Genomic DNA, 55,836 nt, shown 5'->3' on the forward strand with positions numbered 1-55,836 from the left:
GTTCGATGCGGTGGCCGACCGGATCGGCGAAGCGCTCGACTTCATGCGTGCCTGCGGCCTGTCGCCCGAAACCGTGCCGCAGCTTGGCGGGACCAGCTTCTACACCAGCCATGAAGCCTTGCTTCTTCCTTTCGAGCAGGCGCTGACCCGGCAGGATTCGCTGACCGGCGATTGGTATGACACGTCCGCGCATATGCTCTGGATTGGCGACCGCACGCGGTTCGAAGGCTCAGCGCATGTCGAATATCTGCGCGGGATCGGCAACCCCATCGGCATGAAATGCGGCCCCAGCCTGGAGCCGGATGCGCTCATCCGCCTGCTCGACATTCTCAATCCGTCGCGCGAAGCCGGGCGTATCACACTGATCACCCGCTATGGTCATGACAAGATTGAGGCGGGCCTACCCAAGCTCGTTCGCGCGGTCCTGCGCGAAGGGCATCCGGTCGTCTGGTCCTGCGACCCGATGCACGGCAACGTCATCAAGGCGGCCAATGGCTACAAGACCCGCCCCTTCGACCGCATTCTCGCAGAAGTGCGCGGCTTTTTCGCCGTGCACCGGGCGGAAGGTAGCTTCGGTGGCGGCATCCATTGCGAGATGACGGGCCAGAACGTGACGGAATGCACAGGCGGCGCGGTGGCGATCACGGACGAAGGCCTGGCCGACCGTTACCACACCCATTGCGATCCGCGCCTAAACGCGGCGCAGAGCCTGGAACTCGCCTTCCTCCTCGCCGAAATGCTGAACGAGGAACTGAAAGAACGCCGCGCCGCTGCATAGGTGCGCTCGGTCTAAGAAATGGCCTTCGCCTTTTAAGGGCGGAGGCCATTTTAGTTAGGCGACAATGTCAGCTTTGGGTGGATTGCGGGCTATCCGCTCTCTTCAACTCCGGTCGTCCTGAATAGCCCCTGAGCCTTTCGAAGGGGCGTATCGAAGGTTTGATGTCACGCAACACCCTTCGATATGGGGTTTATGTTTCGGCACGTCCGTCATTGATCAAAGCCATCCCTCAACCCTCCAAAACCGGATGCCTCAACCGCAATTCATCCGCCAACGATTCCACCGCTTCGATCTCACCGAAGCTGCCGGTCGGACTCAGCGCCCAATTACAATGCGGATGTGTTGCGCGCGCATAGAACTTCACGCTACCGATCCGCTGCCGCCAGCGATGCTTGGCCCCACCCCGCTCCCGCACAAGCCGCGCGATCATCAGGTCGATCATCTGATCAGCCGTCATCCTGCACCTCCGTCTTGCCAGACCAGCAGCCCGGCTCGTCCAGATAGGCTTCCAGCTCACGCCAGTGCCTGTCCCAACCCGGGCCGCGACGATTGGCGGGCACCTGCGCTTCAACCATGCGTCGGGCGCGGCGCACCGGATTGTCCTCCGGCTCCCGAAGACGATGCAGAATCGTCTTCACTTTCGGATCCTGCTCGCCGTTCATCACACCTTCCTTTGACGCCTGCGCGCTATAGCATCGCACCGGCAAGGGAAACTGCTTTTGCCCGCTAATTCTCCACAATGGCGTGACATATGCGAGGCTAAGCGCCGACGCTCCTACTCGGCCGCCATCGCAAAGTCTGCGCGCGGCAGGTCATTGGCCAGGGCTTCGGCCAGCGCGCTCACCAGCGCCTGCATCCGCGCCAGTCCCGGCCCCGGCTGCTCCAGCGCGATGTCGAGATAGAAAGCCCGGTCTATTTCCACTTGCAGCGCATGGATCGCATGAGCCGGTTTGCCATGCCGCTCGATCATATGATCCCCGGCATAGGGATGGTTCTGCGCCGCCAGGAAGCCATGCCCCGCCGCCACATCTCCGGCCAAAGTCGTCAAACGGGCGGCCGCCGTTTGTCCGAACCGGTCACCCAACACCAGCGATGGCGACATCTGTCCTGCGGCAGTCGGTGGCAGCGGCGGCATGGAATGCAGATCGATCAGGATGGCATGGCCGTGCGCGTCCCGCGCCGCTTTCAGCAGGCGGTCAAGTACCGCATGATAAGGCCGGTGGACCGTGTCGATCCGCCGCGCCACCTCCGCCCAGGGAAGCGGCCCGCGCCACAGCTCCGCCGCGCCGGCCAAACGCCGTGGGATCAGCCCCAATCCTCCGCGCAGCTTCTGGCTGGTCCGCAACGCCATCTCGCGCGGCAGACCCGTCACCATGCCGGGGTCGACTTCCCGTTCATGCCGATTGAGATCGATCATTGCACGAGGCGCCCGCGCCACCACTACGCTATAGCCCCTTTCGATCAACGGCAGCGCCAGTAGGTCGGCCCAACGATCCTCCAGCCGCCGCAGCACCTCAGGCCCGACCCGCGCTCGCGCCAGCAAATCGGAATCATAGCTCCGTCCGGCATGCGGAATGGACAGAACGATCGGATGTGCCGGCACGTCCGATCCGTAACGGTCGAAAGCGGGGTTGTTTTCCACCGGGCGCGGCGGCAGGAAATGATCCACAGGGTTCCTCTCGGCGTCGGGCGCCAAAAATGGTTAGCTCGCTGGATAATATTTACGACTTGTCGCATATATGTCCGCTTCATGCCACCCCGGCGGGCGGAGTGGCTTTGCGATTGCGAACCAAGGAAAAGTTGGGATCATGGTCCGAATTCTGCTGGCAGAAGATGATGAAAGCATGCGTGCCTATCTTGCGCGCGCACTGGAAAAATCGGGCTATGAAGTCGTCGTCGTCGCCAATGGCGCAGAGGCGGTGCCGCATATTGACAGCGACCGCTTCGACCTGTTGCTGACGGACATCGTCATGCCGGAAATGGATGGCATCGAACTGGCCCAGCATGCCGCATCGGTCGCGCCGGACATGCGTATCATGTTCATCACCGGCTTTGCTGCCGTCACCCTGCGCGCGGGGCAAGCGGTGCCGCAGGCAAAGGTCTTGTCCAAACCATTCCACCTGCGTGATCTGGTACTGGAAGTGGAACGCATGTTCGGCACGGAAAGCCTGACCGGCCTCAACTAAGGGTCTCAGTCGGGCACGACTTCCTGCATGTCGGGCGTCGGATCGAGCGGAACCCCCGCCATCGCCGCATCGAACCTTTCCCGATCGAGCCCTTTTTCCCAAGCCGACACGATAATGGTGGCAACGGCATTGCCGATGAAGTTGGTAAGGCTCCGGCATTCGCTCATGAACCGATCGACACCCAGGATCAGCGCCATGCCCGCGACCGGCACAGATGGCACGATGGACAGGGTAGCCGCCAAGGTGATGAAACCCGCCCCCGTCACGCCCGCCGCACCCTTGCTGGAGAGCATCGCGACCAACAGCAGCAGGACCTGCTCTTGAAGGCTTAGATGCGTGTCCGTCGCCTGCGCGATAAACAGCGCGGCCAGCGTCATGTAAATGTTCGTCCCATCAAGGTTGAAGCTGTATCCCGTGGGCACGACCAGCCCGACCACGGATTTGCGGCATCCGGCCCGCTCCATCTTCTCGATCAGGCTGGGCAGCGCAGCTTCGGATGAGGATGTGCCCAACACCAGCAGCAGTTCCGCCTTCAGATAGCGGATCAAATGCAGGATGTTGAAACCGGCCAACCAGGCCGCCGCGCCCAGCACCACAAGCACGAACAGCAGAGAGGTCAGATAAAAGGTCGCGACCAACCCAGCGAGATTGGCGAGCGTCCCCATGCCATATTGGCCGATGGTGAAGGCGATGGCGCCAAAGGCACCAATCGGCGCCGCCTTCATGAGCAACGCGACCAGACGGAAAATCGCATGGCTCGCCGAGTCCAGCACGCGCAACAAGGGCGCGGCCTTGTCCCCGATCATCGTCAGGGCAATCCCGAACAGGATCGCCACGAACAGCACCTGCAATATGTCCCCGTCCGCAACGGCCGACACCAGCGTCGACGGTATGATGTTCATCAGAAAGCCGGTCAGGGTCTGGTCGTGGGCTTGATGGGCATAATCCGCGACTTTGCCGCTATCGAGCGTCGCGGGATCGATATGCAGCCCCGCCCCCGGCTGGACGATATTGCCGACGATCAGCCCCAGGATCAGTGCCAGCGTGGAGAAAAATAGAAAATAGCCGAAGGCCTTGGCCGCTACGCGACCGATCGCGCCCAATTCCCTCATTCCGGCGATGCCGGTCACGATGGTCAGGAAGATCACCGGTGCAATGATCATCTTCACAAGCTTGATGAATGCGTCGCCCAAAGGCTTGAGCGCGATTCCCGTGGAGGGCCATATATAGCCCACCAGCACGCCCAGAGCGATTGCCGCAAGAACCTGGATATAGAGCTGCCGATAGAAAGGCAGCCGCGGTGTCGCCTGTATGGGGGACGATGAAGATGACAGCATGATTGTGAGCGTTCCGCGTTATGGCCGCAAACATATGAGCCGCGCTCGCGCTGTCCAGATGTTTGATGCCCAGGACGCAAATTCCCGCTTGCGCCGCTCGCCAGCCGCCGCTATTGGCGCAACTCCCGTGGGCGTGTAGCTCAGTGGTAGAGCACTGTGTTGACATCGCAGGGGTCGCAAGTTCAATCCTTGCCACGCCCACCATGACAAGCCTCGGAAATCCAAGTGGTTTCCGGGGCTTTTCTATGCGCGCATAGAAGAGCCCCGGAAGCAATCGGCATGAATCAACGGTTCATCTCAAAACATGAATCCATACATTGATATGTTGTAACATTGCGTTACAAGGCCACTCATCCTTCCCTTTCAAGGACGATAAGACGCATGTTTCCTTTCACGCCGCTGCGCGCTGGTTGCGCGTTGTCCGCGATCTGCTTCGCCCTCCCCGCCATCGCGCAGTCCGCACCCGATCCCAATGACGGTGGGCGGGGCTATCATGATCCGCGCGCCGATATTGTCGTGACCGCTCTTATCCCCCGACGGCAGGGTGATATATTGTCAGGCACGTCAGTCGTGACGGGGCAGGCGTTGACGCGGGCCCTGCGGCCGACCATCGGCGACACGCTGGCGCATCAGCCCGGTGTTTCGGCCACATCTTTCGGCCCCAATGCGTCGCGCCCGATCCTGCGCGGGATGCAGGGGGAGCGGGTCCGCATCCTGACAGACGGCATCGGCAGTTTCGATGTGTCCAACACTTCGGTCGATCATGCCGTCGCCATCAATCCGCTGACCGCCGACCGGATCGAGGTGCTTCGCGGCCCCGCCGCTCTGCCATATGGTTCCTCGGCCATTGGCGGCGTGGTCAACGTCGTCGACAGTCGTATCCCCCGGCGCGTGCCGGATGAACCCATCCACATCGACGGAATCGCCACTTATGGCAGCGCCGCGAATGAACGCACCGCATCGGGCGAGATTGAAGCGCCCATCGGCGACAAACTGGTCGTCCATTTCGACGGCAGTTATTCCAGGTCTGGCAATCTCGACACCGGCAGCTATATCCTGACACCCGCCCTGCGCGCGCAGGCGGCCGCCAGCGGCGACCCGGCAATCGAGGAACTGGCTGGCCTGCGCGGGAAATTGCCCAACAGCGCAGCAAAGACATGGGAAGTGTCGGGCGGCGCGGCGATCATCACCGACGGCGGCAATCTGGGCTTTTCGGTCACGCATACGGATAATTTCTATGGCGTGCCCGTGCGCTATGCCCTGGAGCCGGGCGAAGAGGCCGAACAGGTGCGCCTGCACATGAAGCAGGACCGCGCCGATCTGCGCGCCGAAGTCCCGGTAAATGGCGGTTTCCTTGAAACCATCCGCTTGCGCGCAGGCTTTGCCGACTATCAGCATCAGGAAATAGAGGAATCCGGCGAAGTCGGCACGACCTTCTATAATCAGTCAATAGAATCCCGGCTGGAACTGGTGCAAGCCAAGCGGGGAGGATGGGAAGGCGCGGTTGGCGCGCAATTTTTTGCCCGCGACTTCCATATCGTGGGCGAGGAAAAATTCCTGCCTAAGAACAGGACCGAGCAGTTCGGCCTGTTCACCTTGCAATCGCTGGATTTCGGTTCCACCCGCATCGAACTGGGCAGTCGCTATGAACATACGGGCGTCAGCGCCGTCGCCGATGAGACGCTGCTCAATCCCGCTCATAAACGCAGCTTCGATGCCCTGTCCGGTTCGGCCGGCATCAGTCAGGAAATCGCCGCCGGATGGCGCGTGGGCCTGAACCTGTCCCGCACCGAGCGCGCGCCTTCCGCGGAGGAATTGTTCGCCCGCGGCAATCATGCCGGGACGCAGGCTTTCGAACTGGGCAACCCCGATTTCGGCAAGGAAAAAAGCTGGGGCATCGAAGGCACGCTGCGCCGTCAGGGACCGGGCTACACGCTGTCGCTGTCGGCCTATCACAACTGGTTCAAAGGCTATATTTATGACGCGCTGGTCGACGACGCGCCGTGCATGGCCGTCAGCAGGGGTGGGGAACTGGAATTTCCCTGCTACCAATATTTTCAGGCGGACGCCCACTATCTGGGTTTCGAAGCGGAAGGATCGGTCAAGCTGGGCGAGATCGGTGGTTATGCCGTCAATCTGGATGGCGTCGCCGATTATGTCCGCGCGACCATCAAAGGGATGGGGCCTGCGCCACGCATTCCTCCGTTACGCCTGCTGGGCGGGCTGGAGTTGCAGGGCGACCGGCTGAACCTGCGCGGCGAGGTGGAGCATAGCTTCAAACAGGACCGCATCGCCGAAACCGAAACGCCGACCGGGGGGTTCACGCTGGTCAACGCCTCGCTGTCATGGAAACCGCTCAAGGACAATGACCGCACGACACTCACCCTGTCGGCGAACAATATCTTCGATGTGGAGGCGCGGCGTCACGCTAGCTTCCTCAAGGATTACGCCCCACTTGCCGGGCGCGACATCCGCCTGACGGCGCGCCTGTCACTTTGATTCTGCACGGCCCCTTCGCCCGATGCGAAGGGGCCGATTGCGCTATGTGACGATTTCGTTACAAGGCGCCCCATGGCGAGCACCAGCACAAGAGCTGACAAAGGACGTATCTGGTAATGCGCCAGATCGCTGCGCTCCCCTATGCCACCGATCCCGACGGATCGATGCGGATACTGCTCATTACGTCCCGCGATACGCGCCGATGGGTGATCCCCAAGGGCAACCGAATCAAGGGTATGGCCGGCCATCGCGCCGCCGAGGTCGAAGCCTATGAGGAAGCGGGCATCCACGGCATCGCCTGCCCCGCGCCGCTGGGCCGCTATCGCTATGACAAGCGGCGGCGGAAGGGCGGCGCGCGGGAAGCTGTGGTCGAAGTCTTTCCGCTGGCCGTCACCGATCATCTGAACCAATGGCCGGAAAAGGGCCAGCGCGAATTACGCTGGTTCCCCGTGGCGGAAGCGGCACAGGCCGTTGACGAACCCGACCTTCAATCAATCATAGCCGCCTTCCGCGAACCGCCCAAGAATCCGGGCTGGTTTTCCCGAATATTGCTATGGCTCCAGGAAAAGCGAACCGAAAGGATAGCGATGCTGCGCTGGTTTCACGCGCTCATGCCCAAGCAGGGACGATTCTTCGAACAATTCGAAGACCACGCCGCCACACTCGTCGCCGGGGCGGATGCGCTCGCCAAGCTGATGAAGGGCGGACCGGACATGGACGCCCATATCAAGGAGATCGCCGAGCGCGAGCATGAAGCGGACGACATCATCCGCGATGTGTTGCAGGATGTTCGGCGCATTTTTGTAACTCCCTTCGACCGTAGCGCCATCACTGGCCTGATCGGCGTGATGGACGACGCGATCGACCAGATGAACCAGACGGCAAAGGCCGTCGCGCTGTTCGAGGCAAAGGAATTCACGTCCCAAATGCAGGACATGAGCGCCCTGATCGTCGAATGTGCGCGCATCACGGCGGAGGCGATGCCGCTGCTGCGGTCGCTCAACCTCAATTCGGCGCGCCTTCACGAACTGACCGAACGGCTCGTCAAGCTGGAAGGCCATGCCGACACGCTGCATGAAGCGGGTCTCAAGGCGCTTTACAACCAGGCGCGGCAGGGCAACCCCATGGACTTCATCGTGGGCAACGATATCTACGCCCATCTGGAAAAGGTGACGGACCGCTTCGAAGACGTCGCCAATGAGATTTCCGGCCTGGTCATCGACCACGCCTGATCCGGAACCGCACGAAAGCCCCCTATCATGGAAGCGCATATCGCCTTTCCGCTGCTGATCGCGCTGATCGGCATCGCGCTGGCCTTCGATTTTCTGAATGGCCTGCACGATGCCGCCAACTCCATCGCGACCATCGTGTCGACGCGGGTCTTGAAGCCGCAATATGCGGTCGCCTGGGCGGCCTTCTTCAACTTCATCGCCTTCCTCTTCTTTGGTCTGCATGTGGCCGAGACGGTCGGCAAGGGTATCGTCCAGGCGAGCATCATCGACCCGCAGGTGATCTTCGGGGCGCTGATGGGGGCGATTTCATGGAACCTCATCACCTGGGCGCTGGGCATCCCATCCTCCTCCAGCCATGCGCTGATCGGCGGGCTGTTGGGCGCGGGGACGGCCAAGGCGGGCCTTTCCGCCGTGGTGTGGAGCGGCGTGTTCAAGACCAGCGCCGCCATCGTCATGTCGCCCGCCATCGGATTGGTGCTGGCGCTGTTCCTGGTGCTCATCATCAGTTGGGTGTTCCGGCGGTTCACACCGCAAGGGGCGGACAGGGTGTTCCGCAAGCTGCAGCTTGTTTCCGCCTCGCTCTATTCGCTGGGGCATGGCGGGAACGACGCGCAGAAGACCATGGGAATCATCGCCGTGCTGCTCTATTCGCAGGGGATGCTGGAGGGGGGCTTCCATGTGCCCTTCTGGGTGGTGATCTCCTGTCAGGCGGCGATGGGCATCGGCACGCTGCTGGGCGGGTGGAAGATCGTGCACACCATGGGATCGAAGATCACCCGGCTGACCCCGGCGCAGGGCTTCTGCGCGGAGACGGGCGGGGCTATCACGCTGTTCATGGCGACCCATCTGGGCGTGCCGGTATCGACGACCCATACGATCACGGGCGCGATCGTGGGCGTGGGCGCTTCGCGGCGCTTGTCGGCGGTCAGGTGGAATGTGGCGTCGAGCATCGTCGTGGCTTGGGTCATCACCTTACCTGCCTCCGCACTGATCGGCGGGGCGTTCTACGAGCTGACCCGGCTGTTCTGATAGGCATGAGGGCGCGGTCGGTTGCCCGCCGCGCCCTTCCCTCTCCCAAACGGAACCGTCAGGCGACGCGACCGAGGCGGTGATAGAGATTAGCGTATTTGACCGATTCCGGCCGGTCCTGAGCCTCGCGCAGATAATGGGCGATGGCGGTGCGGATCAGGCTGAAATCCTCCTGCGAGAAGACCGCGCGCGAGCGGGCGGGTTGGGGCGCTGTCGTCGTGTCGGTCATGGTCTTTCCTTTCATGTGGAGATGATGAGCCTTCAAAACCATGAGGGAGGTGGCGAAGGAAGGGCGATTATGGACGCGGGGTCATCAGATGACTTGTTCATACTGTCATTGTTTGACATTATGACGATATGGTGAATGTATCGGATCGCAAGCTCTACCTTGGCCCCAAGCTGCGCGTGCTGCGGCGGGAGTTGGGACTGAATCAGACGCGGATGGCGGAGGAGCTGGGGGTTTCGCCCAGTTACCTGAACCATCTGGAGCGCAACCAGCGTCCTTTGACCGCGCAGATGCTGCTGCGACTGGCCGACACCTATGATATCGACATCCGCGATTTCGTCGCCAGCACGCAGGAAGGCACGGCGAACGCGCTGAACGAAATATTGTCCGACGCGCTGGTCCGCGACATCGGCATCGCCAAAGACGAGGTGCTGGAAGTCGCGGAAAATTATCCCGGCGTCAGCGAAGCCATCGCCCGCTTCCATCGCGCCCTGTCCGACCTGCGCCGCCTGCCCGATCAGATGGAGGCTGGCGGCGGCTCCCCTGCCCCGCTGCTCGCCCCGATCGACTGGCTGCGCGAGACGATCGCGCGGGCGGGCCATCATTTCGCGGAAATCGATGCCGCCGCCGAAACGCTGTCCGCCGCAATGAGCGACGATCCCGCGGTGATGCAGGCGGACCTGCGCGCACGGCTCAAAACGCTGCACAATATGAGCGTGCAGACCGTACGCGCCGACGTGCTGGCAGGCACGCTGCGCCATTATGACATGCACCGCCGCCGCCTGCTGCTCCATGAACGGCTACCCGCGTCGGGGCGACTGTTCGCGCTTGCCTATCATCTCTGTTCGCAGGAGATGGCGGAGGCCATCGCCGCGCAGGTGAAACACGCCGCGCCGCCGGACGAGGACAGCCGCCGCATCGCCACCATCGCGCTTACCAACTATGCCGCCGCCGCGCTCATCATGCCCTATGACCGCTTCCGGCAGGCGGCCGAGCAGAGCCGTTACGACCTGCCGCTGCTGCGGGCGCGCTTCGGCGTGTCGGGCGAGCAACTGGCGCACCGGCTGACCAGCCTCAACCGGACGGGCGCGCGGGGCGTGCCCTTCTTCATGGCGAAGCTCAACCGGGCGGGGATCATCTCCAAACGCTTCGATGGGGAGGCATGGCCCTTTGCGCGGCTGGGCGGCACCTGCCCGCGATGGGACGCGCATGGCGCGGCGCCGTCCGATCAGGTGGGGCGGCAGATGATCGAGACGCTGGATGGACGGCGCTTCATCACCTTTTTCCAGACATTGACGGTCGAGAGCGCGCCCGATGCGCGTGGACGGCCCGTCATCGCGCTGGGATGCGAGGTCAAACATGCGGGCAGGCTGGTCCATGCGGACGGCATCGACGTGGAGAAGGACGCGGCGACCGAAACCGGCCCGGCCTGTCCCCTGTGCGAGCGGCGCGGCTGCCCGGACCGCGCGCTGCCGCCGGTGACGCGGGCGCTCGACCTGCATGGCTATGAGCGGACGGTGAGCCCCTTTCCGTTCCGGCGGGTTTAGAGTCTTCGGGATGCAGCTTTATACTGTTTCAGAGGATTGCGGCGTTTGTAAAAGACCTTCGCCGATGGCGGGTTTCGGCCAATAGTCGCCACTCCACCTCCGTTCGGGCTGAGCGAAGTCGAAGCCTGTCCTGAGCGACGCCGCAGGCGGCGTCGCAGGGCCTTCCACTGAGCAAAGCGAAGTGGCCTCCCTTACGGTCGGCCTTGCCCTTCGACTTCGCTCAGGGCGAACGGAGATGGGAATAGCAGACAGTCCACCTCCCACCCAAATCGGCCATCAAGCCGGAGCGTCCGCGAATATCATCGCCCTGCCCCAATCAGGCCGCCAATTCACGCAGCCGCCGCTTCGGCCCGCTCGAAGGTGAGCGTGCGGCGTAGCTGGTCGACCGCCGCGAGGCGCATGTCGATGACGGCGCCGGGCGTCAGGCCCTTGGCCGACAGGCGCGCCACCACGGGATAGTCGCAAAGCTGGACCTTGCCGCCCCGCTCGTCGGCTTCGGTCACGACGGCGCGGAACAGGCTGCCTTCCTTGCCGCTGAGCAGCACGGCTTCGGCCAGGTCGATCACGGCGCGCTCGATCCGGCCGGCGATGGAGTCGGCGCGGTCCATCACGGCGGGCAATGCTTCGAACGCCTGCGCGGCGACGGCGGGCACGGGACGGCCATTCGCGATTTCCAGCACGGCGCGCAGGACATAGCGGTCCGCAAGGCGGCGCAGCGGCGCTGTCGCATGGGCATAGGTCGCAGCCATCGCCGCGTGCCAGGGCTTCGCGCCCGCGCGCCAGGGCGCATAGGACGCGCCCGGTCCCGCCCGCCGGATCGCCAGCATCAAGGCGGCCTGCCGGGGATCGTCCGGCACCAGAGCGCGCTCGAAATCCTCCAGCGACATGGCGTCGGGCCATGCCACGCCCAACCCCTTCGCGCTGATCCGCAGGCGCTGAACCGCTTTTTCCTCCGGTTCCGCCATCACGCGGAAAAGGCCGGTGCCATGCGCCTGAAGCATGTCGGCAACCGCCAGATTGGCGACCAGTGACAAGGCCGCATTATCGGCTTCGGATGACAGGCGGGGCCGGAAGGCGAGTTCGAACCGGCCATCGGGGCGGGCCGTAACTTCCTGCTCGGGCGGATCGACGCGCGCGGCCCCTCTTTGCGCTTCGGCGGCCTGAACGCGCCGGGCCAGTTCCGCGAAGGACGCAGGCAAGTCGGAGGGCCGAACAGTGTCATAAGCGAGCTTCGCGCGGCTGCGGATGATCGCGCGTTCGACCCCGTCCAGACGGCCCGCCCCGCCCGGATCGACGCGCACCGTCAGGACGATGGCGGGGCGCGGCCCATCGGGAAGCAGGCTCGCCGCCCGCTCGCTGAGCACCGGGGGATAAAGGTTCGCCTTGCCATCGGGCAGATAGAGCGTTTCGCCCCGGCGCCATGCTTCCACATCGATCAGTCCGCCATCGTCGACGAACCAGCCGACATCGGCAATGGCATAGTGGAGCAGCAGATCATGACCCGACGGTTCGATGCAGAAGGCCTGATCCAGATCGGTGGAGGTCGCCGGATCGAGCGTCACGAAGGGCGATGCGGTGCGGTCGGCATGGGCGCTCGGCACGCGAGCGGCGGCTTGCTGCGCGGCGGCCAGCACTTCGGGCGGGAAGGACGCGTCGACCTGAAATTCGGTCCTTATGGCGGCAAGTCCCTGGTTCAGGACATTGGTGGCGTCGACGATCGTCTTCATCGATTGCCCTTAAACCCCTCCCCGACGCGCTTGTCCATCCGCCAATGTTCGGCCATCGCCACGCAGCGCCTCTTCAGCCGGCCTGATCGAGAACCCGCCGGGCCAGCAGGAGGTGGGGACGGTCGATCATCTTGCCGTCCAGTTTCAGCGCGCCCGCGCCCGGATGAGCGGCAAAGGCCTCCACCACCGCGCGCGCGTGGCGCAGTTCCACTTCGGTGGGCGCGAAACCGGCATTGATCGCGGCGACCTGCGCGGGATGGATCGCCATCATGCCGGTAAAACCATCACGCCGGGCCCGCGCGATATAGGCGGCCAGGCCTTCGGCGTCGTCGATCCGGGGAAAGACCGTCTCGATCGCAGGGACGCCGGCGGCATGGGCAGCGAAAAGCGTGAGGCTCCGCACCATTTCGAAGGGCGGCGTATAGCGGCCATCCTCCTCCCGCGCGCTGGATGCGCCGATGGCGGCGGGCAAATCCTCCGCCCCCCAGGTCACGCCGCAGATATGGCCGCCGACCGCCCGGTAGCTCCCCAGTTCGAAGATGGCCGCCGGCGTTTCGGTGGCGATGGGAAGGATCGGCGGAACGGGCGCATCCGCCGCCATGGCCCGCAGCGCCTCGATACTCGCGGCGCCTTCCGCCTTGGGGAGCAGCAGGCCGTCAGGCGCGGCGGCCAGCACCGCGCGCAGATCGGCGCGCGTGAGGCCGCTGTCGAGCGGGTTGACCCGGACGAAGGCGGCGCAGGAGCGCGAGCCGCCGAGCCATTCGCGGGCGGCGTCACGGCCGAACGCCTTGCGATCCGGCACGAGCGAATCCTCTAGGTCCAATATGACGGCGTCGGCCCCGCTTGCGGCGGCCTTGTCGAACCGTTCGGGCCGGTCGGCGGGCACGAACAGCAAGGACCGCAACCTCATAGGATGGTGTCCGGCATGGACCGGGAATATCGGGGCGAGCGTGCGTTCATGGGCGTTTTCCTGTCGAGACAGGCATAAACCCGAACATCGGCATAGCCAAGCTTCGCTGTGGCGATGCGAGACAGGCGTTTCATCGAACCCCGTGCCCGAATGGCTGCGGGCAGGTGCCGGGGGGCAATATATAATCAAACAAATGGTTGATTAATATCCGGGTCCGGCCCTATGCTGGCGCCATAAGGAGGACCGGCTTGCGGGCAATCCCAGGCAACCGGCGATGACGGAGAAGATGAAGCCATGACCGCATCCCCCGATACCGCACGGCTGCGGATATGCCCGGCGGACGAGACCATCGACGGGTTCGATGATCGCGATCCCTTTCCCTTCTACGAGCAGATCAGGGCGGTCGGCTCACCGCTGTGGGATGCGCGCGCCAAGGCGTGGCTGGTGCTCGATTTCGACCAGTGCGCCGCGGTCCAGAGAGATGAGCGCATTTTCGCCAATGCCTATATCATGGCGGACGAGGTGGTCCGGCAGATCAAGGGTGGGGGCGCGAATATCACGCTCAGCCGGGACGCGGAGCATGACCGGCTGCGCCGGTTCCACCTGAAGCTGCTTTCCCCCGCCAGCGTCGCCCGGTTCCGCATCGCCCATATCGGCCCGATCGTCGATTTCGTCGCGGATCGGATAGGACAAGGCGGCAGAGCCGAACTGTTCGCCGACTATGCCGCGCAAATTCCGCCGCGCGTCATTTGCTCCCTGCTGGGCATGCCGTTCGACGATGACGCGATGATGGCGCGCATCCTGGTGCTGAACGAGGAGATCGTCCAGTTCATTGCGTCGGGCTATCGCGACGAAGAGCGACGGGATCGCGCGCTGGCGGCGTCGGCGGAACTCAACGCCATGCTGCTCCCCTATGTGCGCGCGCGCAGGGACAATCCGAGCGACGATTTCATCAGCCGCGTGTGGCAGGAAGCCCCGGCGGCAGGCATAGCAATGGATGAGGATGCCGCGCTGGGCCTGTGCCGCGAACTCTATTTCGCCGGGTCCGACACCACGGTGCATGGCATCGCCAACGCGCTGTACCTCCTGCTGGCCGATCCGGCGTTGATGGCGCAGATCCGGTCCGACCGGGACAAGCCGCTGGCCGCGCTGATCGAGGAATCGCTGCGCCTTTTCAATGTCGTGCAATATCGCCATCGCATCTGCATGGCCGATACCCGGATCGGCGACACCCCCATCGCCAAGGGAGAGGTGGTCATACTGGTCCACGCGGCCGCCAATCGCGACCCGGCCAAATATGACGGCCCGGCCGATGTCGACCTGCACCGGCGCACGCCGACCGATCATCTGGCCTTCGGCAAGGGCTCGCGATCCTGCGTCGGGTCGCAACTGGCGCGGGTCGAAATGCGCGTGGCGATCGAGGCCCTGCTCGATCGATTCGACGCGCTGGCCCTGGATCGCGATGCGCCGCCGCCCCGCTTCCATGCGCTTTATATGCGGTCGATGGCGCCGCTGCATGTCCGGCTCGGTTGAAAGGCCCACGGACCAAATGGCGCGGCCCAATTGCCCTGGGTCCGCACATGCCGCTAATGACCCGGCGAGGATGACGGGCAATGAACCGCAATGAGGGATGAACATGGTGCAGGACAAGCGCCAGAAAATGCAGGCCGAACCGACGAAAGATGCGGAAAGGCCAAAGCAGCGCAAGCCGCGCGATGCGCGCTGGAAGCAGATATTGGACGCCGCCGCCGCGATCTTTCACGAGAAGGGCTACAGCGCCACGACCTTGCAGGACATTGCCGACCGGGTCGGCATCCTGAAAGGCAGCATCTATTATTATATCAAGACCAAGCCCGATCTTCTGGAGAGCCTGCTGGTGCAGGTGCATGAAGAAGGATTGACCATGGTCCTGGAATCGGCCGCCGTGCCAGGCCATGCGCTCGACCGGCTGGCGTCGGTTATTCGCGCCTATGTCACCTATATCGTCAACAATCGGGTCAAGAGCGCCGTCTATATCCATGAGGTCCAGCGCCTGCCGCCCGCGCACAGAAACAGGATATTGCGCGACCACCAGCTCCGCACGGCGGTGCAGGCCCTGGTCGAGCGCGGGCAGGAAGAGGGGCTGATCCGCAGGACGATCGATCCGCGATTGACGACGCAAATATTGTTGAGCGGACTGAACTCCATTTATCAATGGTATCGGCCGGAAAAGGACCGGCCCAAGGAAGTCCTGATCGACCATATGGTGGACGTGACGCTGCGCGGCATCGCCAGCCCACAGGGGCTGAAGAGTCTGGCAGACACGGACCCTATCGAACGATAGGAGTGCAGACTCGCTTGCGCTTCTAGGCAATAATCGCGCTATCAAACAAATGGTTGATTGTGCAAAAGGGATTGGGGGAACGGCGCCTGCGTCGTCCACACTAAGTTTGAGCCAAGCATGCACGCAAAAAAGCGTGTACATATAAAGGGAGGATAGGCCGTGAAGACATTCATCAAGCTGCTGAGCGCGGGCGTCGCCTGCTCGGCCATGACGGCAGCGATGCCAGCGATCGCGGCGGATGCCGCCGGTCAGGAAACTGACGCCGCCGCTGCCGCACCCCAGGCCGGAACCGGCATCGAGGATATCGTCGTCACCGGGCGCAAGCGTGCACGCAGCGAAGCGTTGCAGGAAACGCCCGTTTCGATCACCGCCCTGTCCTCCGCGCAATTGGAACGCGCGGTCAGCAAGGATCTGACCGATGTCGGCCGCATGACCCCCAATGCCTCGCTACAGCCTTCCGCGCAGCGCGGCGTCCAGAATTTCGCCATTCGCGGCATGGGCGTGTCCGGTTCCACGCCATCGGACGAACCGGCGGTCGGCATCTTCCAGGACGGCGTCTATTGGGGTTCCAACTATGGCGCGCTGGGCGAATTGTTCGACATCGAGGGCGTGGAAATCCTGCGCGGTCCGCAGGGGACATTGTTCGGCCGCAACGTGACCGGCGGCGCCGTGACCGTCCGGTCGGCGCGCCCCACGCAGGAAACATCGGCCAAGATGATGCTGGGCGCCGGCAATGGCCTGATGCTGGAAGGATCGGCGGTCGCCAACCTTCCGGTCGTCACCGACACGCTGGCTGCGCGCGTCGCCGTCCTGACCCGCCGCAATGACGGACTTTTCAAGAACGATGTCACCGGCGGCTCTTATGGCAAGACCTCCACCTTCGTGGTCCGGCCCAGCCTGCGTTGGACGCCCACGCCGGACGCGGACATCACCCTGCTGGGTGAATTTTACCATCAATATGGCGATTCGGTCGTCGTGCGCGGCATATCGCCCAACACCGTGCCGGGCGGCCCGCTGACCCTGCCGGAAAAGGAAGGCTATGTGACGCCTTCGGACTATTTCACAGTGTCGCCGGGCGACGCGGGCTTCAGCAATGTGAAGGTCTATTTCACCATGCTGGAGGCGAATTTCAACATCGGGCCGGGCGTGCTCACCTCCATCACCGGCTACCGCAAGGTCCGGGCGCGGGTGCTCACCGATTTCGACGGAACGCCCAGCGACGGCTTCCTGCAGGGCGTGCGGAACGACCAGCATCAGTGGAGCAGCGAGCTGCGCTATGCCGCCGACCTGAACGACTGGCTGTCGATGACGGCGGGCGGCTATTATTTCGACCAGAGCTTCTCCTTTGGCGAAACGCGCGACCTGAACAACCATGCCAGCCTGCTGGGGACGCGCTCAATGCTCGACAACAGCAGCTTCGCGGCCTTTGCCGAGGTTGACATCAAGCCTGTGACCAACCTGACCGTCACGCTGGGCGGCCGTTATACCGAGGAAAAGAAGAAGGCCAGTTCGGCCCCCTTCGGCGCGTGCAGCTTCGATCTGACGACCTGCACCTTCACCGGTCCGGCGCATTACAAGGGCGACAATTTCTCGCCCAAGATCGGCGTTTCCTATCAGGTCGATCAAGGGCCGCTCTTCTTCGCGTCGATGACCAAGGGTTTCCGCAGCGGCGGCTTCGCCCTGCGCGGCACGGCGCTCGCCTCGCCTTATGACGCGGAAAAGGTGACTGCCTATGAAGCGGGCTTCAAGAGCGACTGGCTGGACCGCCATCTGCGCCTCAACGTTTCGGCCTATTACAATAAATATAAGGACCTGCAGCGCACCGTGCTGGCGCCCGACCCGTTGCTGGGCGTGATCCAGTCGGTGTTCAATGCCGCCGATGCGGAGATCAAGGGCGCCGAGTTCGAGCTGACCGCCATTCCGTTCGACGGGCTGACGCTGGGCGCGACCTATGGCTATACCCGGGCGCGCTACAAGAGCTTCCTGGGCGTGGCCGATCCGGGCAGCCGGCGCTTCGTGCGGGTGCCTGAACATACCGGCAACCTGTCGGCAGACTATGAAACCGCACTCTCCAACGGCGACAAGGCGGGCTTCCATGTCGGGGGCGCCTACAGCAGCAAATATTATTATGACGAAGCCAATCTGCTGTCGCAAAAGGGCTATTGGCTGGTGGATGCCAATATCTATTACCGCCTGGACAGCGGCCTGACCCTGTCGGCCTATAGCCGCAACATCACCAACACCAAATATTCCAGCTGGGGCTCCACTCTGGGCGCCCTGGGACAGAATATGTTCCCCGGCGACCCGCGCACCTATGGCGTGCGGATGACGGCGGAATTCTGACGACGGCGGGACCGCGCGGCACTCGCTCGCGCGGTCCCGGCCTGATGGCCTCCTTTGGCCTTGCACGCGGTCGGCGGCTGCCCACTGGATTGCCGCTGCCCAGACTGTGGCCTTGATACCACAGTATCAAAATAAAACTTAATTGACCCCCTCAAAGCCGAGGGTTCCTATCCGTCGACAGGGGCCGGTATGGGCGATTGCCGCGCTCAGCAAGCGCAGCAAAGGAACCCTACCGTTATGAAAATCACAACCAGCTGCTCTGTTGCCCTGATGGCTCTCACCATGGGGATCGCGCACGCGCAGACGACCCCGCCGCAAGCCGAAGACGCCGCCGCGCCGACCGAATTCGGCGACATCGTCGTTACCGCCCGCCGCACCAATGAAAGCGCGCAGAAGGTCCCCGTCACCGTCGCCGCCTTCGGCAATGAAGCGCTGCGCGAAAAGTCGATCGCGACGCCGCAGGATCTGCAGCAGCTGACGCCGGGCGTGTTCCTGGGCGGGTCTGGATCGGCGGGCAACACCGTCTATGTGATCCGCGGCCAGGCCAAGCCCCTGATCGGCGTCGGCCAGCCGGGAGCGCTCACCTATTTCTCGGACGTGCCGCTGCCGACCATCGCCAGCTCGCAGCCGCAATATGACATCGGCAACGTCCAGGTGCTCAAAGGCCCCCAGGGCACGTTGTTCGGCCGCAACACCACCGGCGGCGCGGTGCTGATCTATCCCAACGCGCCGACTTATGATCTGGGCGGCTATCTCGAAGCGGGCTACGGCAATTACGACTGGCGCAACCTGGAAGGCGCGATGAACCTGCCGATCGCGGCTGACAAGGTCGCGCTGCGCGTGGCCGGACGCTTCACCAAGCGCGACGGCTATGTCGAAAATCTGGGCGTCGGCGGCGATTTCAACAATCTCAACAGCTACGCTTTCCGTGCGTCGCTGCTGCTGGAGCCGACCGAAGGCGTGAAGAACGTCACGATCTTCGATTATTATCATAATAACGACAATAATCAGGCGCAGATCTTCGCGGGCTTCCACGATCCCAGCATTCCCAGCGCCGTGCTGTCGCAGATCCGCGACTTCACCAACCCGACGCTCACCAGCCTGCTCGCCGCGCAGCAGGCGCTGGGCAAGCGCAAGACGGTGGCGGACATTCCCGGCTTCGACCGGACCAAGGCCTATGGCGTCACCAACCGCACCGACATTGAGCTGGGCGGCATGTCGCTGACGAACATCTTCGGATTCCGCGCGCTGCGCTGGAAGAACCAGGCCAATTTCGACGGTCTGCCGGCGGTCGACCTCTTCGGATCGGGCGTGGCCGGGCCGGTGCTCAACACCTACCGCTCCAACGCCTATGACCAATATACCGAGGAATTGCAGCTGCACGGCACGGCGCTGGACGACAAGCTGAAATGGCTGGTCGGCGGCTTCTACCTCAAAAGCAAGCCCAACGGCGAGAATGCGGACCGCGCAGACGTTTTCAATGGCATCGGCTCGGCGGTCTACACATTCGTGACCGAAGAGAGCAAGGCGCTGTTCGCCAACGCGTCCTACGACCTGTCGGACGCGCTTAACGGCATGACCTTCAACGCGGGCTTCCGCTACACCTGGGACAAGATTTCGGTGTGCAGCGCGGCCGGCGGATCGACCCCGCCCTATGACGGCCGCCTGGGCGACTGCAAGGCCGGCACGCTGACCAACGCCACCAACATCAGCGCGAAGTTCCATAAGCCGACCTGGACCGTGGGCTTCGACTGGCAGGCCAGCCGCGACGTCTTCGCCTATATCACCTCACGCCGCGGTTATCGCGCGGGCGGCGTGAACGCGCCGATCCTGGGCCCGACACTGGCGCCGTTCCAGCAGTTCGCGCCGGAAATCGTGACCGACGTCGAGGCAGGCGTGAAGACCAGCTGGAACGTCGGCGACGTGCGTGGCCGTTTCAACCTGTCGGCCTATTATGCCGCCAGCGACGACGTGCAGTATAATGTCAACGGCCTGTTCACGGCGCAGCCCTGCGTCGGCGCCGGTTTCGACGGCGACTGCGACATCACCAACGACCCGTCGAGCGGCGCGATCACCATCAACGCCGGCGACATTAGCGTGAAGGGCGTGGAAGCCACCCTGACCGTCATCCCGACCCATAACCTGACGCTGAACTTCGGCGGCAGCTATATCGACCAGAAGACGCGCAAGACGACCTACGGCACGCTGGCGCCGACGATCGTCGCGGGCGGCGAAGATCCGGCCAAGATCCCGTTCCGCTTCGCGCCGAGCTTCACCGGCAATGCGGGCGTGCGTTACGAAGTACCGCTGGGCGAAGAAGGCACGCTGGTCGCCAATGCCGATTACTATCATTCGGCGAAGGTGCTCTATGGCATCTACAAGGCCCCGGCCTATGACAATGTCAACCTGCGCCTCGACTGGAACGGCGTGGCCGGGTCGCGCGTGGACGTCAGCGCCTTCGTGCGGAACCTGTTCAACAGCACCTGGGTGCAGACCGGCGGCACCATTGCCGCGGCGCCGGGCATCCTGACGCTGGTTTATAACGATCCGCGCATGTACGGCATCTCCCTGCGGATGCGTTTCGGCGCCGAATAAGCCCAGCCTCGACTGGCTTGAACAGCCCGGGCAGCCCACCGCTGCCCGGGCTTTTTTACGGGGGGCCATACATTTCCCGCCATTCTCGCAAGCCGGAAAACCGCTTTCTCCAGCTTGCCTTCATCGCCCAGCGCCCTTTAAGTTACCGGCAGCGCAATCGGAGGCATATTTTGGAATCAGTATCGATCGTGCTTTTCCTCCTGCTGGCAGTCGTCGTCAGCGGAGCGGTTTCCCGAATGCTCCCCTTTCCGGTTCCCACGCCTCTGGTGCAGATCCTGCTGGGCGGCGTCATTGGCCTGTCGACATCGCACCGGGTGGCGCTCGATCCTGAACTCTTCCTGCTGCTGTTCCTGCCACCGCTCCTCTTCCTGGACGGCTGGCGCATTCCCAAGGACGAGCTGTTCAAGGATCTTCCGACTGTCGTGGAACTGGCGCTGGGCCTTGTCATCCTGACAGTCGTGGGCATGGGCCTCTTCATCCACTGGATGATCCCCGCAATACCGCTGGCGGTGGCCTTCGCGCTGGCCGCCGTCGTTTCCCCCACCGATCCCATCGCGGTCTCCGCCATCGCCGCGCGCGTCCCGATCCCGAAGCGGATGATGCACATATTGGAGGGAGAATCCCTTCTCAATGACGCATCCGGCCTTGTCTGCCTGCGCTTTGCCGTCGCCGCCGCGCTGACCGGCAGCTTCTCCATCGGCGCAGCGGCGCTCAACTTCCTGTGGGTGGCGATCGCAGGCCTGGCCGTCGGCGTCGCGGTGACGGTCGCCGCCTCACGCGCCAAGGCCTGGGTCACGAAAAAATGGGGCGAGGATACCGGTTCCCAGATACTGGTCAGCCTCCTCATTCCCTTCGGCGCCTATCTGCTGGCCGAGCATCTCCACGCGTCGGGCATATTGGCGGCGGTGAGCGCGGGCGTGACGATGACCTTCACGGAAATTTCCCGGCAGGCCATGGCCGTCACGCGGATGCGGCGCAACTCCGTATGGGACACGATCCAGTTCTCCCTGAACGGCATCATCTTCGTGCTCCTGGGAGAGCAGCTTCCCAGCATATTGGCGGGCGCGAAACAGACCGTGGCGGTGACGGGCCACAGTTCCCTCTGGTGGCTTGCGGCCTATGTGATGGCGATCGTCGTCGGGCTGGCGACGCTGCGCTTTCTCTGGGTCTGGGCATCGCTGCGGCTCACCATCCTTCGCAACGCCTACAAGGGCGTCGGCTCTCAGAGCACCGACTGGCGCCTCATTGCCGCGACCTCCATTGCCGGCGTGCGCGGCGCGATTACGCTGGCGGGCGTCCTGACGCTGCCCGTCGCCATGGGAGACGGCAGCCCCTTCCCGGCTCGCGATCTCGCCATCTTCCTTGCCGCGGGCGTCATCATAGTATCGCTCGTCATTGCCAGCATAGGCTTGCCGATGCTGCTCAAAGGGCTGGCCATGCCGCCGGAACCATCGAAGCAGGCTGAGGAGGACAATGCCCGGATCACGACCGCCCAGGCCGCCATTCAAGCCATCGAACGGCATCAGCATACGCTCGCGGAGGATCATGGCCAGGCGGACCTTTACGTGGCTGCCGGCGGGCAGGTCATGGACATCTATCGCGAACGGATCGAGGGGCTGAGCGAGCGTCAGTCGGACGAGAGCCGCCTTGCAGACCGTCTCGCGGGCGAGTTCCGCCTGGTCGGTGTGAAGGCGGAGCGTCTGGCGCTCGCGCAGCTCCTGCGCGCGCGCCGGATCAGCAGCGAGACAGCGCGCAAGATCACACAGGAACTCGATCTGGCAGAGGCGCGATTCCGCGGATAGCGCCTCCGCCGCCCATTTTCCCGATCAATATTTGAACCGGGCCTCTATGCCGAAGGTACGCGGATTGACGACTGTGCGTTTGTAGTAACGCAGCACCACCCCATCATTGAGGCCGACGCGCGAGCGGTCGTTAGCGACCGACGCCACGGCATATTTGTCAAAGATGTTGTTCGCAAACAGGCCGAGGCTATACCGCTCGGTTTCATAGGCTAGCGATGCGCGGTGCAGCACATAGCCGGAAAGCTTGTCGCCATAGGCGCGTTCCCAGCCAAGCCGCGTCACGACACCCCCGCGATAGGTGGCCGTCCAGTTGGCGACGATGTTTCCATCTCTCAACGGCAGGGTGTAAGTCGCGCCCAGGCTTCCGCTGTTCTTCGCCGAACCGGGCAGGCGGTCGCCGGAAAGAGCCGCGAGCTGGATGGGGTCGCTGGGATAAGTCCCCGCCGGGTCGTTGACGGCGATGATGCCGGGCACGTCCTCGGTCAGCCTGGCGTTGACGTAGGAATAGGTTCCCTGGATCGACAAGCCGTCAATGGGCCGCAATTGGAACGACGTTTCAAAGCCTTCCGACTTGGCCTTGCCACCGTTCACCGTGATGCCGACGATGCCGTTAATCGTCGCCGAATCGACCTGAATACCGTTCCACTTGATCTGAAAAACGTTGAAGTTGAATGTCAGCTTGCGGTCGAAAAGCTGGGTGCGGATGCCGATCTCCGCGTTCTTGGTGGTGTCCGGGCCATATTGTATTTCGTTTGGCAGAGCGCACACATTCTGAAAGGGCGGGGGCTTCAAGATCGGCGGGCAAGGCGCGACGGTGTTCGGGCCGCCGATGCGATAGCCTTTGCTGTAGGTCGCATAGACCATGACGTCGGGTGTGAAGTTATAGGATGTGTTGAACTTCCACACCCAGCCGCTCTTCTTCGATTTGCCGCCGGCGGGGTCGAGATCATAGGGGCTGACGGGATCACCGAGCAACGGGAGCACCGCGCGGCCGCTGACATCCGACGTATATCCGAAATAGCGCGCGCCGGCAGTCACCTGCCATTCGGGCGTCACCTTGAACGTGCCTTCGCCAAAGATCGCCTTTTCCGTCACTTTCGACCTGTTGAAGGAATTATATTCAACCTCGTCGGGATTGGGCTGAGTTCCGAATTCGACCCACGGATGGTTGGGCACGTGCTCGGTATATTCGCGGAGCCGCTTCTGATGGTTGTAGAAGCCGCCCAGCACCCAGCTGAATGGGCCGCCATGGGTCGAGACGAAGCGGATTTCCTGGTTGAACTGCTTGCGGCGATCATGGGATTCGTTCCAGCTCGAAAAGGCCGGGAAGCCCTCATAATTATAGTCCAGATCGAGCAGCAGGTCGGTATTGTCGGACTGGTTATCATTCTTGACGTCGGTGTAGGCAGTCGTCGCCACGAGATCGGCGATGTCAGCAATGTTCGCATTGATTTCCATGCTGCCCAGGTGCGCGCGGCGCTTCACCGGCTCGATATAACGACCGGCGCTTTCATATCTGCCGGTCCCGAGCACGCCGTTGCTGTTATATTGGCCGCCATCGGTTTTGGTCTGCTGATACGCATAGGTAAAGTTGACTTTCAGGTCTTCGCTGAACTGAAAAAGCAACTGGTTGCGCGTGGTGAAGGTCTTCTCGAAGTTGAGATCCTTCTTCCTGGTCAGATTGGCGGCATAGCCCGCGTCCGAAATGCTATCGGGACCATCCGGTTGCGGCAACGACACGCCGGGCGTCTGAAGCAGTAACGGATAGTCGATAAAACCGGGATCATAGTAATAGCCGGTAGCCGAACGGAAGGCGATATGATCCCGCACGATCGGGATATTGATGACGCCGTCCACCTGATAACCAAGCTTGCCGCTATGGTCCTTGCCATAGAAGCGGCCATGCACCTCCCCCTCGATCGCCTCCGTATTCGGGCGGTTGGGAATATTGCGGATGGCGCCAGCCAGCGTGCCAAGGCCGTAAAGCGTGCCCTGTGGCCCGAGCAGCGTTTCGACCCGCGCAATGTCGAGCAGCTTGAAGTCGTAATAGAGCGGCACCTCGCCCAGGTAGACGCCGAGCGCGTCGTCATAGGAAGCGCCGCTACTGTCTGAATCCGAAGCGTTGAGGCCGCGCAGCACGATGGTGCCGGTCGAGCCGGGGCCGGTGTCCGAAATGGTCATGCCGGGCGTGAAGTCGGCAAGATCACGCACATCGTCGATCCGCTGTCTGGCCAGTTGCTCCGCGCCGACAGCCGTGATGTTGATGGGAACATCTTGAATCGAGACCTCCCGGCGCGTGGCGGTCACCACGATATCGCTCGGATTGTCGTTCTCAACCGCAGCATCCTGCGCCAGAACCGGCGTGTTGCCAACGCCCATAAGAATGGTCGCGCCAAGCAATGTGTTGCGAAACAATGTCATAGTCACTTCGACCCCCTATGGTTGAGCCCGTCGTCAGTGACATCCCTCCCATCGGCGCTCTAGCCAGGCTGGCGCCTTGCAGCCGGATCGCGGCTGATCGTCCCGATATTTTCATGGTCATCGCCGCTGTTCACGGCGGACTTGCCGCAGCGAAGCGAAGCCGCGCCGATCATCCTTCGAATAGTTCCAAAATCCTGCGATGGACCGGAAACGACTGCGCGACAGGCAGGGCCGGTGGGCGACGGCGCATCGCCCGGAATAACAACATTGCTGGCCAGCTTTCGCTTCACGAACCCTCACTTTCGAGCCGGCGATCGCGCCCTTTCCGTTCCGCCGCGCCGGCAGGCAATGTCCAATACGATATGGATATTACTTAATGCGTCAAGAGTAATAATTTTGCACTTGCTCAGCAGAAAAGGAGCGATGCATTGCAGTGCACAAAATGACTATTTCCAGACGGAAAAGGCACCACATCCCCGCTTCCGCGTAATACGCACACGCCCCCATATCGCTTCGGGCAAGCCGAATCGCGCCTTCCCATTTTGCGAATCGCGATTCTGCTTCGCGGCTGCGAAAGCATGGCGGCGGCATATATTAGGGTTCCGGGCCGAATGGACGGTGTGAAGCGTCGATAATTCCGTTCAATGCACCGAAGGCGAGCCAAGGTCGATGGGGCGTCGGAGGAGCCATATTTTCGGACAGGCAAGGCTTCGCACGCATATCGGGCAGAGGGAAGGCAGCGGGGCGCCGCGCTGCGCGAGAACCGGCCCGTGGACATCAGCCACAACGCGCACGCCCAAGCGGGTGGCGAAGCCGGCAAACTCGCAAACGCCCTTTGGGCGAACCGGACCTGGGAATCCGGATCGACCGTTCAGAGGTTCAGCGAAGCGTCGCGAGTCGGACCGGAGAGCCGTTGGCCGCATTGGCGATGTGAGCCTCAATCTGCGAGCGGACATCGGCCACGACCGCGGCACGGCATTCCCGCGCCTTGCTTTCCATGGAGAGGTGCACGGTCGCCACATGCTCGCCGCACACGGCGCGCGCGGCCTGATCCATGCGGATGGCGAGGCGCGCCTGACCGTCGGCGGTCGCAAGATCAAGATCCTTGAGATTCAGGATCGCCTGATCCTGAGCGAAGGGATTTTCAGTGGCGGCGGCCGAAGCCGAGGTCGCCAGAGCGCAACTGGCAAGAACCAAGAGGCCAATCTTCATCGTCATCTCCTGTGCGTCAAAGGGGCGCCGCTCTTTGGCGACTGCAGCCCACATAGTTGAAGCGAGTGAAAATTTCAATAGAATAGTATGAATTATTGTTTTATTACTATAGTGGCTGCTAATTATTACTTCAACTGAGCGTCCGGTATGGTGGATTGTCGCCATGTCGAATGGACCGGGCCCCCGTTTCCCATGAGGCCAGGGCTCGCCATTCCCCGACTGTTTTTCGAAAGCAGAAGAGCATCAAGGCATAGACCATATCTATGAGATCGATAGGATAATGACATCTGGCGTGATGGGTGCGGCTTCACGATGCTGAGCCGAATGCGGAGATCATCCTGCCCCCCGGCGTGCCGGACAGAACCGCAGAATATGGGGCAAGCATTGCGGGTGCAGGCATATGGACGGAATTCGCGTAGGTAAAAGGCTGATAGGCACCCAGGCGCCGGTCATCGTGGGGTGGGAAAACATACCCCGCGTGGAAGGCGGCCCGTTGAAACAGTTCATATTCACCTGGTTCCAGCCCACGGTGCTGTTCGCGCTCATCGCCTTCTGGTATTATGCGCCCCATTCCATTGCCAAGGCATCGACCGCCATCGGCATCGGCATCGGCTTCAAACTGCTGCTGCTGGCGCTCGAATGGGTCAATCCGCGCTACGAGAGCTGGCGCCTGACCTGGAAGGAACTGGTTACGGACCTGTTCTATGTCGGGCTCGGCTATACGCTGCTCAACATGATCGAAAAATATATCGGCAGCGATGCCGTGATCGAAGCTGTCCAGCACAGTTTCGACTGGAACAAGCTGGCATGGTTCACAGGCTTGCCGCTGCTGCTGCAGGCTTTCCTGATCTCATTCATCTTCGATTTCGGGCAATATTGGATGCATCGCGCCATGCATAACTGGTATCCGCTGTGGCTGCCCCATTCCGTGCATCACTACATCACCCAGCTGAACATCAACAAGGGCGCGGTCGGCAACCCGGTGGAACTGTTTCTGATCGGGCTCGGCATCGGTGGGTTCTTCGACTTCCTGCCGCGCGCCCTCCTCCTCGCCGGCGCAATCGGACTGGCGGTCGGGACGTACCAGCACATCAACGTCCGTTTCAACACCCCGCGCTGGTGGCGTTTTGTGTTCAACACCACCGAGCATCACAGCCTGCATCATTCACAGGATTTCGAAGCCACCCGCAGCAACTATTCCGGCACCTATATCTTCATCGACCGCATGTTCGGCACATGCATCGACGGCGAGGCGGAATTGCTGGGCATGGAAGGCGGGCGCCGCATGTCGATCCGCGAACAGATGACCTATCCCTTCACCGAGGGCTGGAAAGCGATCAAGGCACGGTTCGACAAGGGACAGTTCGACCAGCCGGTGCCGGCCGAGTGACGGAACCGCTCCGCCGGCATCGCCTCCCCCCAATCATCCGTCCAAAGCTCTCTCAAACGGAGATCATGTGAACGCGCGCTTCATCAACTGGATCTGGCACATCAGGGGGAGCCTGGCGCTCGCCCCGCAACAATCGAGCGAGGAAGCCTTCGGCAGGCTTGCCCCTCTTTTCCGCCAGCCCGGCACCAGCCACGACCGGATGCACGACACGCTGACCTTCCGCAAGAAGGACCAGGCGGCGCAGGACAAAATGTCGATCTTCGACGGGGGCGTCCTGCGGATCGAAAAAGGCGTTGCCGGACCTGTGCTGCACTATCATCTGACCAGTCGGGCATTGCTGTTCTGCTTCCTGGCGCCGCTGCTGTTTCTGGGCTTCGCGCAGGCTACGTTAGTCATTGGCAAGCTCGAAAAACCGGCGATCGAAGCGGCGGGCAGGAAAAGTTCCGAAAAGAAGGCTGCGGCGTTGCCGCAAAACCCGATCGACAAGGCCCTGGGCGCGCCTGCCCCCGAAAAACCCGAGAAAGATGGCGCTGGAAAGTCCGAGGAGGACCGTAAGAAACCTTCGCCAACGTCCGCCTATGTCTTCGCGGCGATCTTTGCCGCTCTTTATGTCGCCGGACGAATCCTCGAAGACAGGCTGGTCAGGACGCTGTTCAGAAAGAGCTTAAGAGGATCATAGCTTCAGAACGGATCGGCGTTTCTAAAGGATTCGCGCTTCCCGCGCCACCAGCACCGGAACGCCGTCCCGCACCGGATAGGCCAGCCCCGCCGCCTGCGATACCAGTTCGCGCTGCGCCGCATCCCAGCGCAGCGGCCCGCGCGTCACGGGGCATACCAGCTTTGCAAGCAGCCAGGGATCGATCGGCGGCGGCATCATTGCATGGTCGCTCCGCCGTCCCGTTCGGCCCGGCCCACAATCTGCATCAGCTGGATGACCAGCTCTGCCCGCTCGTTGAGCGTATCGGCCTCCAGCAGCGTCTGCTTGGCGGCAGGATCGAACGGCGCGATCTGGGCAATGCCGTTGACCAGCGCCTGATCGTCCAGCCGCGACACCGCGCTCCAGTCAACGACATAGCCCAGCATCTTCGCGAAAAGCTGCGCTTCCTGCTCCAGCCCGGCGCGTTCCACGGCGGAGAGCACTTCGTCCGGATCGGGAGCCTGCTCCACCTCTGCCTCGATCTGGCGGAAGGCGGTCGACACCTCCAGTTCCCGCACCACCCGAAATCGCGCCAGCCCTTTCAGGACGATATTGAACCGTCCATCCTCCAACGCTTCGATATGGCGGATATGGCCCAGGCACCCCATGTCGAACAGCGTGGGCTTCAGCCCTTTGCCGCGTGGCTGAATCATGCCAATGCGCCGGTCGCGCGCCATGGCGTCATGGATCAGCGCGCGGTAACGCGGCTCGAAAATATGCAGCGGCAATTCCATCCCCGGCAGCAGCAATGCGCCGGAAAGCGGAAAGATCGAGACGCGGGCGAGCGGCACCGGCCCGCGCTCAGGAAAAGAGTATCTGCGACAGACGCCTGCGCTGCGCCGCGACCCACGGATCTTCCAGCCCCACCGCTTCAAACAGCGTCAGCAATTGCGTTCGCGCCGCGCCATCATTCCATTCCCGGTCGCGCCGCACGATCTCCAACAGCGCATCCGCCGCGCCTTCGCGGTCGCCATTGCCCATCAGGCCCGTCGCCAGCTCGAAGCGGGCTTCATGATCGTCCGGATCAGCCGCGACCCGCGCTTCCACGCCAGACAGATCCGCCACGGGCCGCGCATTACGGGCCAGAGCAATCGCCGCCCGCGCCCGTTCGACATGGCTGTCCTTCGCCATTTCGGGCGGCAACGCGTCCAGCAGCGCCTCAGCCTCGTCCACGCGCTCCAGCGCCGTCAGGGCGCGGGCATGGCCCGAAGCCACTTCTGCCTGATCCGGCGCCATCTGCGCGATCTGCTCGAACACGGACAGGGCGCGCTCATTCTCGCCGCTCGCCAACAGATCCTCGCCCATGGCGATCAGGGGAGCGATTTCCTCCGCCTGCGTCTTTTCCTCCGATTCGATCGGAAGCTGGCCCAATATCTGATCCAGATATTGCTTGAACTGGCTTTCGGTGCGCGCCTGGCTCAGGTCCGCCACCGGCTGCCCCTGGAACATGGCATAGACCGTCGGGATCGATTGCACGCGGAACTGGGCCGCGATGAACTTGTCCTCATCGACGTTGATCTTGACCAGCTTCACGCCCTTGGACGCGTAGTCGGCGCACACTTTTTCGATCATGGGGGCCAGCTGCTTGCACGGCCCGCACCATTCCGCCCAGAAATCCACGATCACCAGCTGGGTGTGCGAGGGTTCCACCACATCCCGGCGAAATGCCTCTACCGACGCCTTATCAGTATCGCTCAATCCCAGGGTTGCCACGCTGTCGTCTCCTGCCTCATGCGGTTTTCACCGCCTCCATACAGCGCAATATGGGGAGCGTCACCCTCCCGCCACAAGGGTGCCGTGCCAGGATTCAGAAAGTGTAGCCGACGCCCAACGCGCCGATCCATTGATTCTTCGACCCCGCGACCGACACCACAGGCGAATCGGCATAGCGGCCAAGCATCCGCGAATATCCCGCCAGCGCGAATAACGCCCATCCCTTGCGCAGATCACCCGACAGAGATTTTCCTCCGACCAGGGTGGCGCCGATCTTCCTGAACCCCGCCTTGTCGCCCGCACGGTCATAGACTGGCAGACCCGACGCCGCCGCACCTGCTGCGTCCACGTTGAAATAATAGCGGCCATATCTCTTGCTCGCATAATCGGCCGACAAATTCAGCCCGACGAAAGTCGTGGCCGACAACGGCGTCATATATTCGATGGCGGGGCTGACGACATAGCCCTTGTGCGCGCCGGCCACATCCTTGGCCACCGCAACGCGCGCCGACAGATTGTCATAGGCGCTGGTGAAAACGCCGGTCTTGCCGATCCCGACAAAGCCGCCCACTTCCACGGCCACATCCCGCTTGCCCAGCGCGCGCACGGCATCATCCTTCATGCCCTTGCGGCTGGCACGGTCGAACCGCACATTGACCATCGGCCCCAGTTCGATGTCCAGGCCATCCCCGTCGCGATTGGGGATCGCGTCGACATAGAGCGCCGGGCCGCGCGTCCAGAAGGCGAAGTCATGCACCTTCCCCCGCGCCTGCACGATGGGCATGACGCGATAATCGTCCGATCCTTCATAGCTGGGGATATAGGCGCCGCCGACTCCGATGGTGAGAGTGCTGTGATTTTCCTCCTGGGCAAAGGCCGATGGCGCAAAGGCAAGAGCCGCAACGGCAGACCCGGTGAAAAGAACAGAGCGACGGATCATGAATATGGATTTCCTTTCCTGGTCCCCATGAAAGAATGTTCGGGGGGAGCCCCAGTTCCCAAAGGCGCAAAATCAAAGGGGATTATGCCATATGTGCACCCGGTGTCGAACGGCGGTTATGGTGGGGAGCGGACTGTGCGCTTCTCTGGCATATACCGTCCAGGACGGCGGGTTCGCAAACGGCATCATCCCCAAAATCACAACCGCGCCGGATACCCGGCGATCCGTTCCGTCAGGTGCGGGGCCGCGCCTGCCGGTAGCTGCCCAGCACCCGCACCCATTTGGTGTGGAACTCCAGTTCCGCCAGCGCCCGGTCGACGGCGGGATCGCCCGGCATGCCTTCAATGTCGCAGAAGAATTCCGTCGCCGCGAAACTTGCGCCCCGCTGATAGCTTTCCAGCTTCGTCATATTGACGCCGTTAGTCGCGAAACCGCCCATCGCCTTGTAAAGCGCGGCAGGAATATTCTTCACTTCGAACAGAAAAGTCGTCATCACCGGTCCGACATCCGGCACCGGCATTGTCGCATCGCGCGCGAGCACCAGGAAGCGCGTCATATTATCGTCGCTGTCCTCGATATTCTCCGCCACCAGCCGCAGGCCGTACAGTTCCGCAGCCAGATAGGGCGCGATCGCCCCTTCGCCCGGCGTGCGCGTTTCCGCGACCAGCGCCGCCGCGCCCGCCGTATCGGCATAGGCGACCGGCTGGATGCCCCGTTCCCGCAGATAATGGCGGCACTGGCCCAGTGCCTGCGGGTGGCTGATCGCGCTTTTGACCGGCGTGGTGTCAGGAGCCATCAGGCAATGGCGGATACGCAGGAAATATTCGTCGATGATGTGCAGACCCGATTCGGGCAGCAGGAAATGCATGTCGGCAACGCGACCATGCAGGCTGTTTTCGATCGGGATGATCGCGCGCGCCGCCTGACCGTTCCGTACCGCGTCGATCGCATCCTCGAACGCGAAGCAGGGCAGCGGTACGCAATCGGGCGCATAACCCAGCGCAGCCAGGTGCGAATTGGCACCCGGCGCGCCCTGATAGGCAACGGCCTGCGCCGGATCGGCGGCAGCCTTTTCATTGAGCTGGGCGACGAGCGCGCGGGCGGGTGCGGGGTAGTTTTCCATTGGCGATTGCGCGCTTAAGCCCTCCCCTCCGCGCGCGCAAGCACTGAGCGAACCGGCCGGAGGGGCAGGAACGGTTGCTTTTGCCTTCAACCATGCTTGCACGTTCGTGATTGCGCCATTATGGCAGCCCGCTAGAGGGGGCGCGGGTAGCCGCCAGAACAGAAATTCAAGGGATAGCGAGCGAATGGGCGATCGTTTCAACACCGTTGCAGGCTGGGCGTTGTTTGCAGGGATCATCGCGCTGGGCGGCGCCATTGTCAGCTCCAAATATTACCATAGCGAGCGCCCGGAAAAAATGGGCTATGCGATTGAAGGCGTCGAAGCGGAAGGCGAAGGCGGCGGCGACAAGGGCCCCGGCCTCAACACGCTGCTGGCGCAGGCCGACGTCGCCGCAGGTGAAAAGGTCTTCGCCAAGTGCGCGGCCTGCCATACCGTCAATCAGGGCGGCGCCAACGGCATCGGCCCCAATCTCTACGGCACGGTGGGCGAGGAAATCGGCCACGGCAAGGCGGGCTTCGCCTTCTCCGACGCGCTCAAGAGCAAGGGCGGCACCTGGACCTTCGAGGCAATGGATCACTGGCTGACGAGCCCCCGCGAATTCGCGCCGGGCACCAAGATGACCTTTGCGGGCCTTGGCAATCCGGCTGACCGCGCCAACCTGATCGCGTGGCTGAACACCCAGGGTTCGAACCTGCCGCTTCCGGCCGCCGATGCGGTCCCGGCAGCCGGCGACAACGCCGCCGCGCCAGCCGAAGGCGCGAACGCGGCCAACGCCGCCCAAGCCCCGGCCGCAAACGCCGCCGAATAGATCGGCCAGCAGCGGGAGCATCGCGCAAAAAAGGGAAACCATTTTTCGTAGCCGGCGATGCGATAAAGTCCGATACCTGAATGCAGAAAAAGAGCGCGGCCTCACCCGCGCTCTTTTTCTTTGGCGTTCATGCAGCCTGCAATGCGCCATCGTGGGGGCCGTCAGGAGCCCTGCCGCATCCACGGGCAAGGCGCGCCAGGAACGGATCGACATTCCGTTCTGGAGGGCTGCAAATGGCGTCTTTCCACGCCTCCGATGCTCACAACGCTGTAGATCGCGGCGCGCGGGGTCATGGAAATCCGCCAGTTTGGCTTACGCTGGCCTTCGGCTCGCTCCACCATCTCCTGAATGTCGATCCGTCCCAAGCCGCCAACGTCCTGGGGCGCGCGGCTTCCATGGGATTAATCCCGCTTACCCTAAATGAGCCCCGCCACGATGGGCATGCACTGGCTGGCGAAGAAAATCAGCACTGCCGCCAGCAACCAATGATGCGCGCGGGGAAAGGCGTGAATCCATGCCTCCCCCTCGTTCCACGGCCACATCAGGCGTTGACGGCCCTGTCGCCGATACGGGTCAGGGAAAAGCCCGCCGCCTTCACATCCGCCGCCGGATAGATGTTCCGCAGATCAACCAGAACCGGCGCATTCATCGACGCAGCGAGCCGCTTCAGATCCAGCGCCCGGAACGCATCCCACTCCGTCACCAGCACCAGCGCATCGGCGCCCTGCGTCGCGCTATAAGGGTCGCTCGCCATGGTAATGCCCGGCATCAGGGCCGCCGCGGCCTCCATGCCCTCCGGATCATAAGCGACGATCTTCGCCCCCGCATCCTCCAGCGCCTGGACGATAGCGATGCTCGGCGCGTCGCGCATGTCATCGGTGTTGGGCTTGAAGGTCAGGCCCAGCAGCGCGACGGTCTTGCCCCGCGCTTCGCCGCCCATCGCCTTCACGATCTTGCGGCCCATGGCCCGCTTGCGAAGATCATTCACCTGCACCACCGTCTCGACGATGCGGATCGGCGCTTCATAATCCTGCCCGGTCTTGACCAGCGCCAGCGTATCCTTGGGGAAGCAGGAGCCGCCATAGCCCGGCCCGGCATGCAGGAATTTGGAGCCGATCCGATTGTCGAGGCCGATGCCCCGCGCCACGTCCTGCACCTCCGCGCCGACCGCTTCGCACAGATCGGCCATTTCGTTGATGAAGGTGATCTTGGTCGCCAGAAACGCATTGGCGGCATATTTGATGAGTTCCGCCGTCCGCCGTCCGGTAAACAGCAGCGGCGCCTGATTAAGGTAGAGCGGGCGATAGATCTGCCGCATCGCTTCGATGGCGCGTTCGTCCCCGGTCGTGCCGATCACGATTCGGTCGGGGCGCTTGAAATCGCCGATCGCCGCGCCTTCACGCAGAAATTCAGGGTTGGATACCACCGCGATATCAAGGTCGGGGCGGACCTCCCGTGCGATCCGTTCCACTTCGTCGCCGGTGCCCACCGGCACGGTGGATTTGGTGACGATCACCGCCGGTCCGTCAAGCGCCTCGGCGATCTCCTTCGCGGCGGCATAGACATAGCTCAGATCCGCATGGCCATCGCCGCGGCGCGAAGGCGTGCCCACGGCAATGAAGATCGCGTCGGCGCCTTTGACGCCCGCCGCCAGATCGGTGGTGAAGGTCAAACGGCCCGCCGCCGCATTGCTTCCGACCAGCTGATCCAGTCCCGGCTCGTAGATGGGCATCCGCCCCGCCTCTATCGCCGCGATCTTGCCCGCGTCCTTGTCCACGCAGACCACGTCATGTCCGAAATCAGCAAAACAGGCACCTGACACCAATCCGACATATCCCGTGCCAATCATCGTGATCTTCATAGGCGAATATATTCCTCCTGGATGAAGGGAGGGTGACGCCCTTCCTTCCCTTATGCTCCTTTCGTCGCGCTATCCCATTGTGCAGCATCGTTCCAGCGACAAATCGGTATGTCATCCGATCACACGCCCCTTTGTCACAGCAGCGTAACAAAGGGATGATTTGAGCGCTTGCCTTGATGGGCAAGGAAGACTTAGCTTCCCTTCTCATGGCAAAGGAACCGGTATTGGCGACCATCGCCGTCTACAGCCTGAAAGGCGGGGTGGGCAAAACCACCTTCGCAATCAATCTGGCATGGGCTTCGGCCTGCATTTCCAAACGTCGCACTTTGCTTTGGGATCTCGATCCGCAGGCGGCGTCAAGCTGGCTTCTTTCCACCGACACCCAGAGCCGGGACGCCGCGCAAGCGATCTTCAGCAAGGATGTTCAGCTTCGCAAGCTGATCCAGCCTTCCACCGTGCCGGGACTGGACCTGATCGCAGCCGACACGTCATTGCGTGGGCTCGACCATCTCTTTCGCGAAATGGACAAGAAGAAACGGCTGGCGAAACTGATCGAAAGCCTGGGCAAGGATTATGACCGGATCATCCTGGATTGTCCTCCGGGCCTTACCGAAACAAGCGAACAGGTGCTGCGCGCCGCGGACCTGATCGTGATTCCTGTCATTCCTTCCCCCCTGTCGCAGCGCGCGATGGGAGAAGTGGCGCGTTATCTCGTCCAGCGGGGAGGAAGCCATGCGCCGATCCTCCCGGTTTATTCCATGGTCGACCGGCGGCGCAGCCTGCACCGCAAGGCGCTGGAGGAACAGCCGGGCTGGTCCGCCATCCCAATGGCCAGCATGATCGAGCAGATGGCCGTGCAGCGTAAGCCGCTGGGCGCGTTCGCTCCTTCCTCGCCCGCGTCGAAGGAATTTGCCGCGCTCTGGACCATGGTGGAGCGGCAGCTTCAGTCGAACTGAGGCTGCGCTGTCACCATCCTGATCCTTGGACGGATCAGGCCGCTATGTCGTAAGGACGAATTTCCCCGGCCAGATAGAGATTGCGCGCCTTTGAACGACTGAGCTTGCCCGAACTGGTGCGCGGCAGGGTGCGCGGCGGCACCAGTTCAACCACGCAGTTCATCCCGGTGATGGCGCGGACCCGTTCGCGAATCTGGTCGCGCAGGCGTGAACGCTCCTCATTGTCCGACGTGCGACAATGGACCAGCACGGCGGGCGCTTCCTCCCCACCCGGCGTGGTGATCGCGAAGGCGGCGATATCGCCCTGCTTGAAACCGGGCAATTGCTCCACCGCCCATTCGATATCCTGCGGCCAGTGGTTCTTGCCGTTGATGATGATCATGTCCTTGGCGCGGCCGACGATATAGAGATAGCCGTCGCTGAGATATCCCATGTCGCCGGTGTCCAGCCATCCGTCGACCATGCAGGCATCAGTCGCTTCCTGATCGCGGAAATAGCCGACCATCAGCGACGGGCCGGTGGTCCATACCTTGCCGATCTGGCGCTCCTTGAGCAGGCCGCCATCCTCGTCGCGGATCTCCACCACCATGTCGCGCGCGGGCTTGCCGCAATTGACGATGGAACGGAAGCGCTGCGGCCGGCCTTCGGTCGCATCCCCGCCCGACAGGTCGGTTTCCTCGACCAGCTCGACGATGATGCCCTCGCCCGGCGGCATGATGGTGACGGCCAGCGTCGCTTCGGCAAGACCATAGCTGGGCAGAAACGCCCTGGGGCTGAAGCCCGCATCGCCGAATGCGTCGACGAAGCTTTGCATCACGTCGGGGCGGATCATGTCCGCGCCATTGCCCGCCAAGCGCCAGCGCGACAGGTCGAAGCGGTCGGCGGCCTTGGTCTGGCTCGACATGCGGCGCGCGCAGATGTCGTAGCCGAAGGTCGGCGAATAGCTGATCGACGTACCTTCATTGCGGCTGATGAGGTCCAGCCACGCCAGCGGACGGCGGGCGAAATCCTCGGTCTTCATATAATCGGTCGACACCTGGTTGGCGACGATCGACAGGAAGCAGCCGACCAGCCCCATGTCATGATACCAGGGCAGCCAGCTGATGCAGCGGTCGCTGTCCTGCAACTGCATGCCATGGCTGTGCGCGGCAAGATTGCTGAGCAGCGCATGATGCGTCACCGCGACGCCATGGGGAAAGCGGGTCGAACCGCTGCTATATTGCAGATAGCAGATTTCCGCGCCGGTCGCCTGCGGCAGATTGCAGGGCGCGGCTTCGCGGGCGATGAAATCCTCAAAGGCGATGCTTTCGACATTGCGAAGCCGTCCGCCTTCGCCCGCCATCTCCTCCAGTTCCCTGGGGAAGAGGAACAGCATCGGATCACAGCTCGTCAATTGGACGACAAGCTGGTCGATATAGCTTTCCTTGCCGCCGAAGCTGGTCGGCAACGGCAATGGCACCGGCCAGGCGCCCGCATAGACGATGCCGAAGAAAAGCTGCGCGAAATCCGGGCCCGTTTCCGCGACCAGCGCGATGCGGTCCTGCGGCTTGACGCCATGGGCGATCAGGCGGCGGGCGCAGGCCAGGGCATCTTCCCGCAGCTCCGCAAAGGGATAGGGGCGCGCCAGATTGCCGCGCGCATCATGAAAATTCATGCCGCGCCCGCCCTGCGCCGCATAATCCAGCGCCTCGCCCAGCGTCTCGAAATCCGAGAAGCGGCGGGGCAGATCATCGGTCGTTGGCGTCGATGCCATCATGCTTTGCGAACCCGTCATATTGGTGTCACCCAATGTCATATTTGTCATATCCGCAGCGCCGCTATCAGCTTTGCAGCGATGTTGCACCGGATAGTTACGTTCCAGCCTGAGCTTTTAGCGCACAAGACGCGGTAAAATTCCGGCCCGACTGTGGCATAAAGATGGCGTGTAGCGCATGAAGGCCATCGCATGACCGGCAAACGCCCCCGCCCACCGCTTGATGACGACGCCCTGCGCGAAATGGCGTTGCGTTATGTCGGCCGTTTCGCGACGAGCCGGGCGAAGCTGACCGCCTATCTCGGCCGCAAGATCAGGGAACGGGGTTGGGGCGGCGAAAATCCCGCCGACCCGCAAGCGCTGACCGAACGGCTGGCCGCGCTGGGCTATATCGATGATGGCAGCTATGCGGTAATGAAAAGCGCGGCTCTTGCGCGGCGCGGCTATGGCGCGCGGCGCGTGGACGAAAGCCTGCGCGCGGCGGGCATTTCCGACGACGATCGATCCGAAGCCGATGCCCGGACGCATGCCGAAGCATGGGCTTCGGCCGAACGCTTTGCCCGGCGCAAGCGGATCGGCCCCTTCGCGGCCGAGCAGCCCGATCCAAAGCTGCGCGAGAAATGGATGGCGGCCTTTATGCGCGCGGGCCATGGTCATCGCCTTGCCCGCCGCTGGATCGACGCGCCTCCGGGCGAACCCCCGGAAGATGAAGGTTAATCCCCTCCCCTCGTCGCGCCGTTCGCGCTAGACAGGGCGTATGCGTCGTCCCTTTGCCATTGCCGCCCTGCTGCTGCTCGCCGCCTGCTCGTCTCATGCTGATCCCAAGGCAGGGAATACAAGTCAGGCGACCGTCTCAAAGAGCGCGCTCCTCCCCCTCGTCATCCGTAGCGCGAAGGGCAACCACCGCTTCGACGTGGAAGTCGCGCTGAGCCCGGAGGACCAAGCACAGGGGCTGATGTTCCGCAAATCGCTGGAGGCGGATGCGGGAATGCTGTTCCCCATGGAGCCGCCCCGCACGGCGAGCTTCTGGATGAAGGACACGCTAATCCCGCTCGACATGCTCTTCATCCATACGGATGGCACGATCGCCTTCATCAAGGCGCAGGCGGAACCCTATTCGCGCGAGCCGGTGTCGGCGGGCGTCCCGGTGGCCGCCGTGCTCGAACTGCGCGGCGGACGCGCGGCGGAACTGGGAATCAAGGAAGGGGATCGCGTCCACTGGGGCCATTGCGCCGCGCCCGACGCACCGATCCATGAAACGGACGCGCGCCTGAATTTCTGTCCCACTTCCTGACCGGAGCCGCACAAGCGCCTTGCCAAGCGGCCGCCCCAGCGGCTAAGCGCTTGCCCCATGGGAATCCTTGGCAAGATCTTCACCTGGTGGAACGGCGCCACCATCGGCACCTCGCTCTTCACGGCCCGCAAGGGGACAAAGGTCGGCGAGGACCATCAGGGCAATGTCTATTATGAAGGCGGCGTCGACCCGAACGGCCTGATCCGCCGCTGGGTGATCTATAACGGTCCCAATGATTCGAGCCGCGTGCCCGCCGAATGGCATGGCTGGCTGCATCATTCGATCGAAGGTGCGCCGGAAAGCTTCCTGCCGCCGCCGCGCATCTGGGAACGCGACTTCACGCCCAATGCGACGGGCACCGTCAACGCCTATCGCCCGTCCGGCGCACTGGAAAAGGGCGGTCATCGCCAGAAGGCGACCGGCGATTATGAGGCATGGAGCCCCGAAGCGTCATGACCCCGCGCCCGGTGGGGGGCATCCGGTCGATCCTGACTGGCGCGTCCGTGCTCGCCTGCACCCTGATGCTGGCCGGATGCGGCGGCGACGACATGCCGACCGCCAACCAGTCCGGGCCGGTCAAGATCCAGAACAGCCCGATCCGCAGCGGCGATTCATCCGCCCTGCCCGGCACGCCCATGGCGGAACGGGTCGCGGTGGTGGGCCTGCTCAATAAGCGCAACGGCCTCACCCGCGATCTTCAGATGAAGCCGGGCGAGGCGCTGCGCGTAGGCGATGCGATCGTGCGGCTCCAGGCCTGCGAAACGACCGCCCCTTGGGAAAATGTGCAGGAAACCGGCGCTTTCGTTCAACTCGACATACGCAGCAGCGCGGATGGAAAATGGCGGCGCGCCTTTTCCGGCTGGCTGTTCCGCGAACGGCCCGACCGCAATGTGGTGCAGCATCCGGTCTATGACGTCTGGGTCAAAAGCTGCGCGATGGCGTGGCCGGAGACGGGGCCTGATACGGTGAAAGCGGGAGCCAAAGGCGAATCCGTTTCCTCCGCCAGCCCCGACAATGGATCAAACGCCAGTTCCGCCGCCGCGCCCGAACCGGCGGAGAGCACCGAACGGCCTTCGCCCAGCGGGACATCGGCCACCGCGTCGCCCAATAACTGAAGATAGTTTTGCTGGCTGATTTCGGCAGCACCCAATGAATGCAGATGATCGGTCATGAACTGGCAGTCCAGCAGGGTGAAACCGCCAAAGCGCATCCGCGCCACCAGCCAGGCCAGGGCGACCTTTGATGCGTCCGTGCGGCGGGACACCATGCTTTCGCCGAAAAAGGCGCGGCCTAGCGCCACGCCATAAAGGCCGCCGACCAGTTCCTCCCCCTCCCACACCTCCACCGAATGGGCGAAGCGCAGTTCATGGAGATGGCGATAGCCTTGCTCGATGAGACCGTTGATCCATGTGGAGGGGCGATCTGCCGCCGCTTCCGCGCAAAGCGTCACGATGGCGGGGAAAGCCCGGTTGGCGGTCACGCGAAAGCGGTCGCGGCGGAGAGTTTTGGCCAGCGAATGGGACAGGTGAAAGCCGTCCAGCGGCAAGATGGCGCGCTTCTTCGGTTCGACCCAATAGATATCCTCGGCATGGCGGTCGTCCGACATGGGGAATACCCCAAGAGCATAGGCCTGCAACAACAGCAAAGGATCGATCATCATCACCCCGGAATTAGCAGAGGTCGGGGGAAACATGAATGGAATAGCGAAGCGGAGAGTTTTGGGGTTGGTGATTATATTGCTTGCAAAATGCTCCGACGGGATGACTGATTTGGGTGGGGAGCGGACTGTCCGCTATTCCCATCTCCGTTCGCCCTGAGCGAAATCGAAGGGCAAGGCCGACCATAGGGAGGGCACTTCGCTTTGCTCAGTGGAAGGCCCTTCGACGCCGCCTGCGGCGTCGCTCAGGACAGGCTTCGACTTCGCTCAGCCCGAACGGATGGGGTTGTCCGCCATTGGCCAAAGGCGGCCATTGGGCCAGGACTGTTTGCAAATGATATAAACCCTTTTCGGTCAGGGTTGGGATAGTCGATAGGAAATGGGGTTAACATACTGACATGATGCGTATTTATGGAAATATCCTGCTTGCGGTGATGGCGCTTGCTATGGGAACTGAGGCTGTTTCGGCGCAAGCAAGCCTAGCGGAGAATGGCGTGCATCCACCCGCGCAGGAGAGCGCGGCGTGGACGGGCCATTATTATCTGCAGGGCGTGATGGAGACGGGATCGGAACTGCTGCTGCAGGCCGATGGACATTTTCAGTGGTATCTGGTCGTGGGCGCGCTCGATCTGTTCGCGGAGGGACGTTGGGAGGCGAAGGACGGCAATGTCGTCCTGACTGCCGTGCCAAGCAAGGATGTGCCCCAACCCGCGTTCGAAACGATGACGCTGCGGCAGGAGGACGGGCGACTGCTCCCCGGCGAGCCGCTGGGCCGGGGCGCCTATGTCAGGCCGGAGCGGGGCGGCGATTGACTTGGGGCGGGCGGGCAATAGGCTGCCATGTTTATGAAACATCTTCGCCTTGCGGCGCTGCCGCTGCTGTTCGCCGCCCTGCTCCCTTCCGCCCGCGCCGCGCCCGATCCTTATGCGGCGCGGATCGCAAAGGTGCTGAAAGCCACGCCGCTGATCGACGGGCATAATGACTGGCCGGAGGCTCTGGCCGATAAGGCGGGCGACGCAAGATGGTCGATGGACCTGCGCCACCTCGACCCCAAAATCTATCATACCGACATCGAAAGGCTGCGCGCGGGCGGGATTGGCGGGCAATTCTGGTCGGTCTGGGTATCGGCGGAAAAGCCCGAACTGCAACAGGTCAAGGATACGCTGGAGCAGATCGAGTTCGTCCACAGCCTCGCCCGGCGCTATCCAAGCCAGTTTCAGCTCGTCACCACGGCGGCGGCCGTGCGCGCGGCGCACAAGGCGGGGCGGATCGCTTCCTTGATCGGGGTCGAGGGCGGCGGACAGATTGACGGCAGCATGGCCGTGCTGCGCGCCTATCGCGATCTGGGCGCGGCCTATCTGACGCTCACCCATTCGCGCACGATCGCCTGGGCGGACAGTGCGACGGACAATCCGCAGCATGAGGGCCTCACCGCCTTTGGCGAGGCGGTGGTGCGGGAAATCAACCGGCTGGGGATGCTGGTCGACCTCAGCCATGTGAGCGAAGGGACGATGCTGGACGCGCTGCGGGTGAGCCGGGCGCCGGTGATATTCTCCCACTCCAATGCGCGGGCGCTGTGCAATACGTCGCGCAACGTGTCGGATGCGGTGCTACGGGAAGTGGCGAAAAATGGCGGCGTGGTGATGGTGAACTTCGCCGCGCAATATGTGTCGGAAGCGCGGCGGGTGTGGAATGCGGACCGCAGCGCGGAAATCGCGCGCAACAACGCACCGCCCTTTGGCGGGCTGTATATCGGCGATCCCGAAGCGGCGAAACAGGCGCTTGCCGCATGGGAAAAAACGCATCCTGAGCCGGTAACGACCATCGGCGAGGTTGCCGACCATGTGGCGCATATCGCCAGGGTCGCGGGCATCGATCATGTGGGGATCGGCAGTGACTTTGACGGGGTGAGCGCCCTGCCGCAGGGACTGGGCGGGGTGGATCGCTATCCCGCGCTGTTGGCGGAGCTGATGCGGCGCGGGTGGAGCGACGCGGATATCGCGAAGCTGGCGGGCGGAAATGTGCTGCGCGTCATGGCGGCGGCGGAACAGGTCGCGGCCGGGATGAAGGACGAGCCGGAAGGCAATGCATCGGTAGAAGGGCTGGACAAGCCGAAGATGTGAGGCGCCGGAGGGGTTGAGGCGCTCATCCGTTTTTCCGCGCTTCCCCCGGACATGAGAGGGGCCGCCGAGCAACGCCCGACGGCCCGTCATTGACATGGTCAGCGGCCGTGAGTGCCGCCCAAAAGGTGACGTTGTTCGCGCTTGTCGTCCGGACAGAGACGGCCTGTGTGTCGGCGCTCTAAAGTCTCTGATGCCCGAAAAGGTCGACGCCCTTGGCGTCTCTCAGCGGCGCGTTCCCCGAATGGACTTGACCGACCCCATTGCTGAACCATGAGACATCGGATCACCTCCTTTCGCTTGTTGAAGCCCGCGTGGCTGTTTCGAACCTTGTCCGAAGATGGCCACGAAGCGATTAGTGAATCAGACGGAGCGAAGGATCAAGGCTTGTAATATTCTTTTTTCGAATCATACTTGTTCGTCTGCGCCAAAAAGGCCGACAATGGGCGGAAGCGCGGAAAACTCCCGAAAATCATCCAAATCACATCGCACGGCGCGGACGGGTCAGCGCGCTGGCCTCATCCGAGGGAATGAAGTCGTTTGCCGCACGGCTTTTGGGGCGGTTTGGCGCAGGCCGAATGCCACCCATTTTACCCTTTTGCTTTCTGAAACCGCCCTAGCCGCGACAATCCTCTATCACGCGGGATATTTCCGCCCAATTGGGCAGGATCAGGGGCGCAAGGCCCGTCACTTCCACCGCGAACTTGCCGCGGCTGTAAGCGATCTGGTCGAGCGCCGGATCGCTGGCGGCGCGCGTGGCGACAGTCTGCGGCGCAGCGCCGGACGCGCCTGAAGCGGGCCACGCCATCGCGCCATAGCTGGTGCGGATCGTCATGCTGCCTTGCGCCGCGCCGGGTCGCGTGACGCTGATCCGCCGGGTCGCCGGGTCGCAGCGCAGGATGAGCAGCGGCGCGGCCGGACTGCTGCCATAGCGGGCCGCCGTTCCGCCCGCTTCAGGACCATAAGTCCAATTGCCGGCCGCCACGGGTCGGTCGTGCCATTCCATGGATGCGGGCGCGGGCGCCGGGTCGGGCGCTGGCGTCGGCAAGGGTTGCGGCGGCGCGGGTTGCGCGGACTGCTGCGGCGGCGCGACGCAGGAAGCCAGCAGGACAAGGACAGGCGCAGCGGCGGCAAAGGACGGGAAAGAACGCATGATGCTTCCATGCCCCACCCCGCCGGATCGCTCAACACAAAAGGGGCGGGACGCGGCGGATAGAGCGGCTGGCGCGGCATTGGCCCGGCGCTGATCGACGACAGGCGATATTGGTCGAGCGGAGCTTTGCGTCGCGGCGCGAATCCGCCTATGACAGGCTTCACGATGCCAGCACCAAGGACACCCATGAAATCGGCTTTTCTGCAGGGCGCGGTCGCGCTCGGGGCGCTTGCCCTCATTCCCGCCACCACGGCCGCCCTCGCCGACGCCGACGCCAGCAGCTACAAGGCGCTCGACGAATTCATGGACGTGTTCCAGAAGGTCCGCACCGACTATGTCGAGAAGGTCGACGATGAAAAGCTCATCAAGGGCGCGATCGACGGGATGCTGGCCAGCCTCGATCCGCACAGCAGCTTCCTGGACGCGCGGGATTTCCAGAATCTGCGAACGCAGACCGAAGGCAGCTATGGCGGGCTGGGCCTGTCCGTCACGCAGGAGGATGGCGCGGTCAAGGTGATAGCGCCGACGCAGGACACCCCGGCCTGGCGCGCCGGGATCAAGGCGGGCGACTATATCACCCATCTGGACGGGCAGCTCATCTATGGCGGCACGCTGGACGAAGCGGTGGACAAGATGCGCGGCGCGCCGGGCACGCAGATCAAGCTGACCATCGTGCGCCCCGGCCGCGACAAGCCCATCGACCTGACCCTGACGCGCGAGATCATTCAGTTGAAGCCCGTGAAATGGGAAGTGAAGAACGGCGTCGGCATCATCAACATCGTCAGCTTTTCCGCCAATACCGGCGCAGACGTGCGGCAGGCGATCCGCAGCATCGACACGTCGCTGGGGCATAAGCCGACCGGCTATATCCTCGATCTGCGCTCCAATCCGGGCGGGTTGCTGGATGAGGCGGTGGCGGTGAGCGATTCTTTCCTGGAGCGCGGCGAAATCGTGTCGCAGCGCGGCCGGGCGAAGAGCGACATCGAACGCTATTACGCCAAGCCCGGCGACGATGCGAAGGGGCTGCCGGTGATCGTGCTGGTGGACGCGGGTTCGGCTTCGGCTTCAGAGATCGTGGCGGGCGCCTTGCAGGACCAGCATCGCGCGCTGGTGATGGGCGAGCGCAGCTTCGGCAAGGGCAGCGTGCAGACCATGCTGCCGCTGTCGAACACGACCGCGCTCAAGCTGACGACGGCGCGCTATTATACGCCTTCGGGCCGGTCCGTGCAGGAAGGCGGGATCGAGCCGGACATCAAGGTGCCGCAGCTTTCCGACCCGGACTATAAGAACCGCCCCAAATTCCGCGAGAGCGACCTGCGCCGTCACCTCATCAACGAGATCAAGACGGACAATGCCGCGCTGGAGGAGGATATCAAGGACGATCCCCGCTTCACCGCGACGGCGGAGGAATTGAAGAAGAAGGGGATCGAGGACTTCCAGCTCGATTATGCGCTCAAGACGATCTCCCGGCTGGCGTCCACGCCCCATGCGGCGATCGCGCAGAGCGCAGCGGTGAGGAAACCCGCGAGCCGGTAAAGACGACCTGATGTGCGCGGCATGGCGCCGTCGCGTCATGCCGCCCTCGTCCTTGATTCTATCGGGCCGGGAGACGGTTTCGGACGGCTTGATCGCCCTGCCCCTCACTTGGGATCGGCGCTGATTTTCAATCCCGTGAAGCGCGCGGCGAAGGCGTAGCTGTCGGCATATTCGTCGATCAGCTTATCGATCGGCTTGCCCGCGCCATGGCCCGCCCGACTTTCCACGCGCAGCAGGCGGGGCCGCTCACCCAGATCCGCGGCTTGGAGCGCGGCGGCATATTTGAAGCTGTGCGCGGGGACGACCCGGTCGTCAGTGTCCGCCGTCGTCACCAATATGGCGGGGTAATCCCTGCCGCCCCGGATGTTGTGATAGGGCGAATAGCCGTAGAGCAGGTGGAAATCCGCTTCATTGTCCGGCGATCCATAATCGTCCACCCAATAACGCCCGGCGGTGAAGCGGTTGAAGCGCAGCATGTCCATCACCCCCACGGCGGGCAGCGCGGCGGCGAACAGGTCGGGACGCTGGTTCACCACCGCGCCGACCAGCAGGCCGCCATTGGAGCGCCCCTCGATCGCGAGGCCGTCCTGCGGGGTGAAGCCATTGGCTTTCAGATATTCGGCGGCGGCGATGAAATCGTCAAAGACATTCTGCTTGTTGGCAAGGCGGCCCGCATCGTGCCATGCCTTGCCATATTCGCCCCCGCCGCGCAGTGCCGCGATGGCATAGGCCCCGCCCTGCTCCAGCCACGCCATGCGCGTAGCCGAATAGCCGGGCGTCAGCGTGATGTTGAAACCACCATAGCCGTAAAGGATCGTCGGCACGGCAATGGCGTGATCGGCCAGCGTCTTCTTGCGGATGATGGTGAGGGGGATCAGCGTGCCGTCCTTTGACGGATAGCTGCGTTGTTCGACGCCATAATCATCCGGGTCGAAGGGCAGGTCCGGCAAGGCGAAGGGCTGGATTTGCCGGGTCGCCGTGTCGAAGCGATAGATACCCGGCGGCCGCGTAAAGCCGGAAAAGCTGAAGAAGGTTTCGGGGTCGCCGTCCCGCCCGCTAAAGCCCGCAGCCGTGCCCATGCCCGGCAGCGGCACGTCGCCGACGCGGCGGCCATCCAGTTCCACCATCTCCGCGACCGTCTGCGCGTCGTTCAGATAGGCGAGGATCAGGCGGTTGCCGACCAGCGATGCGCCCGCCAGCGTGTCACCGCGTTCGGGGATGACTTCTCGCGGCCTCCTGCGCGGATGCCGGGCGTCGAGGGAGACGAGGCGGAAATGCGCCGCACGATTGTCGGTGATGAAATAGAGCAGCGATCCCCTGCTGCCAATCAGCCGCCAGTCATCATCGAGGCCCCGGATCAGGGTACGAAGCTTCGGCGGGCCGCCGTCGAGCGCGGCGATATGCAGTTCGCGGCGGGAATCGATGCCCTGGAAGGAACTGACGATCAGCCATTGTCCGTCACTCGTCACCTGCGCGCTGTGCCTCAGCGTCGGGCGCGAAGGCGTGGCGTAGACGATCTGGTCCTGCGCCGGATCAGTGCCGAGGCGGTGGTAGCGGACCTGCTGATTTTCACTGGCGGAGCGATAGGTCTGGCCGTCTGCCGGCGCGGCGAAACAGGAGTAGAAAAAGCCCTCACCCCGGCCATCCCACGCCAGCTGGGAGAATTTGACCCAGGGGATGCTGTCGGGCAGCCGCTTGCCGGTGGCGACATCCAACACCCTGAGCGTCCGCCAGTCGCTACCCGCCTCCTGCACGGCGTAGAGCAGCCAGCGGCCATCGGGCGAAGGCTGCCATTCGGCAAGCGCGCTGGCGCCGTCTTCCGCCCAGCCATTGGGGTCGAGCAGGAGCCGTTCCTTGCCGCCGAGGCCTTCGCGGACATAGAGGGGGGTCTGGTTCTGAAGACCCTTGTTATAGCCGTAGAAATAGAGGCTGCCCGCCTTGCGCGGGACAGTGTAGCGGCCATGGGCGAAAAGCGCCTGCATGCGTTTGCGTAGAATATCGCGGCCGGGAAGCGCATCGATAGTGCGACGGGTCAGCGCGTTTTCACGGGCGACCCAGTCGCGGACGGCAGGGTCGGTCCGCAGGTCGTTTTCCAGCCAGCGGTAGGGATCGGCGACCCTCACGCCGAAATGGTCCTCCACCCGATCCTCTCGCAAAGCGACGGGATAGGAGAGGCCGCGCGCGGCCGTATCGAAGGTCGAGGGACTGGGACCGGCGCGAAGGGGACCGGCCGCCAGCAGCAGAAGCAGCGACAGGGTTAGGCCGACTGCCCTGGGGGCGCGAAGCAGGGACATCCTCTCGACTCGGGTCACATAAGAAACAGGCCGCGGTTTCATGCGAAACCACGGCCTGTCCGTAACGCTATCATGCGCCGCCGGAAAGCGGCTTGATATTATGCGGCTTCCAGCTCGTCCGCGTCGGCGCTCTGGACTGGACCGGAATCCTTGCCCTTGGCATCAACGTCGCGGTCGACCAGTTCGATGATCGCGATCGGCGCGGCGTCCGAAGCCCGGAAACCGGCCTTGATGACGCGGGTATAGCCGCCATTGCGATCCTTGTAACGCTCGGCCAGAACTTCGAAGAGCTTGGTCAGCTGCGTGTCGTCCTGAAGGCGAGCATGGGCCAGACGGCGGTTCGACAGGCCACCCTTCTTGGCGAGGGTGATGAGCTTTTCGACGTAGGGACGCAGTTCCTTCGCCTTGGGCGTGGTGGTCAGAATCTGCTCATGCTTGATGAGCGAAGCCGCGAGGTTGCGGAGCAGCGCATTACGATGCCCGGCGCTGCGCTGCAGCTTGCGATGACCGATCTTGTGACGCATTTTGTCTTCCTTCGTTCGTTAAGGGGCCGTTTCAGGTACCCCAGACCAGGCACAGTCAAGGTCGTGCCCATCACCTTGGTCCGTTCGTTTCGCGCTTGCCGTTTCTCGACTTCGCTTCGAAACGAACGGGAGATCGGTTTTAGCCGAGCAGCTCCTGTTCGAGCTTCTTGGCCATTTCCTCGATATTTTCCGGCGGCCAGCCGGGGATGTCCATGCCCAGACGCAGGCCCATGGACGACAGCACTTCCTTGATTTCGTTCAGCGACTTGCGGCCGAAATTGGGGGTACGCAGCATCTCCGCTTCGGTCTTCTGAACCAGATCGCCGATATAGATGATGTTGTCGTTCTTGAGACAGTTGGCCGAACGGACCGACAGTTCCAGTTCGTCCACCTTCTTGAGCAGGTAGCGGTTGATCTGGTTCGCGTCGCTTTCACTGTCGCCCGACGAAGCAGAAGCCGTGCCGGCAGCCGGAGCGGCGGTCGGCAGCGCATCCTCGAAGTGGACGAAGAGCTGGAGCTGGTCCTGAAGGATGCGCGCGGCATAAGCCACCGCGTCTTCCGGGGTAACGGTGCCATCGGTTTCAAGCGTCAGCGACAGCTTGTCATAGTCCAGTTCCTGGCCGACGCGGGTATTGTCGACCTTGTAGGCGACCTGACGCACCGGCGAGTAGAGCGCATCGACCGGAATGAGGCCGATCGGCGCGTCGGCCGGACGGTTGGCGACAGCCGGGACATAGCCCTTGCCGACGTCAGCGGTCAGTTCCATGTTCAACGTCGCGCCCTGGTCGAGGTGGCAGATGACCAGATCGGGGTTCATCACTTCGATGTCGCCGACAACGGCGATGTCGCCGGCCTTCACTTCAGCCGGGCCAGTGGCGGAAAGCTGGAGCCGCTTGGGGCCATCGCCTTCCATCTTCAGTGCGATCTGCTTCACGTTCAGAACGATGTCCGTCACATCCTCGCGCACGCCGGCGAGCGAGGAAAATTCGTGCAGGACGTTCTCGATCTTGATGGACGTGACCGCCGCACCCTGAAGCGACGAAAGAAGAACCCGCCGCAGCGCGTTGCCGAGCGTCAGGCCGAAACCACGCTCAAGCGGCTCGGCGACGAAAGTCGCCTTGCGCTTGCCGTCGCCGGAAGCCTTGATCTCCAGCGCGTTGGGCTTCTTCAATTCCTGCCAGTTCTTCATGTTGACAGTCATGTAATTCCCCTGGGGATGGGGCCGAAACGCTCAATCCTGGACCCAACAGGACGTTTCGACCGATGCAAATGGGTGAACGGGCAGCGCGTCCGCCGCCCGCCGATAAACCGTCGCGTCGAAATCAGACGCGGCGGCGCTTGGACGGACGCACGCCATTATGCGGGATCGGCGTGACGTCACGGATCGAGGTGATGTGGAAGCCGACGGCCTGCAACGCGCGCAGGGCCGATTCACGGCCCGAACCGGGGCCCTTCACTTCGACTTCGAGGGTGCGGACGCCATGTTCGGCGGCCTTGCGGCCCGCATCTTCCGCGCACACCTGCGCGGCATAGGGGGTCGACTTGCGGCTGCCCTTGAAGCCCATCATGCCGGCCGAGGACCAGCTGATCGCATTGCCCTGGGCGTCTGTGATGGTGACCATGGTGTTGTTGAAGCTGGCGTTGACGTGCGCCACGCCCGCCGAGATGTTCTTGCGCTCGCGCCGTTTGATGCGCTGGGGTTCGCGTGCCATTTTCGCTCTATCCTACTGAAATCGTTGAATGGAGAAGTCGCCGGAGGGCCATGCCGAGACAGGCCCTCAACGATTACTTCTTCTTGCCGGCGATCGGCTTCGCCTTGCCCTTGCGGGTGCGCGCATTGGTATGCGTGCGCTGACCGCGAACCGGCAGCCCCTTACGGTGACGCAGGCCGCGATAGCAGGCCAGGTCCATCAGGCGCTTGATGTTCATCGCGGTTTCGCGGCGCAGATCGCCTTCGACCGTGAGGTCGGCGTCGATCGCTTCGCGGATCTGGAGGACTTCGGCGTCCGACAGGTCCTGAACGCGACGGCTGTGGTCGATGCCCAGCTTGTCGGCGATGTCGACGGCGGTCTTGCGACCGATGCCGTGAATGTAGGTGAGCGCGATGATCACGCGCTTGTTGGTCGGGATGTTGACACCCGCAATACGTGCCATGGTAATCTGTTCTCCTGCTCCACAGGGCGGTTGGCGCCACCCTATCTCAAAGCGTCCGGGCCAAAGCTCCCTGGCTCAGGAGCGATGACCATGTTACTACCCCAAGACGCAAAAAAGACGGCCAGTGCTTCTGCACTGCCGCTCACCAGCGTGTCGGGATGCGCGCGCTCTAGCGAGTCGGGCCGAAACTGTCAATATCGGCCCGCCGCATGACGGGGATGTTCAGCCTTCCGACAGCCTGCCGCTGCTAGGGAACGGCGCATCCTATCGGAAAGGTCCGGACATATGAAGAAGAGTCGCTGGATGACGGGATCGCTGGTCGGCCTGGCCCTGATCGGGGCCAGCATGTCTCCGGCGGAGGCGCGTCCCCGTTACGGCCATGGCGGCTGGGGCGGCGACCGCTGGCATCACCGGCATGGCGACGGATTCGGCGTGGGCGACGCGATCGGCGTGGCGGCGCTGATCGGCGCAGTGGCAGTCGTCGCGTCCTCCATGGCGAAGGACAAGAAAGCCGCGCGGGCTTCCGGTCCCGACGGCGAGCGCGCCTATGACGACGACAGCTACGACGCGCCGCCGCCCGCCAACGGCACGGATTATGGCGCGGATCGGCGGGACGAAGATTTTTCGGATGTGGCCGATGTAAACCGGCAGGATGACGCACAGATGAGCGACGCCTGCGCCGTGGCGGCGCGGGACGAGGCGCAGGCGCAGGCGCAGGGCGGCTATGCCGAGGTGCGCCATATGGAGGCGCCCCGGGCGACGGGCAACGGCTATAATATAGACGGCGATGTCGAGACGCGCGCAAGCTGGAGCGCCAGCAGCGGGACGACGCGCCGCTTCACCTGTTCGATGCGGGACGGGCGCGTGGCGGAGGTCTATCTGAGCCGCGACGTGGCCATGCAATAAACCAGCCATTCCCTTCCGGGGGAGGCCTGGCTTAAGAAGCGGTCATGCGGCGCTATGATTTCCCCCGACACGTGATGGCGATGGGCCTTGCGGCGCTGGCGGGTTTCATCGACGCGCTGGGGTTTCTGAAGCTGGGCGGGCTGTTCGTATCCTTCATGAGCGGCAATTCGACGCGGCTGGCCGTTGGGCTGGCCAGCGGAACCAGCGTGGCGCTGACGGCGGCGGGGCTGATCGGCGCCTTTGTCGGCGGCGTGCTGGCCGGCGCGCTGCTCGCGCGGGCGGCAGGACAGTGGCGCAAGCAGGCGGTGCTGGGGCTTGTCACGCTGCTGCTGGGGGTTGGCGGGATGCTGACGGTCATGGGCCATGCGGGCAACGGCCTCACGCTGCTGATGGCGGCGGCCATGGGCGCGGTGAACAATGTGTTCCAGCGCAATGGCGAAGTCAGCATCGGCGTCACCTATATGACGGGCGCGCTGGTCAAGCTGGGGCAGGCGCTGGCGGCGGCGTTGACCGGCGGCCCACGCCTTGGCTGGCTGCCCTATCTGCTGCTGTGGCTGGGGCTGATGACGGGCGCGGTGGCGGGGGCCGCGCTGTTTCCCGTCATGGACCTGCGGGCATTGTGGATCGCCTGCGCCTTCTCCGCGCTGCTGCTGGCGTGGAGCGTTCGCATGGGGCCGCTGCCGATGGCTTCGCGCTTGGCTTAAAGACTGGTTGGGCCTAGGGACCATCCGCCATGCCCGTTGTCCCCTCCCCCCGCCATCGCGCCGCCATCGCGTTCATTCTGATAACGGCGCTGCTCGATGTCATGTCGATGGGGATCGTCATTCCGGTCCTGCCGGAGCTGATCGAGACGTTGACCGGCTCCACCAGCGAGGCGAGCCTGTGGAACGGCGTGTTCGTGGCGCTGTGGGCGGGCATGCAGTTCCTGTGCTCGCCGGTGATCGGATCGCTGTCCGACCGCTATGGGCGGCGGCCGGTGATCCTGATTTCGGTCGCGGGGCTGGCGATCGACTATGTGCTGATGGCGCTGGCGCCGGACCTGTGGTGGCTGGCGCTGGGGCGGATATTGGCAGGCGTCACTTCGTCCAGCTTCACCTCCACCTTCGCCTATATGGCGGACATCACGCCGCCCGAGGAGCGCGCACGGGGATATGGCCTGATCGGCGCGGCGTTCAGCGCGGGCTTTGTCGCCGGGCCGCTGATCGGCGGGGTGCTGGGCGAGATTTCGCTGCGCGCGCCATTCTGGGCGGCGGCGGCGCTGTCGGCCATGGCGTTTTGCTATGGGCTGTTCGTGCTGCCCGAATCGCTGCCGCCTGAAAAGCGCATGACCTTTTCGTGGACGCGCGCCAATCCGTTCGGCGCGCTCAAGCTGCTGCGGTCGCATCCGGAATTGTCGAGCCTCGCTATCGTCAACTTCCTCCTCTATTTCGCGCATCACCTCTTTTCGGCGGTGTTCGTGCTTTATGCCGGGGACCGCTATGGCTGGAGCGCATGGCAGGTGGGAACGCTGCTGGCGCTGGTCGGCCTGCTCGACATGGGCGTGCAGGGGATGCTGGTGGGCCCGGTGGTGAAGCGGCTGGGCGACCGCACGACCATGGTGATCGGCCTTGCCTTCGGCGCCGTCGGCATATTGGCGATGGGGCTGGCGAGCAATGGCTGGCTGTTCATCGCGGCGATGTTCCCTAATGCGCTGTGGGGCCTGGCCATGCCGACGATCCAGTCGCTGATGACGCAGCGCGTGTCGGAAACCGAACAGGGGCAGCTTCAAGGCGCGAACAACAGCGTCGGGAGCATTGCCGGAATCGCTTCGCCGCTGTTCTTCGGCTGGGTCTATTCGGTGTCGATCGGACCGCAGCCCGCCCTGCCCTTCATCGGCAGCGCCTTCGTCATCGGGGCGGTGGTGCTGGGCGGCGCGGCGGTGATGGGATGGCTGGCCGGGCGCGGCGGCCATGCGCCTTTGCTGGACAAGGACGGCATAGCGCACTAACCGCGCGGCATCCCATTCCCCCGGTCAAAGCAAAGGCGATTCGATGACGCTGCCCCTTCAGGATTCCATCCTTATCGTGGACTTCGGCAGCCAGGTGACGCAGCTCATCGCGCGCCGCGTCCGTGAAGCCGGTGTCTATTCCGAGATCGCGCCCTTCAACAGCGCCGACGAAGCGTTCAAGCGGCTGAAGCCCAAGGGCATCATCCTGTCGGGCGGCCCCTCCTCCGTCATGTGGGAGGACAGCCCGCGCGCGCCGCAGCATTTCTTTGAGGCGGGCATCCCGATCCTGGGCATCTGCTACGGCCAGCAGACGATGATGCATCAGATGGGCGGCACCGTCGAAGGCGGCGAGAGCGGCGAGTTCGGTCGCGCCTTCATCGAGGTGAAGAAGGGCTGCGCGCTGTTCGACGGCCTTTGGAACGAAGGCGAGCGGCATCAGGTGTGGATGAGCCATGGCGACAAGGTGACGAGCCTCGCGCCCGGTTTCGAGGTCGTGGCGGTGAGCGAAGGCGCGCCCTATGCCATCACCGCTAACGAGGAGAAGCGCTTCTACGCCACGCAGTTCCACCCGGAGGTCGTGCACACGCCTGACGGCGCCAAGCTGCTTGCCAATTTCGTGCGCCATGTCTGTGGCCTCGCGGGCGACTGGACCATGGCGGAGTTCCGCGCCACCAAGATCGCCGACATCCGGGCGCAGGTGGGCGACGGGCGCGTCATCTGCGGCCTTTCGGGCGGCGTCGACAGCGCAGTGGCGGCCGTGCTGATCCATGAGGCGATCGGCGATCAGCTGACCTGCGTGTTCGTCGACCATGGCCTGATGCGGCTGGGCGAGGCGGAGCAGGTCGTCAGCCTGTTCCGCGAGCATTACGGCATCAAGCTGGTCCATGTGAATGCGGAGGAACGCTTCCTTGGCGGCCTCGCGGGCCTGACCGACCCTGAGAAGAAGCGCAAGTTCATCGGCGGCGAGTTCATCGCGGTGTTCGAGGAAGAGGCGAAGGCGGTCGGCGGGGCGGACTTCCTAGCGCAGGGGACGCTCTATCCCGACGTGATCGAGAGCGTGAGCTTCACCGGCGGGCCGAGCGTCACGATCAAGAGCCACCATAATGTCGGCGGCCTGCCCGAACGCATGAACATGAAGCTGGTCGAGCCCTTGCGCGAACTGTTCAAGGACGAAGTGCGCGTGCTGGGCCGGGAACTGGGCTTGCCGGAGATTTTCGTCGGGCGGCACCCCTTCCCCGGTCCGGGTCTGGCGATCCGTATCCCCGGTGAGGTCAGCAAGGAGCGCTGCGACATATTACGTAAAGCGGACGCCATCTATCTGGAGGAAATCCGCAATGCGGGCCTCTATGACGCGATCTGGCAGGCTTTCGCGGTGCTGCTGCCGGTGCGGACCGTGGGCGTGATGGGCGACCATCGCACCTATGACAGCGTCTGCGCGCTGCGGGCCGTGACATCGACCGACGGGATGACGGCGGACATCTATCCCTTCGACGCGGCCTTCCTGAGCCGGGTCGCGACGCGGATCATCAATGAGGTCAAAGGCATCAACCGGGTCGTCTACGACTATACCTCGAAGCCGCCGGGCACGATCGAGTGGGAATGATTTCATTGGGGTGATGGCAGTATCTGCTCAGCCCCAAAAAAGCTGATCCATGTCGCCGACGATGGTGTGGAGTTAAAGCGAGGCGCTAATCCACCCATACCGCCTTTCGGCGTGGTTTCCCCGGTTATGCGAGCGCCTCCGCTTTGCGGCGCTGTTGCGCTTCAAACATCGTCGCTGCCATAAGCGCCGCCTTCATTCTCCATCCGATCAAGCGCCCTTGCATCCTTCGCCGTGAATTTGAGGCGAACGCCAACGCCGCCATCCGCATCTTCCGGCAGGAAGACCGCGCCTCCCAATTCCAGCACTTTTCGCAGGCGCAGACTGGCATCGGCGTCAAACATTCCCGCGCCGGTTTCAAAAGCCAACAGATCCTCGCCGCTCAAATCGGCTTTCCGCGCGACATATTCACGGGGCCATTGCACCAAAATCCTGGCCGCGCGCGCTTGAGGTCCGGTGATCGTCATGCCCATTCTCCCGTTCCTTATGGCATCTGCCGCGCCGTCAGTATCTTGACCGGCTGCTCCAGCATCTGCCCCTTCATCACACCTTCGCCCGCTGTCGGCGATTTGGGCGCGGCGAGGATGGTCTTCACCACGTCCATCCCCTCGACCACATGGGCGAAGACAGCAAAGCCCTGATTGTCGCCGGGCGCTTCGGGATGCGCGTCCATCGCGGGCATCTGACCCAACACGATGAAGAAATCCCCGGTCGCACTGCCCGGCGCATAACGCGCCATGGAGAGTGCCCCGTCGTCATGGGTGAGGCCGGTCTGCGTGGTCGGCTCATGCTTGATGGGCGGCAGGATGCGGCCCGGATCATTCTGCGCGCCGCCCTGCACGAAGCCATAGTCCGCGGCCCCGACGCCGCGATAGAAGGATGTGCCGTCGAACCGCTTCTGATCGACATAGCGCAGGAAATTGGCGGCCGTGACAGGCGCTTTGTCTTCATGCACGGCGATTACGATCCGCCCCGCGCTGGTGTCGAGCGCAATGCGGACATCGGCAGGCGGCGCGCTTTCCGGCGGCTGCGCCAAGCCGGGCGTGACGGCAAGAAGCGCGAGGATGAGCAGGGCGAGGGATCGAATCATGATGATCCGAGCCTAAACCAACGGCCGCGCCTTTGTAATCGTCGATCCAGACCCTTTTCTTTACCGATTGGAAAGCGTTGCGGGGCGAAATGCGTCGCCAAAGAGGTGGCGCA

Annotated in this window: 50 protein-coding genes, 1 tRNA gene and 1 pseudogene (1 of these 52 cut by a window edge); 27 read left to right on the top strand and 25 right to left on the bottom strand. The window is 63.3% G+C overall.

The genetic code is table 11. The features are described 5' to 3' along the window. Window positions 1–778 carry the 3' portion of a class II 3-deoxy-7-phosphoheptulonate synthase gene (locus ATN00_RS19820; RefSeq protein ID WP_062068105.1) on the top strand. 593 nt of this gene lie to the left of the window's left edge, so 778 of the gene's 1,371 nt are visible here — the last part of the coding sequence; the start codon falls outside the window, past its left edge; it ends in the stop codon at window positions 776–778. A 229-nt stretch (window positions 779–1,007) separates the two neighbouring features. Here the strand turns inward: ATN00_RS19820 and ATN00_RS19825 are convergent, their stop codons facing one another. From ATN00_RS19825 to ATN00_RS19835, 3 genes are all read right to left on the bottom strand, one after another. Then, window positions 1,008–1,235, bottom strand: a complete 228-nt coding sequence (locus tag ATN00_RS19825; RefSeq protein WP_062068107.1) for a hypothetical protein — start codon at window positions 1,233–1,235, stop codon at window positions 1,008–1,010. Further along, window positions 1,225–1,440, bottom strand: a complete 216-nt coding sequence (locus ATN00_RS19830; protein WP_062068110.1) for a hypothetical protein — start codon at window positions 1,438–1,440, stop codon at window positions 1,225–1,227. Before ATN00_RS19830 ends, ATN00_RS19825 begins: the two co-directional genes overlap by 11 nt. Window positions 1,441–1,553: 113 nt before the next feature. Then, a complete protein-coding gene (locus tag ATN00_RS19835) occupies window positions 1,554–2,447 on the bottom strand; it encodes an N-formylglutamate amidohydrolase (protein WP_062068112.1) in 894 nt (297 codons plus the stop codon). A gap of 139 nt (window positions 2,448–2,586) precedes the next feature. On the opposite strand from ATN00_RS19835, the gene cpdR reads away from it, so the two are divergent. Beyond that, window positions 2,587–2,964, top strand: a complete 378-nt coding sequence (gene cpdR / locus ATN00_RS19840) for a cell cycle two-component system response regulator CpdR (RefSeq protein WP_062068114.1) — start codon at window positions 2,587–2,589, stop codon at window positions 2,962–2,964. 5 nt (window positions 2,965–2,969) lie between these two features. On the opposite strand, the gene ATN00_RS19845 is transcribed toward cpdR, so the two are convergent. After that, window positions 2,970–4,301, bottom strand: a complete 1,332-nt coding sequence (locus tag ATN00_RS19845) for a dicarboxylate/amino acid:cation symporter (protein ID WP_062068116.1) — start codon at window positions 4,299–4,301, stop codon at window positions 2,970–2,972. A gap of 129 nt (window positions 4,302–4,430) precedes the next feature. On the opposite strand from ATN00_RS19845, the gene ATN00_RS19850 reads away from it, so the two are divergent. The 4 genes from ATN00_RS19850 to ATN00_RS19865 all read left to right on the top strand — a co-directional run bounded on the left by ATN00_RS19850 (window position 4,431) and on the right by ATN00_RS19865 (window position 9,061). Further along, window positions 4,431–4,505: transfer RNA gene (locus tag ATN00_RS19850), tRNA-Val, on the top strand. A gap of 177 nt (window positions 4,506–4,682) precedes the next feature. Beyond that, on the top strand, window positions 4,683–6,800 hold the full coding sequence (locus tag ATN00_RS19855) for a TonB-dependent receptor (RefSeq protein WP_062068118.1): 2,118 nt from the start codon (window positions 4,683–4,685) through the stop codon (window positions 6,798–6,800). A 116-nt stretch (window positions 6,801–6,916) separates the two neighbouring features. Next, window positions 6,917–8,032, top strand: a complete 1,116-nt coding sequence (locus ATN00_RS19860) for a DUF47 family protein (protein ID WP_062068120.1) — start codon at window positions 6,917–6,919, stop codon at window positions 8,030–8,032. 27 nt (window positions 8,033–8,059) lie between these two features. Next, the gene (locus ATN00_RS19865; protein WP_062068122.1) at window positions 8,060–9,061 is read left to right on the top strand and encodes an inorganic phosphate transporter; all 1,002 of its coding nucleotides are present in this window, start codon (window positions 8,060–8,062) and stop codon (window positions 9,059–9,061) included. 58 nt (window positions 9,062–9,119) lie between these two features. Here ATN00_RS19865 and ATN00_RS23770 read toward each other — a convergent pair whose 3' ends face one another. Then, entirely contained in the window at window positions 9,120–9,290 is a 171-nt protein-coding gene (locus ATN00_RS23770) for a hypothetical protein (RefSeq protein WP_231746336.1), read from the bottom strand. A gap of 128 nt (window positions 9,291–9,418) precedes the next feature. Here ATN00_RS23770 and ATN00_RS19875 point away from each other — a divergent pair, with 128 nt between their 5' ends. Then, window positions 9,419–10,834, top strand: a complete 1,416-nt coding sequence (locus ATN00_RS19875; protein ID WP_062068126.1) for a helix-turn-helix domain-containing protein — start codon at window positions 9,419–9,421, stop codon at window positions 10,832–10,834. A 329-nt stretch (window positions 10,835–11,163) separates the two neighbouring features. Here ATN00_RS19875 and ATN00_RS19880 read toward each other — a convergent pair whose 3' ends face one another. Together ATN00_RS19880 and ATN00_RS19885 are read right to left on the bottom strand one after the other, a co-directional pair. Next, on the bottom strand, window positions 11,164–12,561 hold the full coding sequence (locus ATN00_RS19880) for an RNB domain-containing ribonuclease (RefSeq protein ID WP_062068129.1): 1,398 nt from the start codon (window positions 12,559–12,561) through the stop codon (window positions 11,164–11,166). A gap of 73 nt (window positions 12,562–12,634) precedes the next feature. Further along, window positions 12,635–13,471, bottom strand: a complete 837-nt coding sequence (locus ATN00_RS19885; RefSeq protein ID WP_062068134.1) for an HpcH/HpaI aldolase/citrate lyase family protein — start codon at window positions 13,469–13,471, stop codon at window positions 12,635–12,637. A 294-nt stretch (window positions 13,472–13,765) separates the two neighbouring features. On the opposite strand from ATN00_RS19885, the gene ATN00_RS19890 reads away from it, so the two are divergent. From ATN00_RS19890 to ATN00_RS19910, 5 genes are all read left to right on the top strand, one after another. Then, a complete protein-coding gene (locus ATN00_RS19890; RefSeq protein ID WP_062068136.1) occupies window positions 13,766–15,004 on the top strand; it encodes a cytochrome P450 in 1,239 nt (412 codons plus the stop codon). Window positions 15,005–15,107: 103 nt separating this feature from the next. Then, the gene (locus ATN00_RS19895; RefSeq protein WP_197413632.1) at window positions 15,108–15,794 is read left to right on the top strand and encodes a TetR/AcrR family transcriptional regulator; all 687 of its coding nucleotides are present in this window, start codon (window positions 15,108–15,110) and stop codon (window positions 15,792–15,794) included. 159 nt (window positions 15,795–15,953) lie between these two features. Further along, the gene (locus tag ATN00_RS19900; RefSeq protein ID WP_062068140.1) at window positions 15,954–18,137 is read left to right on the top strand and encodes a TonB-dependent receptor; all 2,184 of its coding nucleotides are present in this window, start codon (window positions 15,954–15,956) and stop codon (window positions 18,135–18,137) included. A gap of 237 nt (window positions 18,138–18,374) precedes the next feature. Beyond that, window positions 18,375–20,732: a TonB-dependent receptor gene (locus tag ATN00_RS19905; protein ID WP_062068142.1), complete on the top strand. Its 2,358-nt coding sequence runs from the start codon at window positions 18,375–18,377 to the stop codon at window positions 20,730–20,732. A gap of 170 nt (window positions 20,733–20,902) precedes the next feature. Next, window positions 20,903–22,534, top strand: a complete 1,632-nt coding sequence (locus ATN00_RS19910; RefSeq protein ID WP_082635271.1) for a Na+/H+ antiporter — start codon at window positions 20,903–20,905, stop codon at window positions 22,532–22,534. A 24-nt stretch (window positions 22,535–22,558) separates the two neighbouring features. Here the strand turns inward: ATN00_RS19910 and ATN00_RS19915 are convergent, their stop codons facing one another. Next, window positions 22,559–24,955: a TonB-dependent receptor gene (locus ATN00_RS19915; RefSeq protein ID WP_062068144.1), complete on the bottom strand. Its 2,397-nt coding sequence runs from the start codon at window positions 24,953–24,955 to the stop codon at window positions 22,559–22,561. Window positions 24,956–25,834: 879 nt separating this feature from the next. Further along, window positions 25,835–26,167 (bottom strand): UrcA family protein, encoded by a 333-nt coding sequence (locus ATN00_RS19920; RefSeq protein ID WP_197413633.1) that lies wholly within the window; start codon window positions 26,165–26,167, stop codon window positions 25,835–25,837. Window positions 26,168–26,567: 400 nt separating this feature from the next. Here ATN00_RS19920 and ATN00_RS19925 point away from each other — a divergent pair, with 400 nt between their 5' ends. Together ATN00_RS19925 and ATN00_RS19930 are read left to right on the top strand one after the other, a co-directional pair. Beyond that, the gene (locus tag ATN00_RS19925; protein WP_062068148.1) at window positions 26,568–27,557 is read left to right on the top strand and encodes a sterol desaturase family protein; all 990 of its coding nucleotides are present in this window, start codon (window positions 26,568–26,570) and stop codon (window positions 27,555–27,557) included. 67 nt (window positions 27,558–27,624) lie between these two features. Further along, the gene (locus ATN00_RS19930; protein WP_062068153.1) at window positions 27,625–28,236 is read left to right on the top strand and encodes a hypothetical protein; all 612 of its coding nucleotides are present in this window, start codon (window positions 27,625–27,627) and stop codon (window positions 28,234–28,236) included. A gap of 21 nt (window positions 28,237–28,257) precedes the next feature. Here the strand turns inward: ATN00_RS19930 and ATN00_RS23045 are convergent, their stop codons facing one another. The 5 genes from ATN00_RS23045 to ATN00_RS19950 all read right to left on the bottom strand — a co-directional run bounded on the left by ATN00_RS23045 (window position 28,258) and on the right by ATN00_RS19950 (window position 32,030). Then, complete coding sequence (locus tag ATN00_RS23045) at window positions 28,258–28,434, bottom strand: Trm112 family protein (protein WP_373886118.1); 177 nt, start codon at window positions 28,432–28,434, stop codon at window positions 28,258–28,260. Then, the gene (locus ATN00_RS19935) at window positions 28,431–29,045 is read right to left on the bottom strand and encodes an LON peptidase substrate-binding domain-containing protein (protein ID WP_062068155.1); all 615 of its coding nucleotides are present in this window, start codon (window positions 29,043–29,045) and stop codon (window positions 28,431–28,433) included. The genes ATN00_RS23045 and ATN00_RS19935 overlap by 4 nt, the downstream gene beginning before the upstream one ends. Window positions 29,046–29,055: 10 nt before the next feature. Beyond that, the gene (locus ATN00_RS19940; RefSeq protein WP_062068157.1) at window positions 29,056–29,967 is read right to left on the bottom strand and encodes a tetratricopeptide repeat protein; all 912 of its coding nucleotides are present in this window, start codon (window positions 29,965–29,967) and stop codon (window positions 29,056–29,058) included. Window positions 29,968–30,061: 94 nt separating this feature from the next. After that, entirely contained in the window at window positions 30,062–30,907 is an 846-nt protein-coding gene (locus ATN00_RS19945; protein WP_062068159.1) for a MipA/OmpV family protein, read from the bottom strand. Between the two features lie 232 nt (window positions 30,908–31,139). Then, window positions 31,140–32,030, bottom strand: coding sequence for a prephenate dehydratase (locus tag ATN00_RS19950; RefSeq protein ID WP_062068161.1), 891 nt, complete (start codon window positions 32,028–32,030; stop codon window positions 31,140–31,142). Between the two features lie 184 nt (window positions 32,031–32,214). On the opposite strand from ATN00_RS19950, the gene ATN00_RS19955 reads away from it, so the two are divergent. Beyond that, the gene (locus ATN00_RS19955; RefSeq protein WP_062068163.1) at window positions 32,215–32,838 is read left to right on the top strand and encodes a c-type cytochrome; all 624 of its coding nucleotides are present in this window, start codon (window positions 32,215–32,217) and stop codon (window positions 32,836–32,838) included. Between the two features lie 541 nt (window positions 32,839–33,379). Here ATN00_RS19955 and ATN00_RS19960 read toward each other — a convergent pair. Continuing rightward, the gene (locus tag ATN00_RS19960) at window positions 33,380–34,699 is read right to left on the bottom strand and encodes a UDP-glucose dehydrogenase family protein (RefSeq protein WP_062068165.1); all 1,320 of its coding nucleotides are present in this window, start codon (window positions 34,697–34,699) and stop codon (window positions 33,380–33,382) included. A gap of 206 nt (window positions 34,700–34,905) precedes the next feature. On the opposite strand from ATN00_RS19960, the gene ATN00_RS19965 reads away from it, so the two are divergent. Next, complete coding sequence (locus ATN00_RS19965; protein WP_062068167.1) at window positions 34,906–35,655, top strand: ParA family protein; 750 nt, start codon at window positions 34,906–34,908, stop codon at window positions 35,653–35,655. Between the two features lie 34 nt (window positions 35,656–35,689). On the opposite strand, the gene ATN00_RS19970 is transcribed toward ATN00_RS19965, so the two are convergent. Continuing rightward, window positions 35,690–37,450: a fatty acyl-AMP ligase gene (locus ATN00_RS19970; RefSeq protein ID WP_062068169.1), complete on the bottom strand. Its 1,761-nt coding sequence runs from the start codon at window positions 37,448–37,450 to the stop codon at window positions 35,690–35,692. A gap of 150 nt (window positions 37,451–37,600) precedes the next feature. On the opposite strand from ATN00_RS19970, the gene ATN00_RS19975 reads away from it, so the two are divergent. The 4 genes and pseudogenes from ATN00_RS19975 to ATN00_RS24305 all read left to right on the top strand — a co-directional run. After that, window positions 37,601–38,125, top strand: coding sequence for a regulatory protein RecX (locus tag ATN00_RS19975; RefSeq protein ID WP_062068171.1), 525 nt, complete (start codon window positions 37,601–37,603; stop codon window positions 38,123–38,125). 40 nt (window positions 38,126–38,165) lie between these two features. Continuing rightward, window positions 38,166–38,702, top strand: a complete 537-nt coding sequence (locus tag ATN00_RS19980; RefSeq protein ID WP_062068173.1) for a DUF192 domain-containing protein — start codon at window positions 38,166–38,168, stop codon at window positions 38,700–38,702. Between the two features lie 57 nt (window positions 38,703–38,759). Then, window positions 38,760–39,158 carry an NADH:ubiquinone oxidoreductase subunit NDUFA12 gene (locus ATN00_RS19985; protein WP_062068174.1) on the top strand — a complete coding sequence of 133 codons (399 nt, stop codon included), beginning with the start codon at window positions 38,760–38,762 and terminating at the stop codon, window positions 39,156–39,158. 245 nt (window positions 39,159–39,403) lie between these two features. Further along, a pseudogene (locus ATN00_RS24305) lies at window positions 39,404–39,574 on the top strand (DUF2155 domain-containing protein); the annotation flags it as partial. 35 nt (window positions 39,575–39,609) lie between these two features. Here ATN00_RS24305 and aat read toward each other — a convergent pair. Continuing rightward, complete coding sequence (aat, locus tag ATN00_RS24065; protein WP_062068176.1) at window positions 39,610–40,362, bottom strand: leucyl/phenylalanyl-tRNA--protein transferase; 753 nt, start codon at window positions 40,360–40,362, stop codon at window positions 39,610–39,612. A gap of 443 nt (window positions 40,363–40,805) precedes the next feature. On the opposite strand from aat, the gene ATN00_RS20000 reads away from it, so the two are divergent. Together ATN00_RS20000 and ATN00_RS20005 are read left to right on the top strand one after the other, a co-directional pair. Continuing rightward, window positions 40,806–41,171: a hypothetical protein gene (locus tag ATN00_RS20000; protein WP_231746338.1), complete on the top strand. Its 366-nt coding sequence runs from the start codon at window positions 40,806–40,808 to the stop codon at window positions 41,169–41,171. A 33-nt stretch (window positions 41,172–41,204) separates the two neighbouring features. Next, a complete protein-coding gene (locus tag ATN00_RS20005) occupies window positions 41,205–42,482 on the top strand; it encodes a dipeptidase (RefSeq protein ID WP_062068178.1) in 1,278 nt (425 codons plus the stop codon). Window positions 42,483–43,095: 613 nt separating this feature from the next. On the opposite strand, the gene ATN00_RS20010 is transcribed toward ATN00_RS20005, so the two are convergent. After that, complete coding sequence (locus ATN00_RS20010; protein WP_062068180.1) at window positions 43,096–43,632, bottom strand: hypothetical protein; 537 nt, start codon at window positions 43,630–43,632, stop codon at window positions 43,096–43,098. A gap of 186 nt (window positions 43,633–43,818) precedes the next feature. Between ATN00_RS20010 and ATN00_RS20015 the strand changes: the two genes are divergently transcribed. After that, a complete protein-coding gene (locus ATN00_RS20015) occupies window positions 43,819–45,168 on the top strand; it encodes a S41 family peptidase (RefSeq protein ID WP_062068182.1) in 1,350 nt (449 codons plus the stop codon). 104 nt (window positions 45,169–45,272) lie between these two features. On the opposite strand, the gene ATN00_RS20020 is transcribed toward ATN00_RS20015, so the two are convergent. The 5 genes from ATN00_RS20020 to rpsM form a co-directional block, all read right to left on the bottom strand. Then, window positions 45,273–47,462: a prolyl oligopeptidase family serine peptidase gene (locus ATN00_RS20020; RefSeq protein ID WP_062068184.1), complete on the bottom strand. Its 2,190-nt coding sequence runs from the start codon at window positions 47,460–47,462 to the stop codon at window positions 45,273–45,275. Between the two features lie 98 nt (window positions 47,463–47,560). Further along, complete coding sequence (rplQ, locus tag ATN00_RS20025; RefSeq protein WP_062068186.1) at window positions 47,561–47,986, bottom strand: 50S ribosomal protein L17; 426 nt, start codon at window positions 47,984–47,986, stop codon at window positions 47,561–47,563. Window positions 47,987–48,125: 139 nt separating this feature from the next. Further along, window positions 48,126–49,187, bottom strand: a complete 1,062-nt coding sequence (locus tag ATN00_RS20030) for a DNA-directed RNA polymerase subunit alpha (RefSeq protein ID WP_062068188.1) — start codon at window positions 49,185–49,187, stop codon at window positions 48,126–48,128. A gap of 121 nt (window positions 49,188–49,308) precedes the next feature. Beyond that, entirely contained in the window at window positions 49,309–49,698 is a 390-nt protein-coding gene (rpsK, locus tag ATN00_RS20035) for a 30S ribosomal protein S11 (RefSeq protein ID WP_004208752.1), read from the bottom strand. A gap of 73 nt (window positions 49,699–49,771) precedes the next feature. Next, entirely contained in the window at window positions 49,772–50,140 is a 369-nt protein-coding gene (gene rpsM, locus ATN00_RS20040; RefSeq protein ID WP_020818664.1) for a 30S ribosomal protein S13, read from the bottom strand. Window positions 50,141–50,425: 285 nt separating this feature from the next. Between rpsM and ATN00_RS20045 the strand changes: the two genes are divergently transcribed. From ATN00_RS20045 to guaA, 4 genes are read left to right on the top strand one after another with little or no spacing between them, the layout of a single operon-like run. Beyond that, window positions 50,426–51,046 (top strand): hypothetical protein, encoded by a 621-nt coding sequence (locus tag ATN00_RS20045; RefSeq protein ID WP_062068190.1) that lies wholly within the window; start codon window positions 50,426–50,428, stop codon window positions 51,044–51,046. Window positions 51,047–51,090: 44 nt separating this feature from the next. Then, window positions 51,091–51,750, top strand: a complete 660-nt coding sequence (locus tag ATN00_RS20050) for a YoaK family protein (protein WP_082635272.1) — start codon at window positions 51,091–51,093, stop codon at window positions 51,748–51,750. 29 nt (window positions 51,751–51,779) lie between these two features. Continuing rightward, window positions 51,780–53,033 (top strand): TCR/Tet family MFS transporter, encoded by a 1,254-nt coding sequence (locus ATN00_RS20055; protein WP_062068192.1) that lies wholly within the window; start codon window positions 51,780–51,782, stop codon window positions 53,031–53,033. A 43-nt stretch (window positions 53,034–53,076) separates the two neighbouring features. Continuing rightward, window positions 53,077–54,636: a glutamine-hydrolyzing GMP synthase gene (guaA, locus tag ATN00_RS20060; RefSeq protein ID WP_062068194.1), complete on the top strand. Its 1,560-nt coding sequence runs from the start codon at window positions 53,077–53,079 to the stop codon at window positions 54,634–54,636. 161 nt (window positions 54,637–54,797) lie between these two features. On the opposite strand, the gene ATN00_RS20065 is transcribed toward guaA, so the two are convergent. Together ATN00_RS20065 and ATN00_RS20070 are read right to left on the bottom strand one after the other, a co-directional pair. Beyond that, window positions 54,798–55,100: a hypothetical protein gene (locus ATN00_RS20065; RefSeq protein WP_062069046.1), complete on the bottom strand. Its 303-nt coding sequence runs from the start codon at window positions 55,098–55,100 to the stop codon at window positions 54,798–54,800. Between the two features lie 17 nt (window positions 55,101–55,117). Then, window positions 55,118–55,723, bottom strand: a complete 606-nt coding sequence (locus ATN00_RS20070; RefSeq protein ID WP_062068196.1) for a peptidylprolyl isomerase — start codon at window positions 55,721–55,723, stop codon at window positions 55,118–55,120. Window positions 55,724–55,836 lie beyond the last annotated feature (113 nt).

It is taken from the genome of Sphingobium baderi (genome assembly GCF_001456115.1).
In the GTDB taxonomy this organism is placed as follows: Bacteria; Pseudomonadota; Alphaproteobacteria; order Sphingomonadales; family Sphingomonadaceae; genus Sphingobium; species Sphingobium baderi_A.

What these genes read in the sequence shown, in the direction of transcription:
- ATN00_RS19825 (WP_062068107.1), bottom strand. Translation starts at nt 1,235, where the DNA reads ATGACGGCTGATCAGATGATCGACCTGATGATCGCGCGGCTTGTGCGG.
- ATN00_RS19830 (WP_062068110.1), bottom strand. Translation starts at nt 1,440, where the DNA reads ATGAACGGCGAGCAGGATCCGAAAGTGAAGACGATTCTGCATCGTCTT.
- cpdR (WP_062068114.1), top strand. Translation starts at nt 2,587, where the DNA reads ATGGTCCGAATTCTGCTGGCAGAAGATGATGAAAGCATGCGTGCCTAT.
- ATN00_RS19845 (WP_062068116.1), bottom strand. Translation starts at nt 4,301, where the DNA reads ATGCTGTCATCTTCATCGTCCCCCATACAGGCGACACCGCGGCTGCCT.
- ATN00_RS19855 (WP_062068118.1), top strand. Translation starts at nt 4,683, where the DNA reads ATGTTTCCTTTCACGCCGCTGCGCGCTGGTTGCGCGTTGTCCGCGATC.
- ATN00_RS19860 (WP_062068120.1), top strand. Translation starts at nt 6,917, where the DNA reads ATGCGCCAGATCGCTGCGCTCCCCTATGCCACCGATCCCGACGGATCG.
- ATN00_RS19865 (WP_062068122.1), top strand. Translation starts at nt 8,060, where the DNA reads ATGGAAGCGCATATCGCCTTTCCGCTGCTGATCGCGCTGATCGGCATC.
- ATN00_RS23770 (WP_231746336.1), bottom strand. Translation starts at nt 9,290, where the DNA reads ATGACCGACACGACGACAGCGCCCCAACCCGCCCGCTCGCGCGCGGTC.
- ATN00_RS19875 (WP_062068126.1), top strand. Translation starts at nt 9,419, where the DNA reads ATGGTGAATGTATCGGATCGCAAGCTCTACCTTGGCCCCAAGCTGCGC.
- ATN00_RS19880 (WP_062068129.1), bottom strand. Translation starts at nt 12,561, where the DNA reads ATGAAGACGATCGTCGACGCCACCAATGTCCTGAACCAGGGACTTGCC.
- ATN00_RS19885 (WP_062068134.1), bottom strand. Translation starts at nt 13,471, where the DNA reads ATGAGGTTGCGGTCCTTGCTGTTCGTGCCCGCCGACCGGCCCGAACGG.
- ATN00_RS19890 (WP_062068136.1), top strand. Translation starts at nt 13,766, where the DNA reads ATGACCGCATCCCCCGATACCGCACGGCTGCGGATATGCCCGGCGGAC.
- ATN00_RS19895 (WP_197413632.1), top strand. Translation starts at nt 15,108, where the DNA reads ATGGTGCAGGACAAGCGCCAGAAAATGCAGGCCGAACCGACGAAAGAT.
- ATN00_RS19905 (WP_062068142.1), top strand. Translation starts at nt 18,375, where the DNA reads ATGAAAATCACAACCAGCTGCTCTGTTGCCCTGATGGCTCTCACCATG.
- ATN00_RS19915 (WP_062068144.1), bottom strand. Translation starts at nt 24,955, where the DNA reads ATGACATTGTTTCGCAACACATTGCTTGGCGCGACCATTCTTATGGGC.
- ATN00_RS19920 (WP_197413633.1), bottom strand. Translation starts at nt 26,167, where the DNA reads ATGAAGATTGGCCTCTTGGTTCTTGCCAGTTGCGCTCTGGCGACCTCG.
- ATN00_RS19925 (WP_062068148.1), top strand. Translation starts at nt 26,568, where the DNA reads ATGGACGGAATTCGCGTAGGTAAAAGGCTGATAGGCACCCAGGCGCCG.
- ATN00_RS23045 (WP_373886118.1), bottom strand. Translation starts at nt 28,434, where the DNA reads ATGATGCCGCCGCCGATCGATCCCTGGCTGCTTGCAAAGCTGGTATGC.
- ATN00_RS19945 (WP_062068159.1), bottom strand. Translation starts at nt 30,907, where the DNA reads ATGATCCGTCGCTCTGTTCTTTTCACCGGGTCTGCCGTTGCGGCTCTT.
- ATN00_RS19950 (WP_062068161.1), bottom strand. Translation starts at nt 32,030, where the DNA reads ATGGAAAACTACCCCGCACCCGCCCGCGCGCTCGTCGCCCAGCTCAAT.
- ATN00_RS19955 (WP_062068163.1), top strand. Translation starts at nt 32,215, where the DNA reads ATGGGCGATCGTTTCAACACCGTTGCAGGCTGGGCGTTGTTTGCAGGG.
- ATN00_RS19960 (WP_062068165.1), bottom strand. Translation starts at nt 34,699, where the DNA reads ATGAAGATCACGATGATTGGCACGGGATATGTCGGATTGGTGTCAGGT.
- ATN00_RS19965 (WP_062068167.1), top strand. Translation starts at nt 34,906, where the DNA reads ATGGCAAAGGAACCGGTATTGGCGACCATCGCCGTCTACAGCCTGAAA.
- ATN00_RS19970 (WP_062068169.1), bottom strand. Translation starts at nt 37,450, where the DNA reads ATGACATTGGGTGACACCAATATGACGGGTTCGCAAAGCATGATGGCA.
- ATN00_RS19975 (WP_062068171.1), top strand. Translation starts at nt 37,601, where the DNA reads ATGACCGGCAAACGCCCCCGCCCACCGCTTGATGACGACGCCCTGCGC.
- ATN00_RS19980 (WP_062068173.1), top strand. Translation starts at nt 38,166, where the DNA reads ATGCGTCGTCCCTTTGCCATTGCCGCCCTGCTGCTGCTCGCCGCCTGC.
- ATN00_RS19985 (WP_062068174.1), top strand. Translation starts at nt 38,760, where the DNA reads ATGGGAATCCTTGGCAAGATCTTCACCTGGTGGAACGGCGCCACCATC.
- aat (WP_062068176.1), bottom strand. Translation starts at nt 40,362, where the DNA reads ATGATGATCGATCCTTTGCTGTTGTTGCAGGCCTATGCTCTTGGGGTA.
- ATN00_RS20000 (WP_231746338.1), top strand. Translation starts at nt 40,806, where the DNA reads ATGGGAACTGAGGCTGTTTCGGCGCAAGCAAGCCTAGCGGAGAATGGC.
- ATN00_RS20005 (WP_062068178.1), top strand. Translation starts at nt 41,205, where the DNA reads ATGAAACATCTTCGCCTTGCGGCGCTGCCGCTGCTGTTCGCCGCCCTG.
- ATN00_RS20010 (WP_062068180.1), bottom strand. Translation starts at nt 43,632, where the DNA reads ATGCGTTCTTTCCCGTCCTTTGCCGCCGCTGCGCCTGTCCTTGTCCTG.
- ATN00_RS20015 (WP_062068182.1), top strand. Translation starts at nt 43,819, where the DNA reads ATGAAATCGGCTTTTCTGCAGGGCGCGGTCGCGCTCGGGGCGCTTGCC.
- ATN00_RS20020 (WP_062068184.1), bottom strand. Translation starts at nt 47,462, where the DNA reads ATGTCCCTGCTTCGCGCCCCCAGGGCAGTCGGCCTAACCCTGTCGCTG.
- rplQ (WP_062068186.1), bottom strand. Translation starts at nt 47,986, where the DNA reads ATGCGTCACAAGATCGGTCATCGCAAGCTGCAGCGCAGCGCCGGGCAT.
- ATN00_RS20030 (WP_062068188.1), bottom strand. Translation starts at nt 49,187, where the DNA reads ATGACTGTCAACATGAAGAACTGGCAGGAATTGAAGAAGCCCAACGCG.
- rpsK (WP_004208752.1), bottom strand. Translation starts at nt 49,698, where the DNA reads ATGGCACGCGAACCCCAGCGCATCAAACGGCGCGAGCGCAAGAACATC.
- rpsM (WP_020818664.1), bottom strand. Translation starts at nt 50,140, where the DNA reads ATGGCACGTATTGCGGGTGTCAACATCCCGACCAACAAGCGCGTGATC.
- ATN00_RS20045 (WP_062068190.1), top strand. Translation starts at nt 50,426, where the DNA reads ATGAAGAAGAGTCGCTGGATGACGGGATCGCTGGTCGGCCTGGCCCTG.
- ATN00_RS20050 (WP_082635272.1), top strand. Translation starts at nt 51,091, where the DNA reads ATGCGGCGCTATGATTTCCCCCGACACGTGATGGCGATGGGCCTTGCG.
- ATN00_RS20055 (WP_062068192.1), top strand. Translation starts at nt 51,780, where the DNA reads ATGCCCGTTGTCCCCTCCCCCCGCCATCGCGCCGCCATCGCGTTCATT.
- guaA (WP_062068194.1), top strand. Translation starts at nt 53,077, where the DNA reads ATGACGCTGCCCCTTCAGGATTCCATCCTTATCGTGGACTTCGGCAGC.
- ATN00_RS20065 (WP_062069046.1), bottom strand. Translation starts at nt 55,100, where the DNA reads ATGACGATCACCGGACCTCAAGCGCGCGCGGCCAGGATTTTGGTGCAA.
- ATN00_RS20070 (WP_062068196.1), bottom strand. Translation starts at nt 55,723, where the DNA reads ATGATTCGATCCCTCGCCCTGCTCATCCTCGCGCTTCTTGCCGTCACG.